Here is a 56,535-nt window from a genome sequence, read left to right as displayed (position 1 = left end):
TTTTCGACTTGCTTTCTCCGCGCTAGAGTTCATGTCAGTTCCATGATCAGGCGCCCGGCCGTTCGCACGGCCGCCGGTCATGCGCGAGGAAATAAAAGCGGGAGGGATTATGCTTGGTTTGATGCAAGACTGGCCTTTGCTGTGCCACCGGATTATCGAGCACGCTGCGAAGTATCACGGCACGCAAGAGGTCGTCACGCGGTCGGTCGAAGGCCCCATTCATCGCACCAATTACGCCGAAATTCACGCGCGCGCTCTGAAAGTTTCACAGCGGCTGGAGCGCGACGGCATCAAGCTCGGCGACCGCGTCGCCACCATCGCCTGGAACACCTGGCGTCACCTTGAAGTCTGGTACGGCATCATGGGCATCGGCGCCGTCTGCCACACCGTTAATCCGCGCCTGTTCCCGGAACAGATATCGTGGATCATCAACCACGCGCAGGATCGCGTGGTGATGGTCGACATCACCTTCGTGCCGGTGCTGGAAAAGATCGCCGGCAGCCTGCCCAGCGTCGAGCGCTACATCGTGCTGACCGACAAGGCACACATGCCGCAGACCACGCTGAAGAACGCGGTCGCCTATGAAGACTGGATCGCCGAAGCCGACGGCAAGTTCGAGTGGAAGGACTTCGACGAGAACACCGCGGCCGCAATGTGCTACACCTCCGGCACGACGGGCGATCCCAAGGGCGTGCTGTATTCGCACCGTTCCAACGTGCTGCACTCGCTGATCGCCAACTCGAGAGACGCGCTCGGCACATCCGCCAGTGACACAATGCTGCCGGTGGTGCCGCTGTTCCATGCCAACAGCTGGGGCATCGCCTTCTCCGCCCCGACCATGGGCACCAAGCTCGTGATGCCTGGCCCGAAACTCGACGGCGCCTCGGTCTACGAACTCATGGACATCGAAAAGGTGACCTATACCGCGGGCGTCCCGACCGTCTGGCTGATGCTGCTGAACCATATGGCGGCGAATAACCTCAAATTGCCCCACCTGCAGATGGTGGTGTGCGGCGGCTCGGCGATGCCGCGCTCGATGATCAAGTCGTTCCTCGACATGGGCATCCAGGTGCGCCACGCCTGGGGCATGACCGAGATGAGCCCGCTCGGGACGCTTGCCGCGCTGAAACCTCCGTTCGCCAAACTCACCGGCGAGGAACAGCTCGATATCCTGCAGACGCAGGGCTTCCCGCCCTACGGCGTCCAGATGAAGATCACCGACGATGCCGGCAAGGAACTGCAGTGGGACGGCAAGACCTTTGGGCGGCTCAAGGTCTCAGGGCCTGCGGTGGCAAAGGCTTATTTCCGCGTCGATGCCAACATCCTCGATGAGCAGGGCTATTTCGACACCGGCGACGTCGCCACCATCGACCCGCACGGTTATATGCGGATCACCGACCGCTCCAAGGACGTGATCAAGTCCGGCGGTGAATGGATTTCGTCGATCGACCTGGAAAACCTCGCGGTCGGCCATCCCGCGGTCGCGGAAGCGGCCGTGATCGGCATCTACCATCCCAAATGGGACGAGCGGCCGCTCTTGATCGTGCAACTCAAGCACGGCCAGAAGGCCACGCGCGAAGACATTCTGAAATTCATGGATGGCAAGATCGCCAAATGGTGGATGCCGGACGACGTCGTCTTCGTCGAGGGCATTCCGCACACCGCCACCGGCAAGATCCTGAAAACCGCGCTGCGCGACCAGTTCAAGAGCTACCGCTTTCCGAACGCGGCGGCGTAACAAGCCGTCATGCCCGGGCTCGTCCCGGGCATCCACGCCTTCTTGGCGCAAAGGTTTAAGACGTGGATGGCCGGGACAAGCCCGGCCATGACGATCTAGGTGTGGGCTTTCAGGAGGTTGTCCATCTGGTCCGAACCGAGGAAGCTGAGGTTGCGAAGCTTCAGTGTTCCACGGAGAGACCAGATGAACAGCCATAAGAATGCTCCCCTGACGCCGAAAGGTCGAGAGGCCATGGTGCGGAGTGTGGCAGCGGGACTGAGCAAAGCGGCCGCCGCGCGCCAGTTCAACACCACGCCAAAGACCGTCGCCAAATGGGTCGAACGGTTCCGCGCAGGCGGTGTCGATGGTTTGCGCGACCGCTCCTCCAGGCCTCTTTCATTGCCAAGCCAAACGGCGCCCGCCACATGCGCCGTGGTTGAGGCCTTGCGCCGCCAGCGCTACACCGGCAAGCAGATCGCGGTCGAGGTCGGCGTGTCTCCGGCGACCGTCAGCCGCATCCTGCAGCGGCTCGGCATCAACAAGCTCTCGGCACTGGAGCCGGCCGAACCGGTGCGCCGGTACGAGCGCGAACACCCCGGCGAGATCATCCACATCGATATCAAAAAGCTGGGCCGTTTCGAGCAAGTCGGCCACCGCATCACCGGCGATCGCCAAAGCAAGAGCCGCAGGGTCGGTTGGGAATATCTGCACCTGGCAATCGACGACCATTCCCGCGTCGCCTATTCGGAAATCTTGCCCGATGAAAAACGTCGATCCTGCCTGAGCTTTCTCTTTAACGCGTTGCGCTTCTTCAGGGCCCATGGCGTCAAAGTCTATCGTGTCATGACCGACAACGGCACTAGCTTCCGATCCCGTCGTTACCCTAAGGCATTGCGCCTGCTCAAAATCAAGCACCTGCGCACTAAGCCCTATACGCCGAAAACCAACGGCAAGGCCGAGCGCTTCGTCCAAACCTCGTTGCGCGAATGGGCCTATGCCCAAGCCTATCTCACATCCGATCATCGGGCTCAGCACCTGCCGATCTGGCTGCATCGATATAACTGGCATCGACCACACAGCAGTCTAAAGTCCAAACCACCCATCAGCCGCCTCGGCTTGACCGAGGACAACCTGTTGAGGCTCCACATCTAGGGCAAAAGCACCACCCCAAACACCCTTGAAATCGCCGTTAGTCCGTGGTCTCACACGGGCCAGCAGCCCGGCTTTTTTGGCCCCGGCCAGGTTCCAACCAGCAGTTATTTGACCGATGGCCCGCAGGTTTTCCGCTCCCTACCAGTCGGAGCCCGTGTCCAGCCTCGCCACATGGGCGCGCAACCTCGCGATCTTCTCGCTGGTGGCGGTCGTGGTCTCGATCATCATCGTCCGCTTCGGCTTCCTCGAGATGAAGCCGGCGCTGGCGACGTTCTTCGGCGCGCTAGCCTGCGCCGGGCTCTCCATCCTGGTCGGGCTGGCCGCCTTTGCCGCGATCTGGCAGAACGGCTCGCGCGGAATGAGCCGGATCCTGCTGGCGCTCCTGATCGACGCCGTCATCCTCGCCTACCCGGCCTATCTCGGCCTGCAATATCGCAGGCTGCCGCCGATCCACGACATCACCACCGATCCGATCGATCCGCCGCGGTTCGAGGCGCTGGCGCGGCTGCGCAGCGGCGAAGGCGCCAATTCCGCGGTTTATACCGGACTCTATTCGGCCGAGCAGCAGCGGCAAGCCTATCCCGATATCGAGACCGTGGAACTCGAAGTGCCGGTGCAGCGGGCCTATGAGGTCGCGCTGCAACTGGTCACCAAACGCAAATGGCTTGTGATCGACGAGCGGCCGCCGCAGCTGCCGCGCCGCATCGGCCGCATCGAGGCGGTGGCGCGGACGCCGATCATGGGATTCCGCGAGGACGTCTCGATTCGCGTCACCCCCGACGGCGAGGATTCGCGGGTCGATATCCGCTCGGCGTCACGCTATTTCGACAGCGATCTCGGCAGCAACGCCGCGCGGGTCACCAAACTGATCGATGACATCAACAACGCCGTCGACAACGCCAAGCCGGTGGTGCCGAAGAAGCCGCAGGCGCCGGCGAAGACGCTGCCGAAGACGGTGAAGAAGTGACGCGCGAAAGCGCGTCATTCCGGGGCGCGCATTAGCGCGAACCTCAGATGCGCAATTGCGCATCGGGGAATCTCGAGATTCCGGGTTCGTGCTTCGCACGCCCCGGAATGACTCCGATCAAGCCATCCGATAGTTCCCGCCGATCACGGGATCGCCATCGGTTGCCACGATGCCGCGCGCGACCAGGTCTTCCAGATGCGCCAGCACGGAATAGCCGGCGGCGCCCGACAGCCGCGGGTCGAGGCCGATGTAGATCGCGCGCACCATGGTCGGAATGTCGGTTTCGCCCTTGGCGAGGCGATGCAGGATCGAGGCTTCGCGCGCCCTGCGGTGCCGGGTCAGAAACCGGACGAAGCGCGGGCCCTGCTGAATTTCCGGCCCGTGGCCCGAGAAATACAAATCTTCCGGCCGGCTCTCCAGCGTTGCCAGCGACGCCATGTAGTCGATCATCGAACCGTCCGGCGGCGCCACGATCGAGGTCGACCAGCCCATCACGTGGTCGCCGACGAAACTGATTTTTCGCTCCGGCCAGGCGAACGCCAGGTGATTGGCGGTGTGGCCGGGAGTAGCCACCGCTTCGAGCGCAAAGCCCGATCCCTCGATCACGTCGCCGTTCTTCACCTCGACATCCGGTTTGAAGGCGCGGTCGGCGCCGGATTCCGGATTGTGCTTCTCGCTCTCGAAGCGCGGCCGCGAGGCGCGATGCGGACCTTCGGCATAGACGGTGGCGCCGGTCGCGGCTTTGATCCTGGTGGTGTTCGGCGAGTGATCGCGATGGGTATGGGTGACCAGAATATGCGTCACGGTCTCGCCGCGGACGGCATCGAGCAAAGCCTTGGCATGCGCCTCGTCGTCCGGACCGGGATCGATGATCGCGACATTGCCCTTGCCCACGATGTAGCTGACCGTGCCGGTGAAGGTGAACGGGCTCGGATTGTTGCAGAGAACGCGGCGCACGCCGGGACGGGCTTCCTCGGCCACACCGGGCTTGAGCGGGAAGTCGCGGTTGAACGGGATGTCGTCGTTATCGGCCATGGGGGATACCTGTATGTAACGCGCGCTTCCCACCGAACCCTCATGCTGAGGAGGCCCGCAGGGCCGTCTCGAAGCATCGGGCAAGATTTGTCGCGCGGCCATCCTTCGAGACGCCCGCGAAGACGCGGGCTCCTCAGGATGAGGTCGGAGTAGTAGAAGCTTACGAAAACGCCTGAATGCCGGTGATCGCGCGGCCCAGAATCAGCGCGTGGACGTCGTGGGTGCCTTCATAGGTATTCACGGTTTCCAAATTCGCGGTGTGGCGCATCACGTGATATTCGATCTGGATGCCGTTGCCGCCATGCATATCGCGGGCGACGCGCGCGATGTCGAGCGCCTTGCCGCAATTGTTGCGCTTGACGATCGAGATCATTTCCGGCGCCATCTTGCCTTCGTCCATCAGGCGGCCGACGCGCAATGAGGCCTGCAGGGCGAGCGCGATCTCGGTCTGCATGTCCGCGAGCTTCTTCTGCACCAGCTGTGTCGCCGCCAGCGGCCGGTTGAACTGCTTGCGGTCGAGCGTGTATTGCCGGGCGCGGTGCATGCAGTCCTCGGCGGCGCCCATCGCGCCCCAGGAAATGCCGTAGCGGGCGCGGTTGAGACAGCCGAACGGTCCCTTCAGGCCGGAGACGTTGGGCAATAGTGCTTCTTCCGGCACCACCACGCCATCCATTACGATCTCGCCGGTGATCGAGGCCCGCAGCGAGAGCTTGCCGCCGATCTTCGGCGCCGACAGGCCCTTCATGCCCTTCTCGAGGATGAAGCCGCGGATCTGGTTGTCATGCGCGGCTGATTTCGCCCAAACCACGAACACATCGGCGATCGGCGCGTTGGAAATCCACATCTTGCTGCCGGTCAGCCGGTAGCCGTCGGATACCTTCTCGGCGCGGGTCTTCATGCCGCCGGGGTCGGAACCGGCATCCGGCTCGGTCAGGCCGAAGCAGCCGACCCACTCGCCGGTGGCTAGTTTCGGCAAATATTTCTTGCGCTGGTTCTCATCGCCATAGGCGTAGATCGGATGCATCACCAGCGACGACTGCACCGAATTCATCGAGCGGTAGCCGGAATCGACGCGCTCGATCTCGCGGGCCACGAGGCCATAGGCGACGTAGCTGGCATTGGCGCAGCCATATTCTTCCGGCAGCGTGATGCCGATCAGGCCAAGCTCGCCCATCTCGTTGAAAATCTCGCGATCGGTCTTTTCTTCCAGATAGGCTTTGGTGATGCGCGGCAGCAATTTATCCTGCGCGTAGGCGCGCGCGGTGTCGCGGATCATGCGTTCGTCTTCGGTCAACTGCTCGTCGAGCAGGAACGGATCGTCCCACTGAAAGCTCGCGGTAGTCGGTTTGTCCTTGGTCTGAGGGCGCACGCTCATGAAAATCCCTTTCGCATCACTGTCCTCACGGAATTGCCGGCCAAATTAATGCGCTATCGGCGGAAGCGCAATTGAATTGGGTGCTCTGTCATTCCGGGGCGATGCGAAGCATCGAACCCGGAATCTCGAGATTCCGGGTTCGCATCTTCGATGCGCCCCGGAATGACAACGTTCATTCCTCGAGCCGCTCGTTGGACACGATCTCGATGCCGAAACCGGACAGTCCCTTGTAGTCGTGCACCGACGACGTCAGATGCCGGATCGAGGTGACGCCGAGGTCGCGCAGGATTTGCGCCCCGACACCGACTTCGCGCCACTGCCGGTTACGATCGGCCTCCGCGGATTTCTGTTCGCCGACCGGCTCAACCGGAACCCCGGCGGCGCCGTCGCGCAGATACACCAGCACGCCGCGGCCGGCATCCTTGAAATGCCGCAGCACGATCTGCATCCGCGCCTGGCCGGTGAAGAGGTCCTTTACGATATTGGGCTTGTGCAGCCGCGTCAGCACGTTCTTGCCGTCGCCGATGCCATTATAGACGAACGCGGCGTGCGCGATTTCATCGAACGGCGAACGATAGGCATAGCCCTGCAACGGGCCGATCGGGCTATCCGTCGTAAAGGTCGCGACCCGCTCGATCAGTTTTTCGCGCGCCTGGCGATAGGCGATCATGTCAGCGATCGTGACGTGCTTGAGCATGTGGGTGGCGGCGAAGCGCGCAACCTGCTCGCCCTTCATCACGGTGCCGTCGTCGTTCATCAACTCGGAGATGACGCCGACCGGCGGCAGGCCGGAGAGCTTGCAGAGATCGACGGCCGCTTCGGTGTGGCCGGAGCGCAGCAGCACGCCGCCGTCACGGGCGATCAGCGGGAAGATGTGGCCGGGCCGCGCGAAATCATTGGCGCCGGCATTGGGATTGGCGAGCGCGCGGCAGCAGGAGGCGCGTTCGTCGGCGGAAATGCCGGTGCCGGCATCGGGCTTGTAGTCGATTGAAACCGTAAACGCGGTGGTGTGATTGGATTCGTTATGCGCCACCATCGGATCGAGCCGCAGCCGGCGCGCATCGTCGGTGGTGATCGGCGCGCAGACGATGCCCGACGTGTGGCGGATAATGAACGCCATCTTCTCGGCCGTGCACAGCGAGGCCGCGACGATCAAATCGCCCTCGCCTTCCCGGTCGTCATCATCGGTGACGACCACGAGTTCGCCGCGGGCAAAGGCTTGCAGAACTTCCTGGATCGTATCGGCCATTTTGTTCGGATCTCTCCCTTTTCAGGAAGTGCATTAGCCGGACTCGGAACCCCGCGCCAGCGTCAATACGCAGGGCAGAACGTCGCTGACCGGGCGCCGCAGAACGGCATGCTACGGGCGGGCCCGGACAGGAAAAATCATTGACGAGGTCCGGTTACAATCGCCATGGTCGCATGCCATAAAAAGCAAGAAGCGGGCGCCGGAAACAGACCGTAGGCGTTTTTCACGGAATTTTCCACCTGTCATGCGGGATGTGAGGGGCAAACCAGCGATGTGTCACAGCCGCATAACGGGCTTTTTTCTCGCGATTCTGGTCAGTCTGCCGATCCTGTATTCGCCCCGCGCCGCAGCGCAGACCTCCGGCACCATCGAGCAGAATTTTGCCGGATCGCTTACCGCGGTGCCCGCCGATAACCTCGCCGTTTCCGGTTCATTTTACGTGCCGGTCTATTCCAGCGTGTCAATGAGCCAGGGCAAGCTGCGGGCGGATTTTTCGGTCACGCTCAGCGTCCACAACGCCTCGGAAACCAGGCCGCTGGTGCTGAAGCGGATCGCCTATTTCGACACATCCGGCAAAGTGGTGGAAAGCTACCTTAAGACACCGATCGCGCTCAAGCCGTTCGCGACCATCGAGGTGTCCATCGCCGCCACGGACGTCCGCGGCGGCACCGGCGCCAATTTCGTGATCGACTGGGCCGCCACGGCAGAGATCGCGGAGCCTGCCGTGGAAGCGCTGATGGTCGGCGGCGTCGGCGCCGGGCATTATGCCTTCATCAGCCAAGGGCGGCCGATCCGGATCGTCAGGAACAACTAGACTGCAAGAAAGCGGCGCAGACCGCTTTCTCAACGAAAACAAAACGGGAGTGAATGTCCATGTCTACCGCCGCACGTTTCGATTTCGCGCCCCTGCTCCCGGCGGGATTGCCCGCGCCCGCGGCGCGATGGACCGGACTGGCAAAGTACAGCTTTGTCGGCGGCAACAATGACCCCGATCAGGTTCCGGTCGACGGCCTGGTCGACGCGATCACGGCCGTGCTCCAGCGCGAAGGCAAGGCCCTCGCGACCTACAATCTCGCCCACGGTCCGCAGGGCTATCTTCCCCTGCGTGAATTCCTGACCAAAAAACTCAAGCGCGATGCCGGGATCGACTGCAGCGCCGACGACATCCTGATCGTCTCGGGCTCGCTGCAGGCGCTCGACCTCGTCAACCAGACCTTGCTGGCGCGCGGCGATACCGTGCTGATCGAGCAGGAGACCTATCAGGGTTTGCTGAACCGGCTGACGCGGCTTGGCGTCAACGCGGTCGGCATTCCGCTCGACGATCAGGGCATGCGGATGGATGCGCTGGCGGCAGCACTGGCCGACCACAAAAGCCGCGGCATCACACCGAAATACATCTACACCATCCCGACCGTGCAGAACCCGACGGGCAGCATCCTGCCGGAGACGCGGCGCGCCGAGATGCTAAGGCTGTCGCAACAATACGGCGTGCCGATCTTCGAAGACGATTGCTACGCCGATCTGATCTGGAACGGCCAGCGCCCGCCGGCGATCTACGCCATGGCCAGGAACAACAGCGTCATCCACATCGGGTCGTTTTCCAAATCGATTGCGCCGGCGCTGCGGGTCGGTTTCATCGTGGCGCCCTGGGAAATGATGTCGCGGATGCTGGCGCTGAAGACCGACGCCGGAAGTGGCGCGCTGGAGCAGATGGTGCTGGCGGAATATTGCGCGCCGCACTTTTCCACCCATGTGCCGAAACTGACACGCGGCCTGCGCGCCAAACTCGACACGCTGATGGAGGCGCTGAACGAGCAGTTCGGCACCTCGGCCGAGTTCGAGGCGCCTGCGGGCGGCATCTTCCTGTGGGTGAAGCTTCCCGACAATGTCGATACGCTAAAACTCTATCAGGCGGCGCTCGCCGCCGGCGTCTCCATCAACCCGGGGCCGGAATGGTCGACCAACAAGGCCTATGCCGGCAGCCGTCTGCGGCTCTGTTTTGCCAGCCCCTCGCATCAGCAAATCCGCGAAGGCGTCGCCGTGCTCGCCGAAGTGTGCCGCAAGGAGTTCGGCGTGCCGGCGCGAAGCGCCAATGTCGAGAAGCAGGCTCGGGCCTGAACGATCAGGCGGCTCGTCAGACCGGTGTCCTTGATGACGGAAACCGCTTCGCAACGCCGCACGGGCATCATCCTCGTCGTCGCCGCGGCCGTGGCATGGAGCACGGCGCCATTCTTCACAAAACTGCTTCCGCTCGATTCCTGGACGATCCTGTTCTGGCGGGGCCTGTTCGGCGGCGGCCTGATCGCGGCCGTCCTGGTGCTGACGCAGGGCCGGGCCGGCCTCAAGGACCTGCTGCGGATGGGAAAGGGCGGCTGGCTGGTCGCCTCGCTGTCGACGCTGGGCATGGTGTGCTTCATTCCCGCCCTGCAACTCACCAGCGTATCGAATGTCGCTATCATCATCGCAACGGGCCCCTTCGTCGCCGCGGCGTTCGCCTGGCTATGGTTGCGGGAGGCCGCGCGCTGGCAAACCATGGTGGCCAGCCTCGTGGCGCTCTGCGGCGTTGCCATCATCGTCGGCAATACAAGCGCCAGTTCCGATTTGCTTGGGATCGCCCTGGCCTGCCTCATGACGACAGCGATCGCAGCGATGACCGTCACCATCCGGACGCACAGGCACACGCCGATGGTGGCCGCGGCGGCACTGTCGAACTTCCTGGGCAGCGTTGTCAGCATTCCCTTCGCGCATGCGATCACCGGCGTAACGGGAAACAACCTGTTCGTGCTGGCGATGTTCGGATTCTTTCAGGTCGCGCTGGGGCTGACGCTGTTCATCCTGGGCTCGCGCCGGCTGCCGTCCGGACAGGCGACGTTGATCGGCACGCTGGAAACGCCGCTGATGCCGTTTTGGGTATGGCTGGCCTTTGCCGAAGTTCCCGCGCCCCGGGTTCTCATCGGCGGCGCGCTGGTGATGGGCGCCGTCATTGCCGACATCATCGGCGACAGCCGCGCTCAGCAGAAGCAACTGGGTTAATCCAGCACTTCGCCTCACTGCGAACGGATGCGGCGACGCACCTTCTTTCGAACCGTAGATTTTGACCAAATGAGTTTCCTGGCCGCCTCCGCGGCGGCGGAAGCGTAGCTGCGGTCACCGTGGATCAAAATCAGCGAGATTGCCCCCTCGGAAAGCAGCCAGATCTCGCGGGCAAGTTCTCGCGGCGACTTGACCTGAACCTTTGCCAGGAGATCCGCGAGATGGCTCTCGAGCATCGCCTTGTGACGGCGCGCGATCAGGCGCGCGGGATGCCCGCGAAGATCGGCAAGCTCGATGACGAGCCGCGTAAACCCGGAGCCGGCCCATCGCGGCTGGTCCGACCAGACGGCGAGATCCTTGAAGAGTTGATCGACGATGGCCTCCGGTGAGCCGCCGAGGCCTTCGCCAAAGGTCCGGAAGGCGGCCAGTGCGAGCGCGTGTTGCGCCTCGAGCACCTCGGCGAGAAGTTCATCCTTACTGGTGAAGTGATAATACAGCGTGCGTTTGGTGACGTCGGCTGACGTTGCGATCTCGTCCATGCTCACGCGCACGAATCCGTTGCGGCGGAACAGCCTGTAGGCCGCATCGAGAATGGTCTGCCGGGTGGGCGCCGGGGAACGCGGCATCTGTCGTCCTCCTCGCGGGGAATGTATACCGGTTAGTGAATTTACAACACCACGCTCCCGCCTTCGAATGCAGCGGCCGAGCGATGCCTGATCCGAGGGCGGATGATCGCAAGCGCAGCGCATGCCGTTTGTGGGAGGACCCGGTGGTTTTCGAGAAACTCACATTCCGATCCGTGACGGTCCGGCCGGTGCTGGTGCCGCTGCGCCGGCCGGTGGTGTCCAAGGTCGGTCTGTTCGATCAATGGCCGATTATTCTGATCGATCTTGCAACCGAGGAAGGGATTGTCGGTCGCAGCTATCTCGAACCTTATTTGAAGCATTCGGCGCGCTACATCGTGCCCGCGATCCACGATCTTGCCGACGCACGCAAAGGCCACGCCATCCGGCCATCCGAGGATTTTCAGAACGGACGCAGAGGTCTGAACCTGATCGGATACGAAGGCGTGTCGATGATCGCCGTATCCGGGCTCGACATGGCGGCATGGGATGCGCTGGCAAAAGCGGCGGGCATGCCGCTCGCGGTCTTGTTGGGCGGCTCGACCGGCCCGGTTCCCGCCTATAACAGCAACGGTCTTTGGCTCACCGATGTCCACGCTTTGGGCGACGACGCTCAGGCTCTTGTGGCCGAAGGCGGCTTCAAGGGCCTCAAGTTACGGCTGGGCCGCGACAGATTGGCCGACGATCTTGCGGCGATAGAGGGTGTGCGCGCCGCGGTCGGCGCGGATATCAAGCTGATGGTCGATTTTAATCAGGGTCTCAGCCTCGGCGACGCGCTGCACCGCTGTCACGCGCTCGACGAGCAAGGCCTTTACTGGTTCGAGGAACCGATCGCCTACAACAATCTTGCAGGCTATGTCCGGCTGACAAGGGAGCTAAAGACACCCGTGCAACTCGGCGAGAATTTCTACGGGCCGCGCGCCTTGCATCATGCCCTGTCGATTGGAGCCGGAGACTATGTGATGCCCGATCTCATGCGTATCGGCGGAGTGACGGGCTGGATGCGGGCGTCAGCGATCGCCGGTACCGCCGGCGTCGAGATGTCCACGCACCTCTATCCCGAATACTCGGCGCATCTGATGCGCGTGACCGAAACCGCGCATTGGCTGGAATGGCAGGATTGGGCCGATCCGATCCTGGCCGCGCCTTTTGAGATATCAGACGGCTTGCTCACGGTCCCAAACCGACCCGGCGCGGGCGTGGAATGGAACGAGGACGCCGTCAAGCGCTACCGCTACGACTAATAATGCAAGCCCGCTCCCCTGACGTGGGCAGATCTACCGCACCGCGAACGGTGATTGATAGGGTCGGCCGAACGGCACGCCGTTGATCACGGTCTGCACCGGTTTCAGCAGCGCCTTACCGTCGCGCTTGTTGTTGCGGGTGTCGACGAAAGTGACCGGCCCCTCCACCAGATCCATGATCGACACGTCGCCGGGGGCGCCAATTTGCAGCGTGCCGATCTTCGGCGCACGGTTGATGATTTTGGCGGGCGCCGAGGTTGTCATCGTCACCACCTGCTCCAGCGTAAAGCCCATCGCCATGAACTTGCTCATCACGTTCGGCAGGAACGGCATGCCGGGCGAATTGCCGGAGAAGACGTGCATGTCGGAAGAGATGGTATCAGGCGTGCAGCCGCCGGGAATGGCGACTTCCGCCACCGTGAAATCGAAGCTGCCGCCGCCATGGCCGACGTCGAAGATCACGCCGCGCTGCTTGGCGGCGAGCGCCGCCGGCAACAGCTTGCCGTCCTGCACGATGTTAGTGAAGGTGCCCGCGTTATTGGGCGCGCCGGAATAGGCGTGGGTGAGGACGTCGCCCGGCCGCAACAGGTTGAGGATATCCGACATCAGCGCCCCGGTCTCGACGCCGCCGATATGCACCATCATCCTGGCCGGCCAGCCGCACATCTCGCAGGCCTGGATACCGCGCTTCAACGGTTCGAGCCCGTGCTTGTAGATCACGTTCTCCGACATCCGGACCTTGACGCCGATCAGGAAATCCGGGTTTTCCGCAAGCGCCATGGCGCAGGCTTCGACCTGCGCGTTGTCGATATTGTAGAGCTCGGCCACGGGGAAGGCCGACAGGCCGTTATTGGCGATATGGACGAAGGCGTAAATCCGAGCGCGCGACTGCGCCACGATGTAGCGGCGCAGCGCGGCCAGATTGTTGACGCCGGCGTCGCCCGCCGACACCACCGTAGTCGTGCCCTGAAACTGCACCAGTTCGTCGGCGGGAATGCCGATCGCCGAGCCGTAAGGGTAGACGTGGCAATGCAGGTCGATCAGGCCCGGCGTCACGAGCTTGCCCGAGGCATCGATGGTCTTCGAGGCGCGGGCAGCCGGGATCTCGTTCTCGATCGTCTCGATCACGCCCCAGCGAATGCCGATGTCGCGCTTTCCGCGCAGCGACTGGCTGGGATCGAGCACGTCACCGCCCTTGATCACGAGATCGAACTTGTCGTTCGGCCCCATCGCGGCGTTAGCGCCTCCGGAGAGTGCGGCGGCCGCGGCCGATCCAGTCAGGCTCAGAAAATGACGGCGTGAAACCCCGGTCATGGCAGCGCTCCCCCTGATATGTTTTTTATGGGGCGATGATGCGCCGGGTGCCGGCTTTGCGCAAGCTGTCGAGCGAGGGCACTTGCCCACTGACATGCCCACTCGAAATGATGGCTGCGGGGTGAAGGGACCTCCACGCATTCGACTCGCAGAGAGTCCCCCTCACCCGAATGCCGACGCCGCAAAGCCACCATGCAAGAAAGTGCGCGAGATACGCGTCAAGAATCTCGTGTGAACATCTGTTCAGAATTCTCTTCGGATTCCCGAGGAACGTTCGCATCGATGCGAAGTTTAATCAGCTCAACCGAGGAGAACATCATGAAGAAGTTTGGATATGTTTTAGCCGCGCTTGGCGCGATCGCCATTGCGGCACCGTCGATTGCAAGTGCGGAGACCATAGTGGTGAAGCGCGGCGGCTATCATCACGGCTACGGCGCGCGTGCTGAATATCGCGAGCATCGAGATTACGGCTGGCATCGCGGATGGCATCATGATCATGACCGGGTCACGGTCATCAAGCGGCATCGCGACTATTGAGACCGACACGCCTGAACGGAAAATGGCCCCTCGCGGGGCCATTTTCTTTGCGAACAGCTAAAGCGTTTTCGAGCGAAGTGGATACCGGTTCGCGTGAAGAAAACGCGTCAAAACAAGAATCTGGAGCTTCGGTTCTGATGCAATCAGAACCGATCATGCTCCAGGCGTCTCAGCTATAGATTTCGAACAGCCCTGCGCCGCCCTGGCCACCACCGATGCACATGGTAACCACGCCCCACTTGGCCTTGCGCCGACGGCCCTCTTGCAGGATGTGGCCGGTGAGCCGAGCGCCGGTCATGCCGAAGGGATGGCCGATCGCGATCGAGCCGCCGTTGACGTTGTACTTCTCGGGATCGATGCCAAGCTGGTCGCGCGAATAGAGGCACTGGCTGGCGAACGCCTCATTGAGCTCCCAGAGATCGATATCGTCGACCTTGAGGCCGTGGCGCTTGAGCAGCTTCGGCACGGCGTAGATCGGGCCGATGCCCATCTCGTCCGGCTCGCAGCCCGCCGCCGCCCAGGCGACGAAGCGGCCGAGCGGATTGAGGCCGCGCTTCTCCGCGTCCTTGGCTTCCATCAGCACGACGGCGGCAGCACCATCCGACAACTGGCTGGCGTTGCCGGCGGTGACGAACTTGCCGGGGCCCTTCACCGGCTCGAGTTTTGCCAAGCCTTGCATCGTGGTGTCCGGCCGGTTGCACTCGTCCTTGTCGACGACGTAGTCGACAATGCTTTCCGCCTTCGTCGCCTTGTCGACCACCTTCATTTTGGTCTTCATCGGGACGATTTCGTCCTTGAACTTGTTGGCCTGCTGGGCGGCGGCCATGCGGCGTTGCGATTCCAGCGAATACTCGTCCTGGTATTCGCGGCTGAGCTTGTAACGCTCGGCGACGATATCGGCGGTGTCGATCATCGCCATGAAGATGTCAGGCGCCGCTTTCAGCAGGTCCGGATCGATCGATTCCTTCGGCGAACCGCCGCCCGGGATCGAGATGCTTTCGACGCCGCCGGCCACGATACATTCGGCGCCGTCCGAGCGAATCGAGTTGGCGGCCATCGCAATGGTCTGCAGGCCCGAGGAGCAGAAACGGTTCACCGAAACGCCGGCGGTGGATTTCGGCATGCCGGCGAGCAGCGCGGCCTGACGGCCGATATTGGGCGCGCCATGCGCGCAATTGCCGAGATAGCAGTCCTCGACATAGTCCTTGTCGACGCCGGCGCGCTCGACGGCGTGCTTGATGGCGTGGGCCGCCATCGACATCGGCGGGGTGATGTTGAACCCGCCGCGGCCGGACTTCGCCAGTCCGGTACGTGCATAGGAAACGATAACGGCTTCACGCATTTCTTGACCTCCCTTGGATGTGGCCCAGTATGGACGGAACCACAGCCGGTGTGTAGCTAAAACCTGAATTTCGGCGGACGGAAAAAGAAGGAATCGCCCTCAATCCCATGCCGGCGCGAAGCCCGGATTTACACAGCGTTTGCCCTTCGGCAACCCCGCAATCGCCTTGCGATCCGCGTCATCGAGTTTCACTTTCAGCGCGTCGAGGTTGGCCTGCTGGCTCTCAGGCCGCGACGCCTTGGGGATCGCGGCGGTGCCGTCCTGGTCGAGCAGCCATTTCAGCGCCACCTGCGCGGCGCTGGCATTGTGCTTAGCGCCGATCGCGGCCAGCGCCTCGTCCGAGGCCGCGCGGCCCTGCGCCAGCGGGCAATAGGCCACCAGTGGGATCGATTTGGCGGCGAGATATTTCCGCAGCGGGGTCTGGTCAAGCATCACGTGATACTCGACCTGGTTGCAGGCGATCGGCGCCTTGATGTCCTCGACGACCGTCTTCAAGAGCGCGATGTTGAAATTGGCGACGCCGATGGCGCGGGTGCGACCCTCCTGCTGCAGCTTCATCAGGGTCTCGAAAATCGCCGGCAGGTTCATGTTCTTCGCCGGCCAATGCACGAGATAGAGATCGACCTGATCGAGCCCAAGCTTTTTCAAGGAGGCGTCGAACGCCCGGCGGATCGCTTCCGGCGCCAGATTTTCGTTCCAGACCTTTGTCGTGACATGCAAATCCTTACGGGCGACGCCTGAGGCGGCGATCGCAGCCCCAACCGCCTCCTCGTTGCCGTACATCTCGGCGGTGTCGATATGACGATAGCCGAGCCCCAGCGCGCTCTCGACCGCGGCGCGGCAGGCATCGCCCTGCATGCGATAGGTGCCGAGCCCGAGCCTGGGCAGGCTGATGCCCTGGGTTTGCAGATGTTCCATGGGTTACTCCAAAAGACGTCAAAACACCCGCATGCGCCGCGAAAGCCGCGTGAACGGGGTATTTCATTGAGGGGGACAAGCCGCTAATGGATAGAATGCCGGCAAGGCGGCGTGCAAATCAAGATAAGGTCAGCATAGCGATGGTCAGGGCGATGCGAGAGTGGTTGGAATCGCATGAATTGCCGGCGATCATTCTCGGCGTGGCCGGCACGCTGCTGTTGCTGTCCACGCTGCTGGTCGTGGGCGGCTACTGGCTGGTGACGCCCTGAACCGAAACGTTTGCAGCCGAAAGTGCCGCTCAGATATGCTGCGCCACCATCTGACCGGGCCGCGCGTCCGGCCGCGGCTCGATATCGACCGACCATAGGTCGCGGTTGTCGACATCCTTCAGGGTTACGGTCATGACCTTGCTCTCGCCGTCGATATCGACGCGGCCGAAGAACTGCAGCCCGAAACAGGGCGCTAGATTCTCGCCCTGCTCGGCCGTGCAGCCCTTCTGGAACATCGCCTTCGGGCCAAACGTGTTGTCGAGCTCGCCGGGCGCCCAGGTTCCGGCATGCAGGGGGCCGGAGACGAATTCCCAGAACGGCTCGAAATTCTGGAACACCGCGCGGTTCGGATCGTAATGATGCGCGGCCGTATAATGCATGTCGGCGGTCAGCCACACCGCATTGCGGATGCCGGCGCGCTGCATGAATGACAGCAAATCGGCGATCTCGCATTCGCGCCGCTGCGGCGGACCGTCGCCGAGCGCGATGGCGTCTTCGCTGACCAGCCCGATCGGCAGGTCGGCAGCGATCACTTTCCAGGTGGCCTCAGAGGCGGCGAGTTCGCGTTTCAGCCAGGCCAGTTGCGCATGGCCGAGGATGAAAGTTTCGCTCTTATCGTCGCGCTTGTTCCAGGTGGAATCGCGGTAGCTGCGCATGTCGATCAGGAACACGTCGAGCAGCGGGCCGTAGGCGACCTTGCGATAGACCCGGCCATCCCGCTCGGGCATGGCGCGCATCGGCATGAATTCGTGGAACGCGCGGCGGGCGCGCGCCACCAGATTTGAGGTGCCGTCCTCGGCATAGCCGGTCTCGTCGGCAGAGCCGACCGGCGACCAGTCGTTGGTCACCTCATGGTCGTCCCATTGCGCCAGCATCGGCACCTCGGCATGGAAGGCGCGCAAATTGTCGTCGAGCCAGTTGTACTTGTAGTTGCCGCGAAACTGCGCCAGGCTGTGGGCGACCACGGATTTTTCTTCGGTGACGATGTTGCGCCAGATATCGCCGTTCGGCAGCTTCAATTCGGACGGTACCGGACAATCGGCATAGATGTGATCGCCGGAATGAATGAAGAAGTCCGGGCGATTGTCGCGCATGGTGCGATAGGTTCGCAAGCCGCCGCGCGCGGGATCGATGCCCCAGCCCTGGCCCAAGGTATCACCCGACCAGACGAACGAGACCGAACCTTGCTTCGTCGGCGCGGTGCGAAAATGCCCGGTCTGGGTCTCGCCCGATATCCCGCGCGTGTCGATGCTTTCAAACCGCACCCGATAAAAGATATCCTGCCCTGACGGCAGGCCGTCGAGCAGCAGTTTTGCGGTGAAGTCGCTGTCCGGCAAGGCATCGGCGGAGCCGGTGCGCAGGATGCTCGCAAAACTTTCGACGGTCGAACATTCCACCTGCATCCGCGCCGGCCGGTCGGCCCGCGCCCAGATCACCGCTGATTCCGCCGAGACGTCGCCCGATTGAATCCCGCAACCGATGCCCGGACGATCCGCCGCACGGCTGAGATAAGGCTTTGCAACTCCCCCCAATCCGGCCAGCGCGACCGTCGACGCCGAACGGACCAACAGCTGACGTCGCGTCAGTCCCCGCCTGGCGCGTATCGCAATCGTCATTGAGCCGCCCTCGTCGAATCATGACGAAAGATGCCCGCTCAACTTGACTCCCGACTTACGGTTTTACGACAGATGGATGACTCGCAGCGAAGACGAAAGCCTTACCGCTGCCAGTTGCAGATGCCGCCGGACCTGCACGGCCAGGTCTGGATCCGCGTATCGCGCGCCTGCGCATCGAGCGGATTGCTGTGCCGCTTCGCAAGCTTGACGCGGGCCGCGCCGCGCGAATGTTCGTTGACGCGCGCCGCGCCGCGCGGATGCTCGACGTGCGCAACCGTCACCTTGGTCGTGCGGACGATCTTGCGATCGGCGCTCAGTTCGCCGCGCGCTCCGTCGCGGCGCTCGGCCTTGGCTTCGACCGGAACCGGCGCGAATTCGGTATCCGGGCCGAGACGCTTCGGCGACAATATCGCCTTGGAGAGGTCGAGGCCGAGGAACTCATCAGGACGGTAGTCATCAGCCATCGCCAGGCCGCTCAAAGCCAAAAGCCCGGTACAAAGCGCGACGGCAAAAGTGCTTTTCAGGACCATCTGCGGCCTCCTGAAATGACTAAAAATCCAACAGACATCATGTAGGGAGCCGGCCCGGCAATGCCAGCCGATCCTGCCGGCAAGGTTACCGGTGCACCACGCCGTCAGCGGAAAGTTCCCGCGGCCGGTGAAACCGGCCCTATTCGGCGGCTTCCGCCGCGACGGGCTGCCCGAGGGCGCTTTCGAGCCGCGCGCATTCCTGGCGATAGCGCGCAACATTGGCTTCCTTGACGTGGCCATAGCCGCGCACCTGCTCCACCGCTTTCGCCAGCGCCACCAGCCGTAGCCAGTCGATCGGCTTCTTGCCATCGAGATGCCCGAGGATCATCGCCGAATACTCGCCCGGCAGCGCCCGCTCCATCCGGCGCTCGGCGGTGTAACCGAAGATGTCGAACGCCGTGCCGCGCAGCGACTTGAGGCGCGCCAGCATCTTGAACGCGCCGAATACCCACGGACCGAACTCGCGCTTGCGCAGATGTCCGGTGGTCTTGTCGCGTTGCGCCAGCAGCGGCGGCGCGAGGCTGACCTTGACGCCGGGATTGCCGTCGAACTGCTCCTTCAGCGCCTTTGCGAATTCGCCGTCGGTATAAAGCCGCGCCACCTCATATTCGTCCTTGTAGGCCATCAGCTTGAACAGGCCTTTGGCAAACGTCTCGGTCAGTTCATGCGATCCGGGCGCGGCCAACAGTTCGGCGGCGCGAACGCGCTCGACCTGCGCGAGATAGCGCGCCGAATAGGCCTCGTCCTGGTAGTCGGCGAGGAATTTTGCGCGGAAGGCGATCGCCTCATCAAGCGTCCGCTTGACCGGCGCCGCGCCTGAATTCTTGAAGCGCGCGGCGCTGACCACGCGTTGCAGATCGTGCGCGGCGAGCCGGCCCCACGAGAACGCCAGCCTGTTCATCTCGATCGCGGCGCCATTGAGCTCGATCGCCTTCATGATTGCTTCCAGCGACAGCGGAATGGTACCGCGCTGGAACGCAAAGCCGAGCATGAAGGAATTGGTGGCGATGCTGTCGCCCATCAGCGCGGTGGCAAGGCCGGTGGCGTCGAGGATGTCGAGATCGGACGCGCTGACGGCCTCGTTGAGCGAATTGCGCATCGCGCCGGCTTCGAAATCGATGTCGGGATTCATCACGAAGCTGGCGGTCGGCAGCAGATCGACATTGACGATCGCCCGCGTGACCCCGCGCTCGGCCCGGCTCAGCGCCGGAATACTGGTGGCGACCACGATGTCGCAGCCGAGGATGAGGTTGGCGCCGCCCGGCGCAATACGGACGGTTGAGAGATCGTCCGGCGATGGCGCGATGCGGACGTGGCTCATGACCGCGCCGTTCTTCTGCGACAGGCCGGTGAAGTCGAGCGTCGAGCAGGCCTTGCCGTCGACATGGGCGGCCATGCCGAGCAGCGCGCCGATGGTGATGACGCCGGTGCCGCCGATACCGGTGACCAGGATATTGAAGGCGCCATCCAGCGCCGGCACCGAAGGCAGCGGCAAATCAGCGAACAGCGCCGACGGATCGGCCGCGGTGCGGTCGGCTTTGCGCAGCTTGCCGCCATGCACGGTGACGAAGCTCGGGCAGAAGCCCTCGATGCAGGAAAAATCCTTGTTGCAGTTCGACTGGTCGATCCGCCGCTTGCGGCCGAGCTCGGTCTCCAGCGGCTGCACCGAGACGCAATTGGAAGTTTGCGAGCAGTCGCCGCAGCCTTCGCAGACGCGCTCGTTGATGAAGACGCGCTTCGGCGGATCCGGATAGAGCCCGCGCTTGCGGCGCCGGCGCTTTTCCGCCGCGCAGGTCTGGTCGTAGATCAGGACCGAGAGACCTTTGACATCGCGCAATTCCTTCTGCACGGCATCAAGGTCACGGCGGTGATGCACGGTGGCGCCGGCCGGAAAATAATTCGCCGGATATTTCTCGGGCTCGTCGGAGACAATAGCCAGGCGCTTCGCACCCTCGGCCGAAACCTGATGCGCGATTTGCGACACCGTCAAGCCGCCCTCGGCGGGCTGGCCGCCGGTCATTGCGACCGCGTCGTTGTAGAGGATCTTGTAGGTGATGTTGACGCCCGCGGCTGCAGCGGCGCGCAGCGCCAGCAGGCCCGAATGGGTGTAGGTGCCGTCGCCGAGATTCTGGAACACGTGCTGCTCGGTGGTGAACGGCGCCTGGCCGATCCAGGTGACGCCCTCCGCGCCCATATGCGAGATCGTCGCGGTCCGGCGGCTCGGCACCGAGAGCGCCATGCCGTGACAACCGATGCCGGCCATCGCGCGGCTGCCCTCGGGCACCTTTGTCGAGGTGTTGTGCGGGCAGCCCGAACAGAAATACGGGGTGCGCTGCAGCTTTGCCGCGCCGCCCGCATCGGCGGGCCGGTCGAACGCCTCAAGCTTGGCAAGGCGCTGTTCCAGCGCGGGGCTGCGATGCCCGAGCTTGCGCAACCGCGCGACAACCGCAGCAGCTACCATCGTCGGCGTCAATTCGCCTTCGCTCGGCAACAGGGGCGCGCCGGTCTCGTCGCGCTTACCGACGACGGACGGGCGTCTTGAAGCGTCAATGTTGTAAAGAATACGAAGGAGCTGATCTTCGATAAAACCGCGCTTCTCCTCGACCACGAGCACGTCCTGCAGGCCCTCGGCAAAGGCACGGGCGCCGGCCTGCTCCAGCGGCCAGGTCAGCGCCACCTTGTAGATGCGTAGCCCCAGCGCCTGCGCTTCCGCATCCGATATGCCGAGATCGGCCAGCGCCTGCCTGAGATCGAGATAGGCTTTTCCGGTCGCCATGATGCCGAGCCGGGCCGGCTTGCTATCCAGCACGATCCGGTCGAAGCGATTGGCACGGGTAAAGGCCGCGACCGCGTCCATCTTCGGGCCGTGCAGCCGGCGCTCCTGATCGAGCGGCGCATCGGGCCAGCGGATACTGAGCCCACCCGGCGGCATCTCGAAATCGTCGGGCATGATGATCTTGATGCGGTCAGGGTCGCTCACGATCGAGGCCGAGCTTTCCACCGTCTCGGAGATCGCCTTGAAGCCGACCCAGCAGCTGGAATAACGCGACAGCGCAAAGCCGAGGATGCCGAGATCGAGATAATCCTGCAGCGTGGCGGGATTGACCACCGGCATCAGCGCCGCCGCAAACACCTGTTCGCTCTGATGGGCGAGCGTCGAGGACTGGCAACCATGGTCGTCGCCGGCGAGCGCAATCACACCGCCATTAGGCGAGGTGCCGGCCGAGTTGGCATGCTTGAGTGCATCGATGGAACGGTCGACGCCGGGCCCCTTGCCGTACCAGATGCCGAACACGCCATCGACCCTGGCGCCGGGAAACATTCCGACCTGCTGGCTGCCCCACACCGCGGTCGCCGCCAGATCTTCGTTGAGGCCCGGCGCGAATTCGATGTCGTGCCCTTTGAGGAAGGACTTTGCGCGCCACAGCGCGTGATCGTACATGCCGAGCGGCGAGCCGCGATAACCGGAGATGAAGCCTGCGGTGTTGAGACCCTGCGCGCGATCGCGTTCGCGCTGCAGCATCGGCAACCGGACCAGCGCCTGCGTACCGGACAAAAATATGCGCTTCGCATCCAGCCGGTACTTGTCGTCCAGCCCAACTTCCATCAACGCCATTGCCTGTTCCCCGTCCGCATCAGCCGTTTCGTTTCTTGCCGGTTGTTCCAACCGGTCTCGTTCGGAAACAGAATGCACCGGTTTTGCTATGCATGCACAGCCCCAATCCATGGCTGCAGGGCATATCTGGCGCGCGCGGTGTCCGGCGATGGCCCCTTGCCGAAACCACGCATCTTTGAAACGCTGGCGGTAAAGGGAGAGACCCAAGGAAAGGCGAAGGATGACGTCAGCGGCGTTTAATACCGAGATAACGGAGCGCGACAATGCGCTGTTCGGGCCGTGGCGGCGGCCGGCGCAGATGCTCCACGCCCAGGTCTACGACTCCCACGCGTCGATCCACGACGATGCCACCGCGCAAAAACTGGGCTTTCAGGGCGGCACCATCGAGGGGCCGACCCATTTCAGCCAGTTCGCGCCGCTCTGCGAGAAAATCTGGGGCAAGGCGTGGTTCGAAACCGGCTGCCTGTCAGCGCATTATCGCAACCCCGCCTTCGAGGGCGAGGAGGTGCAGGCGAACATAGCAACGCCGAAGCCGGGCGAAAAATCCTGCGCGATCGGGATGACCAAACGTGACGGCACCGAGATCCTGCGCGGCACCGCGTCGGTCGGCCAGGACGGAACCGAGACGGCGCTGCATCAGCGGCTCGGGGAATTGAAGCCGCTCGCCGATCCCGTGATCCTCGGCGATCTCACGGTCGGCATGAAGACCGGCCGGCAGACCGTCAAAATGGATTTCGACCAGAACATGGGCGATCTCTATCCGTTTTCGCTGCGCGAAAAGCTGAAGGTCATCACCGAGCCATCAGCCTATTATTCCGGAAGCGACAATCCCTGGGGCCGGCCGATCGTCCCCATGGAGATGCTGAGCGTGCTGTTTCAATACCGCGCGCGCGAGGACCGCTTGCCGGTCCGCGGCCCCGCCGTCGGACTGTTCGCGGACCAGGAAATCCGGTTATTGCGCGGTCCGATTTTCGTCGGCGAGAGCTACACTACCGAGCGCGAAGTGGTCGCGCTCTCGGGCAGCCGCCGCACCGAGAGCATGTGGGTGCGCACCACGGCGTTCGCCGCCGACGGCAAGCCGGTCGCCACCATGCTGCTCAACCTCGCCAGCATCAAGGATTCCTACGCCAATTACCAGCGCGAGCACAAAGAGCTCTATGGCTGACTGAAAACAACTTCGTCGCATCGGGCATCGCGATGCGATCGCGCCAACAAGGACAACAACAATATGGCCCGCCTGCCCTACCTCGAAGCCGATCAGGTCGCCCCCGAATATCGCGACATGCTCAAGCGCAACACCAATCTGCACAAGCTACTGGTCAACTCGCCCGACATGGCCCGCGCCTTCTCCGGCATCGGCGGCTATATCCGCCACAAGAGCAAGCTCGACCCGCGCTTGCGGGAGCTTGCGATCCTGCAGGTCGGTTGGATGGAAAAATCCGAATATGAGTTCACGCATCACGTGAAGATCGGCAAGGATTTTGGCGTCACCGACGACGACATCCAGGGCATGATGGCCGACACTGAGGGCAAACCCTCGAAGCTGGAACCGCTGGCGAAAGCGATTCTGAGAGGCGCGCGCGAAATGGTGCGCGAGCTTGCGATGTCGGACAAGACTTTCGCCGAGATCAAGCAGGAACTCTCCAACGAGCACATGACCGATCTCGTGCTCACCATCGCCTTCTACTGCGCCGTGGTCCGCGTGCTCGCGACCATGAAGATGGACAACGAACCCTATTACAAAGAGGTACTGCAACAGTACCCGATCCCGGGAGTGGAATGAGATGCGCCTGAAAGATCGTGTCGCCATCGTGGTCGGCGCCGGCCAGAGCCCCGGCGAGGGCATCGGCAACGGCCGCGCCACGGCCCTTACCTTCGCGCGCGAAGGCGCAAAAGTGCTGTGCGTCGATCACCATCTCGAATCCGCCCAGGAAACCGTCGACATGATCGCGGCCAAAGGCGGCACGGCGGTCGCCTTCAAGGCCGACGTCACCAAAGATGCCGAGATCAAGGCGATGGTGGCCGACGCGCACAAACGCTGGGGCAGCATCGATATCCTGCACAACAATGTCGGCGTCAGCCTGTCGGGCGGCGACGCCGAACTGCTCGACATCACCGAAGAGGCCTTCGACCGCTGCGTCGCGATCAACCTCAAGAGCTGCATCCTCGCCGCCAAGCACGTGATCCCGATCATGCGGGCGCAAAACAGCGGCAGCATCATCAACATCTCCTCGATGGCCGTGATCACGACGTATCCTTACGTCGCCTACAAGGCGACCAAGTCGGCGATGGTCGCCTTCACCGAACAGCTCGCCTACCAGAACGCGCAGTACGGCATCCGCGCCAACGTCATCCTGCCCGGCCTGATGAACACACCGATGGCGGTCGACACCCGCGCCCGCGAATTCAACAAGAGCCGCGCCGAGGTCGAGGCCGAGCGCGACTCCAAGGTGCCGCTGCGCAAGAAGATGGGCACCGCCTGGGACGTCGCCAATGCCGCGCTGTTTCTGGCGTCCGACGAAGCGAGCTTTATTACCGGGGTGACCTTGCCGGTCGATGGCGGCGCGAGCGTGCGGCGGGGGTAATAGCCCCGATCACGCGGCGTGGGCTTTCCCGGCAATGGTGCTGCCTTCGCCGTGATGCGTCAGCGGTTTCATGCCGGTGGCGCTGCGTAGCAGCACGTAGAACACCGGCGTCAGGAACAGGCCGAAGACCGTCACGCCGATCATGCCGGAGAACACGGCGACGCCCATGGCGCGGCGCATTTCCGAGCCCGCGCCGGTCGACAGCACCAGCGGCAGCACGCCCATGATGAACGCCATCGACGTCATCAGGATCGGGCGAAGACGCAGGCGGCTGGCTTCGATCGCCGCGCGAATCGGCGAACGCCCAGCGAATTCGAGCTCGCGCGCGAATTCGACGATCAGGATGGCGTTCTTGGCCGACAGACCCACCAGCACGATCAAGCCGATCTGCGTGAAGACGTTGTTGTCTCCCTTCGACAGCCAGACCCCGAACATCGCGGCCAGCAAACCCATCGGCACGATCATGAGGATCGCCAGCGGCAGCGTGAGGCTTTCATAGAGCGCGGCCAGCACCAGGAAAACGAGCAGAATGGCCAGCGGAAAAACCCACATGCCGGAATTGCCCGCGATGAACTCCTGATAAGTCAGGTCGGTCCATTCGAAGGCAAAGCCGGGCGGCAGCGTTTCCGCCGCGATACGTGTCGCCGCCTCCTGCGCCTGCCCGGACGAATATCCGGGTGCCGCGGCGGCGTTGATGTCGGACGACAGGAAACCGTTGTAGCGGATGGCGCGTTCCGGACCGGCGCTTTGACGAATCTTGAGCAATGCCGAGAGCGGGACCATGTCGCCGGACGCGGAGCGCACTTTTAACTGGCGGATGTCATCCGCTCGCGCGCGGAACGGCGCGTCGGCCTGGACATAGACCGAATAGGTCCGGCCGAATTTGTTGAAGTCGTTGACGTAGAACGAGCCGAGATAGATTTGAAGCGTGTTGAAAACCTCGGTCACGGGCACGCCGAGCTGCAGCGCCTTGGTCCGGTCGATATCGGCGAACAGCTGCGGGACGTTGACCTGGAAGCTCGAGAACAGCCCGCCGATCTCCGGCGCCTTGGACATTGCCGCCATGTAGGCCTTGGTCGCTTCGTTGAGCGCCTCGTAGCCGAGCCCTGCCCGATCCTCGATCTGCAGCTTGAATCCGCCGATGGTGCCAAGACCGTTGACCGGCGGCGGCGGGAACATGGCGATGAACGCCTCCTGGATGCCGGCATATTTCTTGTTCAGGTCGGCTGCGATCGCATTGCCGCTGAGCGCGGGTTCCTTGCGCTCGTCGAACGGCTTCAGCGTCGAGAATACGATGCCGGCATTCGAGGAGTTGGTGAAGCCGGAGATCGACAGCCCGGGAAATGCCACCGAGCTCTGCACGCCGGGCTGCGTCAGCGCGACGTCGCTCATCTTGCGAATGACTTCCTCGGTGCGATCTAGCGTCGCGCCGTCCGGCAGCCGCGAGAAGCCGACCAGATATTGCTTGTCCTGGCCGGGCACAAAGCCGCTCGGCACCTGCTTGAACAGCACGGCCGTGGCACCCACCAGCACGACATATAATCCGATAACGATGGCTTTGCCGAAGATCACGCCGGTCACGCTGCGACTGTAGTTTTCCGACGAGCGGGTGAATGCGCGGTTGAAGCCGCGGAAGAACCAGCCCAAGGCCTTGTCGAGGATACGGGTCAGCCCGTCCTTGGGTTCGTCGTGCCCCTTCAAGAGAAGGGCCGCCAGCGCCGGCGACAGCGTCAGCGAGTTGACCGCCGAGATCACGGTCGAGATCGCAATGGTCAGCGCGAACTGCTTGTAGAACTGGCCGGTCAGGCCGCTGATGAAGGCGAGCGGTACGAACACCGCAATCAGCACCATTGCGATGGCGATGATTGGCCCCGACACTTCCTTCATCGCCTGGTAGGTCGCGTCGCGCGGCGACAGGCCGGATTCAATGTTGCGCTCCACGTTCTCGACCACGACGATGGCGTCGTCGACCACGATGCCGATCGCCAGCACCAGTCCAAACAGGCTGAGCGCGTTGATCGAAAAGCCGAAGACATGCATGACCGCGAACGTGCCGACGATCGATACCGGCACCGCCAGCAGCGGGATGATCGATGCCCGCCAGGTCTGCAGGAACAGGATCACCACCAGAACGACCAGCGCCACCGCTTCCAGCAGCGTGTGGATCACGGCTTCGATCGACGAGCGGACGAACTGGGTCGGATCGTAAACGATCTGGTATTCGACGCCTTCCGGCATGTTCTTCTTGATCTCGGCCATCGTCGCACGAACGCTGTCCGATATCTGCAGCGCATTCGAACCCGGGGCTTGAAAGATCGGAATGGCCACGGCCTGCTTGTTGTCGAGCAGTGAACGCAGGCCGTATTCCGATGCACCGAGTTCGATGCGCGCGACGTCACGCAGCCGCGTCACCTCGCCGCGCGCCCCGGCCTTGACGACGATGTCACCGAATTGCTCCTCGGTGGAAAGGCGGCCTTCCGCGTTGACGGAAAGCTGGAGGTCGAGACCCTTGACGCTGGGCGATGCACCGACCACGCCGGCTGCGGCTTCGACGTTCTGCGCCTGGATCGCCTTGACGATGTCGTTGGCGGTCAGCCCGTGTTCCGCGGCTTTCTGCGGATCGACCCACACCCGCATCGAATAGTCGCCGGCGCCATAGAGCTGGACATCGCCGACGCCGTCGATCCGCGCCAGGCGGTCCTTGACGTTGAGCACGGCGTAATTGCGCAAATACGTCATGTCGTAGCGGTTGTTCGGCGACAACAAATGCACGACCATCGTGAGGTCGGGTGAGCTCTTCTTGGTGATGATGCCGAGCTGGCGGACCACCGCCGGCAACCGCGGTTCGGCCTGTTGCACCCGGTTCTGCACCAGTTGCTGCGCCTTGTCGGGATCGGTGCCGAGCCGAAACGTCACGGTCAGCGTCATAGCGCCATCGGTGGTCGCCTGGCTGCTCATGTAGAGCATGCCCTCGACACCGTTGATCTGCTCCTCGATCGGGGTGGCGACCGTCTCGGCGATGACCTTGGGATTTGCGCCGGGATAGCTCGCGCGCACCACCACCGACGGCGGCACGACGTCCGGGTATTCCGAGATCGGCATCGAAACCAGCGAGATCAGGCCGGCGAGGAAAATCAATATCGACAGCACGCCCGCGAAGATCGGCCGGTCGATGAAGAATTTTGACAGATTCATGGTACGCCCCCGGACGGAAATCGCTAGCGCTGCGCGACGCGCTGGTTGTCGTCGGCCGAAGCGCGCTGCGCGCCGTGCCCGCCCATCTCGGCCACTTCCGATTTCAACAGCGCGCCCGGACGGACGCGCTGCAGCCCGTTGACGACGACACGGTCGCCGGACTGCAGCCCCGAGGTCACGATGCGCAGGCCTTCGACAGAACCGCCGAGCGTGATCGAACGATAGAGCGCGCGATTGTCCGACCCGACGACCATGACGAATTTCTTGTCCTGGTCGGTGCCGATCGCCCGCTCATCGACCATAACGAGCGTCTGCGCGCGCGGCTGCCCCATGCGCACGCGCGCGAACTGGCCCGGGATCAGGCGGCCGTCTTCGTTCTTGAACGTGGCGCGCACGCGGATCGTGCCGCTTTGACCGTTGACCAAATTATCGATCAGCTGGATGTGGCCCTTGACGATGGTCCCGCTGGAAGTGGACATCTCGACCGGGATCTGGTCGAGATTGCCGCGCTTGCCGGAGGTGTCCGCGATCGAGTTCAATGCGCGCAGCACAACGTCTTCGTCCGCATCGAAGCTCGCATAGATCGGGTTGACCGATACCAGCGAGGTCAGCACCGGCGATGATGTTCCGGCCGCGACCAGATTACCGACCGTTACTTCGAATTTGCCGACGCGGCCGTCGACGGGGGCGCGGACCTCGGTGTAGTCGAGGTTCAACCTTGCGGTTTGCAGCGTGGCTTCAGCGGCCTTCACATTGGCGATGGCTTCGCGATTGGCGTTGTCGCGCTGGTCGTAATCACGCCGGGTGACGACATTGTTGCCGACCAACTGCGCACCGCGCTCGAGTTCGCCGGCCGTGAACACGACGCGCGCTCTCGCCGCTTCAAGTTGAGCCTGGGCCTTGTCGACTTCGGCGGCGTAGGGCGCCGGATCGATCTTGAACAGCACGTCGCCGGCCTTCACCAGCGCGCCCTCGGTAAAGTTGGTCGAAAGAATTGCGCCGGCGACGCGCGGACGCAGTTCGACGCGATTGACCGCTTCGAGCCGTCCGGAAAAATCGTCCCACAGACTGGTCTGACGCGGCTCGACGACGGCGACCGTGACGGCAACGGCTTGTTCCGGAGTAGCGGAACCGGCCGTCGCCTGCGCGGCATGGAAATAGTGGCCGGTCGCGACCGAGCCGGCGGCAACGACAGCGCCAACAACGGCCAGGCCTCCGACAACGCGTCGGAACCGGCTGAAACGGGGGAAAACGGGGGATGGGGGCATTGTCGCGCTCCAGAAATGTAGTGTTCACTACAGATGTGGAGCTGGACGCCGGTCGTCAAGGCACTTATGTATCGGATACTAAGAAAATGCCGAGGAGGATGCAATGGCCATGGGACGTCCCCGCGCCTTCGATGCCGACGCGGCGTTGGACGAAGCGATGGAAGTGTTTTGGCGGCACGGTTACGAGGGCGCGACAATCGCGCAACTCACTGATGCGATGGGAATAAATCCGCCCAGCCTGTACGCGGCTTTCGGTAGCAAGGAAGGGCTGTTGAAGGCAGCGCTCGACCGCTACAGCGGCAGGCGCGCGGCCTTCATGGAAGATGTTCTGAACGCACCGACGGCCCGCGCCGTCGCCGAAAAAATGCTGATGGGGATTGCCGATACCCAGACCGATCCGGCCAATCCGCCGGGTTGTCTGCTGGTCCAGGGCGGCCTGGCCTGCGGCACGGGATCGGAAAACGTCCCGTTCGAACTGGCCGCGCACCGGGCCCAGACGGAAGATCAGCTCCGCCAGCGGTTCGCGAAAGCCAAGGCCGACGGCGACCTGACAGCCACGGCAGACCCCTCCGCGCTCGCGCGTTATCTTTCGGCTGTCACCGTCGGCATGGGCGTGATGGCATCTTCAGGCGCCGATCGTGAGGCCCTGCGCCAGGTCGCCGTCGTTTCGCTGAAAGCGTTCGACGAGCAATCAGCGGCGCGATGAAGCGTCCGCGATTTGATTTGTTTGCAATGACACGATGATGTGAGGACATATCCCCGCAAGCCGGAATCCTGACTCGTTCTGGTCGCAAGAAATTCATGTGCGCCCGGTATCACGCACCACGGGAACTCCGGGAGTCCGACACACCATGAACAACGAATTCGATTACGAACTCACACCCTATCAGTGGGAAGTGTTGAGAGCGTTGCGTGCACCTGCAGCAAACCCCTCGAGAATAAGAAAGTCTGCGATTGAAAGTCTGTCCGCGTTCGGCTTCGTCGCCGTGCGTGGCGATTCGTTTGTCATTACGCCACTCGGCCGCAAGGTCCTGATCCGGGGATCGTCACAATTATTGCACGACATCGCGGCATGATGTCGCTGCTCGTCCGTCACCACATCGTCTGTCGTGCCCGCTCCGGCCATTCACGGTCGTATTGCTCGCCGCCGACCTTGTTCTCGCTCATCTCGGCGAGGATCTGGCCCGGCGTCGGCAAGCTCTTGGGATCGACCCGCTTGTCGGGATTCCAGAGATCGGAGCGAACGATGGCGCGCGCGCACTGAAAATAAATCTCGTCTACCGTCATGACGATGACCGTGCGCGGCGCCTTGCCCTCCATCTTGAACGAAGCCAGCAAATCGGGATCTGCCGAGACGTGAGCCCGGCCGTTGATACGCAGCGTGGTACCGGAGCCGGGTATCAGGAACATCAACGCAACGCGGGGATCGCGCACGATGTTGCGCAACGAATCGACGCGGTTGTTGCCGCGGCGATCCGGCATCATCAGGGTCTTGTCGTCGTGAATGCGGACGAAGCCGGGCAGATCGCCGCGCGGCGAGCAATCCAGCCCCTCCGCCCCGCAGGTCGCCAGCGCCGCGAACGGCGATTTGTTGATCAGGACGCGATAGGCCGGCGTGACCCGGTCCGCGACCTTCACCGTCGATGCGTCGTTCGGATGGCCGTAGATCGCCTCGAGCTGCTCGATGGTCGCGATGACAGACATGGTCGCCTCCCGATTTCCCGGGTCTGATATCGCGTAGCGCAGCCAACGGCAATTGCCGGACCAGCCCCACTCAGCCGGCTTGCGCCCGCGCATGAAATCTCGATGATGGCGGGCGCCATGTTTCCCAGGCGATCGGCGGTTGAACCTGCCCGCCGAAAACCCCAAATAGAACCGGCCGACCGAACAGGGAGAACTGAAATGACCGAGAAGACCGAGCGGGCCGTCCTTGCCGGAGGTTGCTTTTGGGGCATGCAGGACCTGATCCGCAAAATGACTGGCGTCCTTTCCACCCGCGTCGGCTACTCCGGCGGCGATGTCGCCAACGCCACCTACGAAAACCACGGCACCCATGCCGAAGCCATCGAGATCATCTTCGATCCGCGGCTACTGAGCTATCGGCAGCTTCTCGAGTTCTTTTTCCAAATCCACGATCCCTCGACGCGCAACCGCCAGGGCAATGACATCGGGATGAGCTACCGCTCGGCGATCTTCTACACCAGTCCCGAGCAGGAGCGCGTCGCCCGCGACACCATCGCGGATGTCGACGCCTCCGGTATCTGGCCCGGCAAGGCTTCAACCGAAGTCGCGCCGGCGCGCGAATTCTGGGAAGCCGAGCCTGAACATCAGGATTATCTCGAACGCTATCCGGACGGCTACACCTGCCATTTCGTCCGCCCGGGCTGGCGCTTGCCGCAGCGCAAGGCCGGATAGAGGCTTGGCCTGGGTGCGGTTGCCTTGGCAGCCGTACCCCGTCACCTCCCCCGCCGCCGAGGGTCTGCCATCCCCTGACGGTCATTGTGCATCGCAGCAAAAGCGATACATTCCCGGCCTGGAATGAGGTCGCCAAGTGTCTGAAATCAATGCCGATGCCTGGGTGTCATCCTCAGGCCACCGCCCGATGGGCTTTCCCGAATTCGTTGTCATCATCGCATCCATCATGGCGCTGAACCCGCTGGCGATGGACATGATGCTGCCGGCGCTGCCGGACATCGCTTCCGCGTTCCACATTACGATCGCCAACCGCCCGCAGATGGTGCTGTCCACCTTCCTGATCGGCTTCGGCGTCGGGCAGTTCGTGATCGGGCCGTTGTCCGACCGTTTTGGCCGCCGGCCGGTGTTGCTGGGCGGCATGACGCTCTACTGCATCGCCAGCGTGCTGGCGATCGCTGCCCCCTCCTTCGAGACATTGCTGCTCGCGCGCGCACTGCAGGGCCTTGGCACGTCCGCCACCCGCGTGATCGCCACCTCGATCGTGCGCGACTGCTACGCCGGCCGGCGCATGGCCAGCGTAATGTCGCTGGCGATGATGGTCTTCATCGCCGTGCCCGTGGTCGCGCCTTCGTTCGGCCAGGCGGTGCTGCTGCTGACGCAGTGGCGCGGCATCTTCATCGTGCTGATGGTCTATGGCGCGGCCGCGCTGATCTGGAGCGCGCTGCGCATGCCGGAGACGCTGCCTAAGTCGCAGCGCCGATCGCTTGCGGTTCGCGAGGTGCTCGGCGCCTTCCGCCAGACCGTGACCAACCGCCAGACGCTCGGCTATGCGCTCGCGGCCGGCGGCGTCATGGGCTCGCTGTTCGCCTACGTGTTCACCGCCCAGCAGGTGTTCACCGAAATCTATCACCTCGGGCATTATTTCCCGATCGCCTTCGCGGCGATCGCGATCGGCACCGCCATCGCCGGCTTTCTCAACTCGAGATTCGTCGGCCGGCTCGGCATGCGCGTGATCTCGCATGGCGCGCTGGTGGCATTCGCCGCCGTGGCCGGAACCATGCTGGTAGCTGAAAAAATGCACATGCTGCCGTTGCCGCTGTTCATGGCGCTGTCGGCCCTGATGATGTTTTCGTTCGGGCTGATGATCGCGAATTTCACCGCGCTGGCGATGGAGCCGCAGGGCCATATCGCCGGCACCGCCTCGTCGCTGTACGGATCGATCACCACCCTGCTCGGCATCGGCATCGGCGTCACCATCGGCCAGGATTACGACGGCACGCTGCTGCCGTTCGCGACCGGCTTCTTCCTCTGCACGCTGGCCGCACTCGGCGTGGTGCTGGTGGTGGAAAAGGGTCGGCTGTTCCGGCCGCATCAGTGGAAGGTGTAGTCGATTCACCTCGCCCCGCTTGCGGGGAGAGGTCGGATTGCGAAGCAATCCGGGTGAGGGGGACTCTCCACGACTGAACTCGTGGAGAGTCCCCCTCACCCCGACCCTCTCCCCGCAAGCGGGGCGAGGGAGAAGTGGTCCCGCCGCTTCAACCTGTGACCGCCGCTATTGACCGAGAAACCTCTTGATCAGCTCCCGCACTTCATCCGGCTTGTCGTGCTGCAGCCAGTGGCCGGCGCCCTTTATCTTGGCCAATTCGGCCTGCTTGAAATGCTTCAACACGCCGGCTTTCTCGGGATCGGGCAGAAAACTCTCGCTGGCGCTGACCAGCAGCGTCGGACACGCAATGCGCGACCACAGCTCGACATGGTCTTCGAGCGACAGCCGGTAGGGCGCGCGGGCGCGCAAATAGGGATCGAACTTCCAGCTATAGGTGCCGTCTTCATTCCGTTTCAGGCCGTGGGTCGCAAGATGCATCGCCTGTGCGCGCGTCAGCCGCGGGTTACGATGCAGGATTCGCTCGGCGCCGTCGGCGACCGACGCATAGCGGTGGATTTTCCGTTGCGCGAACTTGTCGAGATCGCCGGCCCAGTCGGCGATCCTGACGTCGGCGGGCTTGACCCGTCTGGCCGGAAAATTGGTCACGCCGTCGAGCACGACCAGCCGGGATACCGCTTTCGGAAATGCGCCGGCATAGGTCAGACTGACCATGCCTCCCATCGAATGGCCGACCAGCGCGACCTGCTCGAAGCCCGCGGCCTTCACCAGGCCGGTCAGGTCGTAGACGTGATCGGCCAGGCTGTAGCTGCTGCCGGTCGCCCAAGCGGACTGGCCGTGGCCGCGAAGATCGGGCGCCACGACATGAAAATTCGCCCGCAACGCCTGCGCCAGATGATCCCAGCTGCGGGCATGATCGAGACCGCCGTGAACCAGGATCAGCGGCGGCGCTGAAGGGTTACCCCAATCGGTGAAGTGAAGCCGAAGCCCCTGCGACTGATAATAGCGCGATTCCGGCGCGTCCGATGTGGCGTCCATGGCGCCTACTTAACGGCTGGGCTGGTGCCGGTCCAGCGCCGCGATCGTGTGGCGACGGCATTCGGAAATGCCTGCGCCCCGGGTCTGCGAGCTAACCGAGCCTCGCAGCGTCAACGCTCGCACGCGTGTTGCGCTCGCAAGACCTCTTTGACCTCGTCATCTTCGAGGGCGTCCTGACGGCGACATTCGTCGGATATGAATGCCTGTTGGTCGGGAGCTCCGGAGGGCTTGCACCGGCTGGCGGGCTTCGCGCCGCCGATCGCTTGGTTGCTGGCAGCGCCAGCTTTCGGGTCTGTCATGCGTCATCCCAACAAGTTCCGGGCAAAGCCCGGGCATCGAATGACCGCGCCGTCACGGCATGGCCTGCGAGCGGGCGACATGCCCGGCCGGAGGGAGCGCGCCTTGAGCGAAATCAACGATCCTCCCCATCTGGTCCCGGAAGCCCGTAGCCCGCAAGCCCAAAAACAGCCTGCTATCCACGATGAGGCGGGACCGGAAAGGGAGAAGTTCGCCGATCACTCGCCGGCAACCGCCGCACACAAATTTTTGTCGTGACTGGCCGCGATTTGTGACAGAACTACTACAATCAAGTGTCAGTTCGGTTACACGCGGAGCGGTCCATGAGTTTGGAATGGCGGGCGCAGTCGAGTTCCGCATCACGTTCGCTGGCCTGGTCGAATCCCCTGGCCTGGTGGTGGGGCCTGTTGACCCTGGTCAGCGGCGTCAATATCGCGGCCTGGTTCCTGCTGTACCGCCAGCTCCAGCCGGCCGGCAATCCCGGCAGCACATCCAGCATCGGGCTCATGCTGCTGCTCTCTGCGGCCTATGTTTTCGGCTGCGCCTTCAGGTCGTTCCTGCCGCGAGCGGATGTGCAGCGGATCTGCCTGTTCGACCATTGGCTGTCGAGCGTCGTCGTCGGCCGGTCGGTCGCCACCGTCGCCGAGGTCGCCTTCGCGGCGCAGTGGGCGATTATCCTGCACCAGCTCGGCACCATGACGGGAGCGGACACCACCTTGAACGCCGCATGGGTGATCGTGCCGCTGATCCTGATCGCGGAATGCTTCTCATGGCATGCGGTGCTGACCACCCACTATTTGCACAACGCCATCGAAAATTCCCTATGGGCCGTCGCCTTCTTCATCGTCGGGATCGGTCTTTGCCGGCTGCTGCCGGAGTTCGATGGTCCGGTTCGCGTGATCCTCGCGATCACGCTAGTCGGGATTGCCTGTTATCTGGCGTTTCTCATCACGATCGACGTCCCGATGTATCTGAGCCGGTGGCGGGCCGGCATTGCCGATGGCAGCAAGCGTCTCGGACCGCTCGAAGGTCTCCGTGACGTGAGCGCGCGCTGGGTCGTGACGCACGACCTTGCCGAATGGAAGGACGAGATCGCCTGGATGTCGCTTTATTTCAGCGCCGCGGTCTGGGCCAGCCTCGCCCTGTGCGTTTGCTGCTCGCTCGGCGATCAACTGCCGCGCTATCGTACCGACGCGACGGTCGCAAGCCGGCCGTCGGACGCGCCGGCCGTCGTTGGCAAGCCGCAGCCGGTATTGGCGGGACACGGCTTTTAGGCGCACAGGCGCGGATTGCGCCGGAGCCTGCGATCGGGCCGCGCCTTGCGCGGATCCGTCGGGCGGGTCCGCCGTACGCGCTGCGAACCGGCGCCTTGCGCCGGCAAAAAGTTCTTCAAAATTCGACGCGCCGAAAGCTCCGTCATCACCGTGAAATGTAGGGCTGCGACACTCACCGTCCTTCAATGAAGATTCCGGAGACAATAATATCATGACTTTCAAGGAAACGACCCTCGGCCTGCTGGCCGGGCTGGCTTTTGGCGCGACCGCACAGGCGGCCGATATCGACCACGTCCTGCTGATCAGCGTGGACGGACTGCACGCCCTCGACGTCGCGCGCTATATCGAAAGCCATCCGAACTCCGCGCTGGCCGAACTGTCCAGCCATGGCATCACCTACAGCAACGCCCGCACGCCCGCGAATTCCGACTCGTTCCCCGGGCTGCTGGCGCTGGTGACCGGCGGGTCGCCCGTCTCCCACGGCCTGTTCTATGACGTCAGCTATGACCGCACGCTGTTTGACCCCAGCAATACGACCTGCCAGGGCGGCGCGGGCAATATGATGGTGTTCGACGAAAGCATCGACAAATACAACAGCAACAACGTCTCGCAGAACGTCATCGATCCGAGCAGGCTGCCGCGCGGACGGAACCAGTTCGGCCAGTGCGTTGCGGTCTATCCGCATGACGCGATCAGGACCAATACGATCTTCGAAGTCGTCAAGAGCAAGGGCGGCCGCACCGCATGGGCGGACAAGCATCCGGCCTACGACCTGGTCAACGGTCCGTCGGGCAAGGGCGTGGATGATCTCTACACGCCTGAGATCACCAACGTGAACGGCTTCGATGCCACCGTCAGCGTCGATTGCACGGTTGCGAACGACCAGCTGAAGGTCGCCGCCATCATCAAGCAAATCAACGGCTTCAACCATGACGGCACGCCCGCCGGCGGCGCACCTGTCGTGTTCGGAATGAACTTCCAGGCGGTGAGCGTCGGACAGAAGCTGGCCAAAGATGCCGGCGGTTGCCCGCAGGCCGGTCACGTCGGCCTGCCCGGCGGCTATGTCGATGGCGCCGGGACGCCGACGGCGGTGCTCGCCTACGGCCTGCAGAAGACCGACGAAGCCCTTGGCAGCATGATCCAGGCGCTCAAGACTCGTGGCCTGTATCAGTCCACGCTGTTCATCGTCGGTGCCAAGCATGGTCAGTCGCCGATCAACCCGGCCAAAATCAACAAGCCCGGCCATTTCGCCGACCTCGTTGCTGCGTTACCGGACGCCGCAACCAATCCGGGCGCACAGGCCATCGCCAGCGCCAACGCCTGCTCCACGGGTCCGTGCGGTTTCGTCCAGGATGACGACATCGCGCTGATCTGGCTGCAGGATCAAAGCAAGACCCAGGCGGCGATCGACTATTTGAACGTCAATGCCAAGGCCTTGTTCATTGATGAGGTGATGGGCGCCGATGAGCTGAAGCTGAAGTTCAACGATCCGGCGCACGACAGCCGCACGCCCGATATCCTCGTGCAGCCGGTCTACGGCACTGTCTACACGACGTCGACCAAGAAGAATTCCGAGCACGGCGGATTCAGCTTCGGCGACACCAACGTGGGGCTGATCGTTTCCAATCCGCGGCTGCCCGGCGTCACCTTGAAAACCCCGGTCGCAACCTCGCAGGTCGCGCCGACGATCCTGCAAGCGCTCCACATCGAACCCGAGACGCTCAATTCCGTGCGCGTCGAGCACACCGCGGTGCTGCCCGGCATCTGGGACAATCGCGGCGGCGACGAACAGCTGGGTCATTAGGATCGCTGAGCGTCAACACTGAAAAACAGCTGACACTGAGGGGCTCCATCACAACGGGGCCCCTCGGGTTCTTGGCGCGCACGTCATCCTGAGAGGCTGTGAAGCTATCTCGGACCTCATCCTGAGGAGCGGCGTCTTCGCCGCGTCTCGAAGGATGGCTGCGAGTCCACGTGTTGCGTCCATCCTCCGAGACGCTTGCGGAGTTTATCATCGGGCCGCGCTTCGCGCGGACCCGTTGGCAAGCTCATCAGTGACTGGATCTTTCCCGCCGTGATGGTGTCGTGGCCGACAGCAATATGCCGGCGTTCGAAGGCGGCGCAGGAACGTCGCCGGGCTGCGGCAAGGCGAGGATGACGGCCTCTTGATCCTTTTCCAGGGTCGCTTCGCGGCCTTGAACCGATCGCAGCTTCCAGCCCTGGTAGTCGTCGCCCATCTTCAGCCGCAGCGCTGCCTTGGTCGATTGGTCCAGAAAAATCCCGACCTTTTCGTAGCGGCCTATGATGGTGCCAACCAAAGTGAGTTTTGGACGTTCGGGGTCTTTCGGTTTCGGCGCGACGGCCGCCGGTTTCACCGCCGGAGCCACAGCGACCGCAGGGGGCCGCGGCCGCCGCGACGATGAGAAGATTGGCCGTTCGCGCGTGGCTGATAGTGCGGTGAGCGGGATGGTCCATAATGGATTGCCACTGGGCACTCGTCCCTGTGTTGGCGCGCGCGGGGGTTCGACGGCTTGGCCGCGTACGGCAGGCTCCTCGACGATGGTCGATTCCGCCGGAGATTCGACCGGGCGTGCATCGTAGGACAGTTCATCGGTGGCGTTGACGTTCAGCGCCGGGACACGGTGCGACGAACATGCCAGAGCCGCGATGCCGATCGCCAAGCTCAGCATCGCTCGGCCTCGAGCCCTTGCCGGGACGACGCCAGCAGAGTCCGCGGTTTGCGCGTTTCGCGAATTGGAGAATGTGGATGAGGCCCGGCTCGCGGGCAGATCGGCGAACAAAAACGGTATCCCAGTCTGGAGATCGTGGAGCACGCCGGGCGCGCCCGGCACGCAGCAGATACCCACGGCTGGTTATTGGCCCGAACTATGACATCCGTGCGAAACCGGCCGAGATACACAGCCAAATCATGGAACAAACCCGTTGTCCAAGGCATTCGGTTTGTCGGAAGGCGTGGATGAGCATCCCTCGCCGGTGGGAGCAAAATGCCGCGCCCGACACGTTAACGTTACATCTTAACTAATTATTAGTTATGCATTTGTGGCCACGAAACGCCGGGCCTAGCGTCGGTCGAGTACTGCTCAGTAACCAACGAATTGGTGCATGCCATGACGAGGATCTATGGGGCGCTTATCGCGTCCGTCAGCGTGGTAGCGCTTTTGCTTGCCACCAACGAAACCTTTGCCAGATCGGGAGGGGGACACGGTGGATTAACTTCCACGCGTTCGATTTCCCGCTCGGCAGCGTTCCTGCATCACCGCGCGTTCCTGCATCATCACCGCAGAAACAATGTGGAAGGCTTCTTCTGGCCTGCAGAGGGATCCTTCTACGAGCCATCGAATGGCGAACCCATCGGTGATGTTGCGCCACCGGCATCAGGCGACGTGCGTTACACCTCTACATATGATGTTCCCTGGGATTGGGCCCATCGATTTCCACCGGCCGTTGCACCTTCTGACCACCCCTATGTGTCGAGCTGCCCCACGGAGACTGTCACGGTTGCCGGGCGTGGCGGTGCCGACCAAACCATCAATGTCATCCGGTGCTATTGATCAGGTCTCTTCAGACGGGACAGGGCGTGCGCTGAAATCAGGGAAGCCGTCCGAGTGACGGCCCCTCCTGCTCGCCCGAGCATCATCTCCCACGCCATCGTGCCTGCGAAATGTTCGGCTGGGCGGCTCAGTTCAACCGCAATTCCGTGATGTGCCGCGGATCCGGGCTCAGCTCGTTACGTTCCACGCGCTTGACGATGTCGGTCAGCGCGGCATTGGCAGTGCAGGACAGGCCGAGTTTCTCGCCCTCGCGCACCACAAAACCGTTGAGGAACTCGATCTCCGTGCGCCGCCCTTTCTGCATGTCCTGGCCCATCGAGGGACGCTGCGCGGAGGCGGTGTGCTTGCCGTCCTTGAAACGCTGTTCGTCGCAGGCGCGCATCGCCGCCTCGTCGCCCTCGCCGGCACGCGCGATCGTCTCGGGCGGCAGGTGCAAGATCTCCTCCAGCTGATAGCCGAGCGCCTGGCCGACGCGGATCGCTTCGCTCCCGAGCCGGGTGGAGAAGCGGCGGATCGGCTCGTTTTGCAACATCTCTCCGCCGGTCAGACCCGTGCAGGCGGAGAGTCCGTTGCCGATGACGTTGGCGACCAGTTTCGACCAGCGCTCGCCCCACAGATTGGCGGTCACCTTGGCGCTGTCGGTGTAGCCGACCAGGCGGCAGATTTCCTCCGCCCGTGGCGTGATGCGGCCGTGCACTTCGCCGGCGCGAAATACGGTGTGCGCTGCCCCGTGCTTGCCGGCGCCGCGATGGATGTGGCCGGGCTCGGGCAGATTGACCGTGATGCTGCTGGCGATGCACCCCAGCGTCTTGCCCCAGCCGACGATGCCGGCGATGGTCTCTTCATTCATGCAGTTCTGCAGCGACACGACATAGCCGTCCGGCGCCAGATACTGCTGGATCAGCGTGGTCGCCCAGGCCGTGTCGTAGGACTTCATGCAGACGAAGGCGATGTCGACCGGCGTCTCCTTGGCGAGTTGCTGGGCGTCGGTGACGTGCAGCGCGCGCACCTGGACCGAGAATTCCGCGACGTCCTTGGCGTGGGTGACGCGCAGGCCATGCTTCCTCATGTGCTCGACGTGCTCGGGCCAGGGATCGATGAACGTCACGTCCTCGCCCGCCTGCACCATATGGGCGCCGGCATACCCGCCGACCGCCCCCGCCCCGACGATAGCTATCTTCCGACCCATGGTTTTCCCCCTGGCATTTTCTTCGGCCCGGACGCACCCGGTCCGCCAATCGTTGCAGGCCACTCTAGCGGATCTGCGCCATTCGCCAAACGCCCGCTCTGCAAAGCCGGTCGATCCCGGCTTCCACCATCCGCCCAACGCCGGTCGACCTCCGCCGTACGCCTCGGCCGGGTGAGCCTGAAACCTTTACGGGGCTGCGGGTTTCCTGAACAATGACCGGAGGGAGAGAAACCGGGAATGCTGAATGGATTTCATTGAATTGAACGGCGTCGGGCTACGCTACGAGCTAGGCGGCAAGGCTGACCGCACCGTGGTGCTGGTTCACGAGATGGGCGGCTCGCTCGAAAGCTGGGACGATGTCGCACCGCGATTGGCCGAATCTCGCCGCGTCTTGCGCTATGACACCCGCGGCGCCGGATTGTCGCAGAAGGCGCGCGGCGAACTCAGCCTCGATACCATGGCCGACGATATCGCAGCATCGCTCGATCATATCGGGATCGCCGGCAAGGTTGCGCTGGCGGGCATTGCCGTCGGCGGCGCTATCGCGCTGCATTTCGCCAGCCGATACCCTGCGCGCACCAGCGCCGTCGTGGTCGGCAGCCCGGCGACCGGCATCGCGCCCGATCGCCGCACTGCTGCCCTCGAACGCGTCGCAACGATCGAAGCCACCGGCATGGGATTCGCCGTCGAGGACGCGATGCAAAATGGCTATGCCCCGGAGCTTCGCGGCGACATCAGGCGGTTTGAGCGATACCGGGCGCGCTGGCTCGGCAACGATCCCGCGAGCTATGCGACGGTGTGGCGAATGCTGGCGAACGCGGACATGCAAGGCGAACTCGCCGGGTTGCGTTGTCCCGTGCTCGTGATCGGCGGCACTCTCGATCGCGTGCGCCCGCCGGCGCTTGCCGAAGCCGTGGCCAAAGCCATCCCCGGCGCGCGCTATACCGAAGTCCGCACCGGCCACTATACGGTGCAGACGCCTGACCTGATCGCCGATTGCATCGACGGTTTCCTGACGACGGCCGGTGCCTGACCGAACCTCGCGATCCCCCCCCCCTCAAATCCCACGAAGGTCTTTCCTAATGACCCATCAACCCGCACAGCAGATCTCCGGCGTCTATCATCGCAGGATCGGAGATATCGTCGTCACCGCCATCAGCGACGGTTACCTGGATGGCACTCTCGAGGTGATGCGCAATGTCGACCTCGAAAAGGCCGGACAGATCCTGCGGGAGGCATTCCGGCCGGCGCGGCGAACCAGCGTCAATACTTTCCTGATTCATTCCAGGGGCCGCATGGCGATCGTCGACACCGGATCGGGCAATTATCTCCAGCCGACCGCCGGCTTCGTTCAACGCAACCTCGTGGCGGCCGGTATCGATCCGAAGTCGATCGATACCGTGTTGCTGACCCACATGCACCCGGATCACTCCGCCGGCCTGACCGACATGTCGAACGGCCAATTGCTGTTCCCGAACGCGGAACTGGTCATGCACGAGAATGAGTTGGCGCACTGGTTCGACGACGGCGCGATGACGAAGGTCGACGAGCGATCGAGAAAACTCTATTTCCTCGCCGGCCGCGAGCAGGTCGTCCCCTACAAGAATCGCACGCGGTTGTTCCGGCAGGGCGAGGTTTTTCCCGGCGTCACCGCGGTGCCGAGTCTCGGGCACACGCCGGGCCATACCGCCTATCTCATCGCATCGGGCAACGATCAGCTGATGATCTGGGGCGACACGGTGCACGTGCCCGAAGTGCAAACCGCGTTTCCCGAAGCCGGCATGGCCTTCGATACCGATCTTGCCGCAGCCGCGGCTTCGCGCAAGCGCATGTTCGACCGTGTCGCTTCCGACGGCATCCTGATTGCCGGGATGCATCTGCATTTCCCGGCATTTTCGCGGCTGGCGCGGCGCGGCGACGCCTATGCGCTTTTTCCCGAGGCCTGGGTCCACGCGCTGGATACGATCTAGCGCATGGGGCGTCGTCAATCGAAACGCCCGCCTGAAAGCCGCGGGTGGAGTGAGGACCGTGGCTTTCGCGAGCCATGGTGATCGTTGGCTCAACCATTCTTGCCGATTTTCGATAGCGATTGGCGGGCCACAGCAGGTGTTTGCGGCCGATCGCTCCAAGAAAGCAAAATCCACATTAACAAATTGGTCGGACAATCCATTGTTCACCGGACCTTGTCGGAATTATTTGGATTACCGGGTGACGGACCCGACGATTCATTTGAGATAGTCGGAATACCTGACTCGAGGTCGGTTATCGCGAGTTCCTTCTTTTAGACGTTGAGCTTTCGCGGATCGTGCGATGTCCCATCTCAAGGAACTGAATGACGCAATTTCCCGGGGATCATCCGAAAGCCGTCTGAAGGCGCTGTGGCATGCCACCGATATGCTGATAGCCGGCCGCTATACCGAAGATCAGATCTGGATCTTTGGGGAAGTGATCGGGCGGCTCTCAGAGGAAATTGAATTGGCTGCCCGCTCAGAGCTTGCGAAGCGGCTGGCACGCTGCGACCATGCGCCGATCTACATGATCAACAAGCTTGCCTTTGACGATTCGATAGACGTCGCCAGTCCCGTCCTTCGTTACTCCGAGCGGCTTGAAGTTCCGGCTTTGGTTGCGAACGCTCGCTCGAAAAGCCAGGGGCATCTGCTTGCAATCTCGCTGCGAAAATCGATCGCTGAACCGGTCACCGATGTACTTGTTGCGAGGGGTGATCAGCAGGTAGTGAATTCGGTAACTGCTAACGTCGGCGCGCGTTTCTCGGAGTCCGGTTTCCTTCGTTTGATAAGGCGGGCTGAGAACGATTGCATTATCGCCGAGCATCTTGGGCAGCGTCGGGACATTCCCAGGCATCTTTTTCAGCAAATCATCGCGAAGGCGTCCGCCGATGTGAAAAGGAAACTTGAAGGCGAGCGGGCAGAAGCCGAAAGTCAAGTTCAAGGTGCAGTAACCGATGTAACCGGGGCATTGCATTCGATATTTGGACCGGCGTCAAAGAGCTACTTCAACGCCAAGCGAACCGTGGGAGCGAAACACCAACTCGGTGAGTTGAATGAAGCCCACGTTCTCGAATACGCCGAGACCCGCAAGCTTGATGAAGCTATCGTCGCGCTATCGCTGTTGTGTGCCTTGCCGGTCGACGTGGTGGAACGTGCGCTGCTTGCCGCGAACAAGGAAGAACTGCTGATTCTGGCGAAAGCCCTCGATCTATCGTGGAATACGACCATGGCGCTGGTGTTCCTTGGCGCCGCGGAACATCGAGTCCTTGCGAAAGACCTCTCCGAAATGGAGAAAGCGTTCGTCCAGCTGGACGTTGCAACGTCCAAAAAGGTCTTGAAGATCTATCACTCGCGGAAGGAATCAGTGGACTCCGGTCTCCGCGGCCTTCCCCAGCTTCATGCCGTCTGAACGTCCGGAAAGCGCTGCGACGCGCATCTTCGGTTCGGCTCCTGCGCCGGCAGCGCGGTCCAACGCCGGCTTCATGAGGTGACATTCAAGCAATCGCCCACGGCCGCGCTCAGCAAAAAACAGCCCGACGGGCAAATCAGTGATTTGCGTGTCAAGCCCGACATACGAAAATATTCCCCTTGTCCCGTCGGGCAAATCAGCGCTACCAGCTCGCCCCGTCCTTTCCCGGCAAGAGGGGCGTATCGCGATCGTCACGAACGCGGGATGGGATGTGGTGGACGCGACAGCGTCGGCGCGCAATGAGTTTACAGGGCGGCTTTCCGTGAGTGAACGATCGCGCGCAGGACGAACGGCGCTGTTTTCGCCTGTGCTGGAAGTTTCGACGGCTTGTCCGCCGAAGCCTTTGGCGAAGGCGGATCGCGTACGGCAAAACCGTGTGGTCCTGACGCCCGTTGCTGGCGCCAAGTCCGCGGAGGCCTGTCGGGCTCAACCGGGCCCAGGCGAGCCAATCAATCCGCAGACGACGGTGGCAAGACGAATTCGTCGCCGGGGAGAGCACGGCATAAGCCGTAAAGCCATTGCGCGGGGAATGCCGGATTGCCTCCGCTGAACCTGTATGCTCGTGTGCGCTTCTTTGCACAATTTTGCGCACGAGACCGCGGGTGCAGCGTGCACCCGGCATTCCCTGCACCCTCATTTTCTCGAGGGTGACAAGCACAAAGCTCGGGCGCGTCGCGCCGCGGGAACGTGGTCGTTTGACCCAGATGGAATTCGGAGACATCGACCCGAAAGCGAGAGTGCGCAGGGCTGGATTCCGTTCCCGACGGCGTCAAAGCGCTTGCGCGGCAGACGCAGCATGCCGGCTTAAATTCCCCTGTCGGCGGCATACCTTCCGCGATTTGGAACACGGCGATCGTTCGCGTGGTAGTCACGTGGATAAAGGGGGAGCGGCAGAATGGGGCTTGGTGAATGGCGTGGTCGTGGCGAGTGCAAGCGTGGCGACATTCATCAGGATGATCGCTGCCGCACCGAGATCGACGGCGAGACCAAGCCCCCTCGCTGTCGCAATAGCGCCTAGAACGAGGGCGAGCGCGCCCATCGACAGGTAACTCAGCAGATAGAGTGCGGCGAGTATGCCGCCACGGTTGCGCTCGGGAGCCGCCGCGCTGATCACTTGCAGACCGCCGACAAACAACAGGCTGTACGCCCCTCCCGCGGCGGCGATCGCCAGCAGATAGATGACCAGATCGCGCTCATTGATTGCCAGGATCAATAGCACCATGCCTGAACAAGAGATCAGCGCGCCGGCGATCAGCGCCACCCGTGGCGAGAGGGTCCGGGCGATGATCCCGATCACTCCCATCACGATGGGAAATAATGAAAGAACGGTGCTGTTGAGAAAGGCATTGGGTGAGCCGATCAGATCATGCTCAACTTGCCCGCCGAGCGACAGGACCAGCACGCCGAACGTATAGGCTGCCATCATCGCGGTCGATGACACCGCGAAGACCCGACGCACATCCGTCGGAACCGACGGCATCCGAGAGCGCCAGTCGCCGACCGCGCCGCCGGCCGGATGCCGCGGCAAGAACCAGGTCGCAGTCAGCAGGATGAGGAGCAGAACAGCCAGTATCGAGAAGCAAAGGCGCGTCGGCCATGGCCCGTATTCCGTCAAGGCGCCGCCGAGCAGCAGAGCGGCGGCGAAGCCGATTGCCTGTGCCCCCATCGTGACCGAGGCCGCACTCTTCGCACGTTCCCGGCTTATGAACTCCAAAATCGCGGCGGTCGACGGGCTCGCCGCCAAACCGACGCCGATGCCCATCAGGGCACGTCCCGCGAATACCCACCATACGTCAGGTGCGACCGCAAACAACAGGGCGCCGGCCAACGAAGCAGAGAGGCCGGCCAACATCGTCGCGCGGCGACCAATCTGATCGGAAATTCCGCCGAAGGCGACCAGCATGACAACGACGCCAATCGGATAGATGGCAAAGATTCCCGCCGTCACCGTATGGGTGAGATGCCATTCATCGGCATAAAGCCCGTATGTCAGTGCAGGCGCCGCACTTGTCCAAAGCGTATGACTGACCACGCCCGCCGAAACCAACAGACTCGCGCGGCGCCCGAGGACGAACCGCCCTCCCACTGGAGGCTCAGTCCGGTCCGCCACGGTAGGACGAACGGAGTCAGGCGCTGGCTTGATCATACCTGTCGTCCTTGTGAGTTCAGCAAAGTCTCAGCCGGTCTCCGGACGCAGCCGCGCGATGCGCCGGCAAAGCGCGCGGTGATTTCCAGGCTAGGTGATGGGCTTCTACGGAATTACGAAGCGGTCTTGCCGCCGTTCACGCTGATGATCTGGCCGGTGATGAACGACGCCTTGCGGGAAGCGACGAACACGATGGCATCGGCGATCTCCGCGGGGGTTCCCGCACGCTTGAGAGGTATTCCCGCGACCAGTCCGGCTTTTCTCTCGGCGGTGCCGGTGAACCGATCAAGCATTTCGGTTTCGACAGGACCGGGCGCTATGGCGTTGACGCGAATGCCTGATGCCGCAGCTTCGAGCGCTGCGGATTTCGTCAATCCCTCGACCGCGTGCTTGCTGGCGGTGTAGAGCGACGCACCCGGCGCGCCTCGCTGTCCCATGGTCGACGACAGGTTCACAATGCTGCCGCTGCCCTGCGCCTGCATCACGCGCATCTCATGCTTCATGCTCAGCAGCACACCGAGCACGTTGGTATCGAAAGTGGCCGCGTAGCTTTCGGCGGTCTGTTCCGTCACGGGACCGGCCCTGCCCTCGGTACCGGCGTTGTTGACGGCCACATCGAGCCGGCCGAACCGTGCCATGGTCTTGTCGACCAGGTTGCGGACATCGTCTTCGTGGCGGACATCAGCACGGACGAATTCGGCTTCCACACCGAGACTGCGGAGCTCCTGGGTCAGGGCATGGCCCGCCTCGTCGCGGCGGCCGGACACAACGATCCGGGCGCCTTCTTGAGCGAAGGCCAAGGCCGTGGCGCGGCCGATACCGGTCAATGCGCCTGTAATCAGGACGACGGATGCACTCATGGACGTTTTCCTTTGAAAGCGGGCTGTATTGCGGGAAGGACTGCGGAAGCACCACGTCTAAGGTCAAGGCGACTCGCCATTGCCTTGATCGCTTCCGTCGCGGGTGATGGGGTGGCTCTGGCGCACGCGACGACAACGCTCGCTGTGTTACGGAATGATTCGGTCACGCTGAAAATCCGAGAACATCCGAAGGAACATCTCCTCGGTGTCCACCAGGTCGTGGAATCCGAAACGGCGGGCCTTGCTGGTATCGGAGACGATATCGTAATCGGAAGCGAACACGCCGTCCGGGTAGCCCCAGGCGGCAATCTCTTCGAAGCGGAATTTCTGCAATCCGTTCCTTTCGACGATCTTTTCCCAGATCGGCCCCTTGTCCGCCATGGACCGTGCAAGGTTGATATGTCGTGGCGGAGCCAGTTCCATCACGAAGAAATTGGCGAACCTGGGCCACAGGTTCTGCCACCTGATCAGGTCACTGTTGGTGATGTTGAATGCCTGGTTGGCGCATTTCGGATCGGTCGCCATCCATGCGACGGCCTTTGCCAGAAGAGCGGCGTCCGTGCACTGGTAGAGTGCGGTATAGGCCCCGGGCTTGCCTGGAAAGCTGAGAGGCAGCCCCAATGCCTTGCAGATGTTCGCATAGACTGCGATCGCCAGGGTCAGGTTCATCGGTCCTCCCGTGGAGAATCCGCAGACTGCGTGCGGACGCCCAACCGACCAGGTCCAGCGCTTTCCTTTCTGGAATTGTTCGAGAAAGTCCTGCTGGTCGTAATAGAAATTCGGCGGCATGTGCCGCGGATCGTCTTCCTTGGTCGGAGTCTTGTACGGACCGAGGTGATTTCCGTACCATCTGGTGCCCTGAGAGAGATGAACATGCTCGAGCACGGGTGACGCGGCCGCGATGGTCTTGACGAGGTTGAAGAACATGTCGGCGTTCGCTGACACCGTCTCGCCGGGATCCGGGCGCTCCGTGATTGCCAAATAGAACAGGTGCGAAATATTCGTGAGCGGCCCGAGCTTTGTCCGGCAATCATCGAGGTCGAGAAGATCCACGGCGATGTGTCTGTAGTCACCGGGAATCCGCGGCTTGCGGCGCGACACCGCAACGACATCCCAGCCACCCTGCTCGAGCAGGTGAGCCAGCATGTAGCCGCCGGCCAGACCTGAGGCACCCGTGACAAGTGCGGTACGCTTTGCCTTGGACATCTGTCCTTCTCTCCTCCACGTCGCCCCGACGTGGAGCTGAAATTTCACTTCCGCCGCTTCCGTTTTTCGGTCCCGGCCGGTCAAACCTGACCTCGGCCGCCATCGACGAATAGTTCGATGCCCGTGACGAAGCTGGAATCGTCTGAGGCCAGGAACACTGCTGCCTTGGCGACTTCGTCCGGCTCTCCTATGCGTCCCATCGGAATGGTAGCGACGAGCCTTGCAATGACGTCCGGGGGTTGGAGATCCATCAGGGGCGTCTTGATCGGACCGGGGCTCAGGACATTCGAGCGAATGCGACGGTCCTTCAACTCCACGGTCCAGGTTCGCACCAGATTGCGAACCGCCGCCTTGGTAGCGCCGTAGGTACCGAAGGAAGCTGTGCCTTTGACGCTTGCGACGGAGCCGATGAGAATGATCGACCCTCCGTCGTTCATCAGTGGCAAGGCCTTTTGCACCGTAAACAGCGTGCCCTTCACGTTGAGATCGAAAAGCTTGTCGAAATGCGCCTCCGCGAGGCTCGCCAAAGGAGCGAATTCGCCGATGCCGGCATTGGCGACCAGGATATCGATCTGTCCCTTCGCCTTCACGGTCTGGAAGAGTCGATCTAGGTCCTGCAGTTTGGAGACATCTCCCTGCACTCCGGCAATGTTGCGGCCGATCACCTTGATGGCCTCTTCGAGTTCCTTTTGCCGGCGGCCTGTTATGAAGACGTAGGCGCCTTCATCGACAAATCGCTTGGCCGTCGCGAAACCTATTCCTGCGGTGCCGCCGGTAACCACGGCCACCTTGCCTTGTAGCTTGCTCATCATCGTCCGTCCTATTTGCCGGCGAGTCTCCTCGCCGCGGCGCTTACGGCCTGCGCGGTCAGCGTATCGCTTAGCCGATCTCGTCGACGCGGTCCGGGTAGAAGGCGACGTAGTCCTTGATCTGCGTCATCGCTTCAAACGGGGTCTCATACGTCCACACCGCATTGAGCGAACGATCCCCGCCAGCCGGGATGCTGTAGTAGGAAGCGTCGCCCTTGTAGGGACAATACGTGGTGTGTTCGCTGCGCGTGAGCGCAGCCATATCGACATCGCGACGGGGGATATACTGAACGGGCGGATAGGACGCCTCACGAAGCGTCAACGCATCGCTTGTGTCGGCGATAATTCTTCCGCCGACTTTCACCATGACGCGGGACGGGTTCGCTTCGATCGAAATAGGGTGATCGGGCCCCGGAATCTTGATCGGCTTGTCAGCCATGATGTATCTCCTTCTGAATTGGAAACGGCACCTGCCATCCAGAAACCGTCGTATTTCCGCGATCAATCGGCGAAGCGATCGCCGAACATTGGCCGACCGCTCTTCGACTCCGCGCGAGCCGCCTCATCCTGGAGGACGTCCCAGTGTTCGGCCAGCACCCCGTCGGCGATGCGCACGACGTCGGCGGCGATCCAGTTTTTCGGGCGTCCCATGCCAGAGAATCGCCCGTGGATGATGACAAAGTCACCTTCGGCCACGATCACGCCCGGCTCATATTTGAGGGACGCCGGAGTACCCTTGATGAGGTTGAAGAGACCCTCGCGGCCCGGCTCGATGTGAGCACTGTGCTGGATGTAGTTCGGCGACCAGAAGCGTTCGGCGGCCGCGTAGTCCCGCTTGTTGAACAAGGTGTCGAATGCCTCAAGGACGAGTGCCTTGTTCTTTGACTCCGTTGACTGGCTCATTTCATTCTCCTGACGACAAGTGTGTTGGGACCGCAGCGGACTACGCAGCCATGCTGGATCGGCTTGAAATAGCGTCGTACCAGCGCTTCAGTGAACGGTGCTGGTCCGCAACAGAGAAGTTGATCGCCTTGGCGGCGAACTCCACCGTCACCAGCGCGGTGATGTCGGCGACAGAGAAGCGCTGGCCGGCCACGAAAGGAGCCTCGCCCAATCGATCGTCGAAATCGGCGAAGAAATTCTTCACCCGGAGCTTGCTACGCTCCGCCAGTTCGGGAATCTGCTCGTAATCATGAGGTCCGGCGATCGCGCGGCTTTTGAGACCGGGCGCGGAATTGCGGATGGCCTCCATGACCGCGGCAAAACCTTCCAGTTCGGCACGCCGTTCCCACATCGCCACCACGGCTTTTTCCTTCGCCGTCTCGCCAAGCAAGGGCGGCGTCGGATGGGCCTCTTCAATGTACCGGCAGATCGCCGGCACTTCACCTATCGCGGCGCCATCTTCCAGCACCAGGGTAGGCACGACGCGGCGCGGGTTGATCGCGCGGTAGGCGTCGGAATGTTGCTCGCCTGTGCCAAGATCGACTGTGACGAGGGGAATCGAGAGTCCCTTTTCGGCGAGGAATATGCGCACGCGCCGCGAATTGGGTGAGGATGCAGAGTGGTGGAGTTTCATCGCGCTTTCTCTTCGGACAAGAACAGGGAAACGTGCCGGACGAACCGCTTGGGATATTGATATTGCGAACCGTGATTGGCATCCGGATAGAGGACAAGCTGGGCGTCAGGCAGGTGCTGCTGCAAGATGAACGAGTTCACGGAGTAGATGATGACGTCCCTGCTGCCATTGACGACCAGCGTCGGCTGGCGGATCGACTTCAGATATTCGAACGGCTTCTCCCGCGGCGCGCCCCATTCGCCGATCGCCTCGATCTGGGCGGGCGCGACCTTCTCGTTGACCTCGGGATCGCGGTTCTCGGCGCGTAACCGGAAGCGCTTGAGGAACTCGCGGCCCGCAGCCTGACTCTTCTCGGACTTCGTGAAATGCACGCGAAGCCAGAGATGATCGGGCTCGTCATAGGCGGCGCCGAAGATTTCCTGCGCCTCTGACGTGAGCGTGGCCATGCCCTCGCCACCGCGCGGGCCGGTGCCGACCAGGACCAGGCGCCTCACGAGGTCGGGCGCCTGAAGGGCGATTTCCTGCGCGACAAAGCCGCCGATCGAAAACCCGAGCACATCGACTTTCGTCAGTCCTAGCGCCTTGATGAACGCCACCGCGTTGGCGCCCATTTTCTCGATCCTGGCGGGCACCTCTCCAGAGGAACTGGATACACCGGCGTTGTTGAACAGGATGACTTCGCGGTCCATCGCGAAACCGTCGGTCACGGCCGGATCCCAATGGTCCATGGTGCCGGTGAAGTGCTGGTTAAAGACGAGCGGCACGCCGGCTGGATTGCCGAAGCGGCGATAGGCAAAGCGGATGCCGTTAGCTTCGACGAACTGCGTCGGCGCGGTCTGATGATTGGACTGGGTCATTGAGATTCCCTCTTGCGGTGGCTCAGGCCGACGTGCGAAGCGGTCGAAAGCGGCAGCGTCCGGACGCGCAGCGAAAGCCGCGAGAATGGCGCCGCGCCCGTAGCGGGCCCGGAGCAACCTCCGCGCCCGCACCGGATCAGTTGGCGCTGTGTCCGCCATCGACGTTGAGGACGTGACCCGTGATGAACCTGGCTTCGTCCGACGCGATGAACACGATGCCGTCGGCGACCTCCTCGGAGAGGCCGAGACGACCCAGCGGAACCTGCGTCGCCAGGGCCGCCTTGTTCTCCGACGTGCCGGTAAAGCGGTTCAGCATGCCGGTGTCCGTGGGGCCGGGCGCGACGGCATTCACGCGAATGCCCGACTTTGCGACTTCAAGCGCCACTGACTTGGTGATGCCTTCGACGGCGTGCTTGGCGCCGACATAGATCGAGGCAAAGGCCGCGCCCTCGTGCCCATAGGTCGAGGAGATGTTGATAATGCTGCCACTGCCCTGGACCTGCATGGCGCGCACTTCGTGCTTCATACTCAGGACCACGCCGACAACGTTGGTCTCGAACGTTGCCGCAACGCTTTCGGCGGTCTGGTCCGTGATCGGGCCAACCTGGCCTTCGGTAGCGGCATTGTTCACCGCGACATCAAGACGGCCAAACCGTGCGACGGTCTTGTCGACCATGGTTCGGACGTCATCTTCCTTGCGGACGTCGGCCTTAATGAACTCAGCCTCGGCACCCAGAGAACGAAGCTCCTTGACCAGTTCCTTGCCGACCTCATCCCGCCGGCCGGCAACGGCCACCTTCGCGCCCTTTTTGGCGAAAGCGATGGCGGCGGCGCGCCCGATGCCGGTCAAGGCGCCGGTGATCAATACGACTGGGTTACTCATTTTCCGGTTCCTTATGATTTCGGCTTCCCTGCCGACGGAGCATGGATTGTCCCGCCGGGAAGTCGATAAGCCCAACAGGTGTCTCCCGAGGGCACTTCCGTGATTGGGCAAGTAGGAACCACTGGCGTCTTCGCCAAAGACTTTATAAGTTGGTGGGCATGCCTGAGCGATATGGAAGGCAAGATGGAACTACGACACCTTCGTTATTTCGTCGCGGTCGCCGAAGAGGGCAGCCTGACGCTCGCGGCTGAAAAAAGGCTGCACACCGCGCAGCCTTCACTCAGCCGGCAAATCCGCGATCTCGAATATGAGGTCGGCGTTCCCCTGATGATACGCAGCGTGCACGGCATCGAATTGACCGCCGCCGGCCGGGCCTTTCTCGATCATGCACGGCTGGCGCTTACTCAGGCGGAGGCAGCTACGGAGGCGGCGCGGCGAGCGGCGCAACCGCCGCGGACATTGTTTGCGATCGGCTTCCTCACCGGCTATGAGATGGATTGGTTGCCGGCCGTGATGGAAATCCTGCGCGCCGAATTACCGAGCACTGAAGTCATCATCCACAGCCAGGACTCGCCGGATCTCGCAGCAGGTCTCACTCACGGAAAGATCGACCTCGCCTTCATGCGTCCGGAAAAACAGGCGTCCGGTCTGAAATTCAGGCTGTTGCGAAAGGACCCGCTGATCGTCCTGATGCCGCGCGACCACGCCTTGGCTGCGCGGAGCTCCATTCGCCCGCAGGACATCGCGGGCCAGACATTTATCGGAGTGTCCCCGGTCCGGGCACCGACCACGTGGGCTGCCATCAACGATTACCTCAAGCCTATCGGCGTGAAACCCGACCATCAGGCCGAGAACCTGGCAATGGGGATTTCGCTGGTGGCGTCCACCGGAGGCATCGGCCTGCTTCCGCTCTATTCTCAAAATCTGTTGCCGAAAACCGTCGTCAGCCGACCGATACGCGGGGCGCCGCCAACGGTCGACCTGGTCATCGGCTATAACGAGGCGAACACATCGCCGCTCGTAAAATTTATTCTAGCGAAAGTGGATGATTTGAAGTCTCTGGTTACAAAGAGCGGCAGCCGATAATCCTAGTTGCCGCGCAATGACATGTGGCGCGCCATCCTCTGGCGCGCCACAGCTCTCGTCCGGAATTAGACTGCCGCCGGCGCCATGTCGGCGTGCGCCGGATAATCGATGTAGCCTCGCCCGTCGCCGCCGTAGAACGTCGAGCGATCGTAGCGGTTCAAAGGCAAATTGCGCCGGATCCGCTCGGGCAGGTCAGGATTGGCGATAAAGTGTCGACCGAACGCGACGAGGTCCGCGTCGCCTGCCGCGACGATCGCCGCGGCACTGCCACCAGTAAAACCGCCGGCTGCGATCAGGGTGCGGCGGAATTTTCGCCGCAGATGCTGGGCTGCGATCGGAGCCTGACCTTTGGCGATCTCCTCGATGCCCTTGATGCGCGGCTCGACCACGTGGAGGTAGGCGATGCCGAGCCGATCGAGCTCGGTCACGACGTAGCCAAAGGTAGCTGCCGGGTCGCTGTCCGACATCGATCCGTAGGTGCCGCTGGGCGCGATACGGACGCCGACGCGATCGGCATCCCAGACCGAAATCGCTGCCTGCGTCATCTCAAGCAAGAATCGCGCGCGGTTTTCGATTGAGCCGCCATATTCGTCCGTGCGCTTGTTGGTGCCGTCTTGCAGGAACTGATCGGGCAGATAGCCGTTCGCGCCATGGATCTCCACGCCGTCGAAGCCAGCCCGCAATGCGCGCTCGGCACCGGTGCGGAACTCCTCGATGATGCCAGGAATCTCTTCAAGCGCGAGCGCACGCGGCATCGAGAACGGGACTTCGCCCTGCCTGGTATAGGCATAGCCTTCTGCCGCGATCGCGGACGGCGCGACCGGCGGCTCGCCATTCGGCTGCAGATCGGTGTGCGACTGACGGCCGACATGCCACAACTGCAGGAATATGCGGCCGCCCTTGGCATGAACCGCATCGGTGACGCGGCGCCATCCTTCAATCTGACGGTCCGAATAGATGCCGGGCGCGCCGGCATAGCCGTAACCGCGGATCGAAACCGGCGTCGCCTCGGAAATGATCAGGCCACCCTTCGATGCGCGCTGAGAATAATATTCGACCATCAGGTCGCTCGGAATGTCGCCCGGATCGGACCGCATCCGCGTCAGCGGCGCCATCACGACACGGTGGGAGAGTTGATAGGAGCCAATCTTGATTGGCGAGAACAGAGTGCTCATGGTGTTATCTCCTTCAGGTTTGGTGACGGCGGCCGATGGTCGCTGGGCGTAGCGCCCCATCAGCCGCCTCTTGGGAAGCGCGATGGGATCTCAATCGCGCTTCCCGTTTTTTGCCGCGATCAGACCTTCACCGCGGCAGCTCGCTGCAACACCGGGATCATGTCTTCCGGCTCGGGCCGGTGCGTGTAGTCCGGGTTCACCTCCGAGTAGAGGATCGTGCCGTCCTGGCCGATCACGTAGCGGGCCGGCATCGGCAGGGTCCAGTTCGGATCGTCGTTGAACGTCGGCAGATCGTTCTTGAGGTTCTTGTAGAGCTCGATCAGATAGTCGGGCAGCTCGAAGCGGAGGCCGAACGCGGCGCCGACCTTGCCCTTCGCATCCGACAGGATCGGGAAGGTGAGCTTGTTCTGACGCACCGACTTGCGGCTGTTCGGCGCGGTCTGCGGCGAGATCGCAAGCAGCGAGGCGCCATACTTGTCGAACGCGGGCTTGGCGGCCTCCAGCGCCTGCAACTCCATGTTACAGTAGGGGCACCACACGCCGCGATAGAAGCTGACGACGAGCGGGCCTTTCTTCAAGAGTTCGCCCGAGCTGACGATGTTGCCTTCGGGATCCTTCAGCGAGAACGATGGGGCCACGTCGCCAGCTTTCCTGGCGCGCTGCGCAACGCCGGAGGCAATCAGCTCGGCGGTGGCGCGATGCATGGTCTCGATCACGGAACGAGGGACGCTGTAGGGCGGCTTGCCGGCTTCGAAATCCGCCTTGAACGCATCGAGTTTGGCTTGCAGTGACATGGTCGGCTCTCCTTTGGGTTTCGCGTGGGCTTGTGGATCGAGGTCACGCGAAGAACCTAAAGGAGCCGGCCGCTGCGGGTAGCGGGGCCGTTGGACTAGGCTCTATTCCACTCGGGAATAGCGGCGCGTCATGTTCAGCAACCACGACAGATGACCAGCTTACGGTCGAGTTCCGCATCGAAAACCTGCTGCTCTCGCTCCCACGCCGACAGAACCTGGTTCTGGGGGACGTCGGCTCTTGCAGGCTGCCTATGACCGATCGGCGCGAGCCAGGGTGAGTGCGAGGTCAGAACGGCCGGGCTGTTCTGATCGGACGCTGAAGCAGGCGAATGCAGGCCGAACAGGGCAACGCCGGCAACGACTGCTGCGGCAACGCTCGTCAAACGATTCCCAGTTGAGCTGAACATGATGTGACACTCCTTTTCGCGGGCTCGGGATGAGCAACACCGCTTCTGGGGTCACCTTACTCAGCGCTCCAAAACGCTGAATGCCGGGTAGTATCGAAGAGATGCTCGTTCGTCTCATCGATTGGCGAGATGGGCACTCGTCCCGATTTGATCCGCCGTGTCGGTCAGGGGTTAAAGCTGCGTTCGAAGAAATCGACGAAAGCCCGCGCCTTCGCTGTCGCGGCGCGCCCGGTCGGAAACACCGCCCACAAATCGAGTGGCGGAAGGCTCCACTCCGATAGCACCGCGCACACGGCACCCGAGCGTAGTTCGGGGGTGAACATCCATTCCGACGCGATGGTCAGCCCGACATGGGCGAGCACCGCGGCTCTGACGCCTTCGGCCGCGGTCACCTTCAACCTGCTTTGGACCTTGACCGCAGCTTCAGAGCTGTCGCGCCGGAACGACCAGACGCTGCCTTCGCCCTGCAGATAAACAACAGCCTGATGCTTGCTGAGATCGGCCG

At 62.7% G+C, this 56,535-nt stretch carries 52 protein-coding genes (2 of these 52 only partly in view); 23 read left to right on the top strand and 29 right to left on the bottom strand.

From position 1 onward, the window contains the following. Positions 1 to 33: the 5' portion of an extensin family protein gene (locus tag NL528_RS13685; protein WP_309183181.1), read on the bottom strand. It extends 1,077 nt beyond the left edge of the window; only the first 33 of its 1,110 coding nucleotides appear in the window; its start codon is at positions 31 to 33; its stop codon lies off the left edge, out of view. A gap of 76 nt (positions 34 to 109) precedes the next feature. Here NL528_RS13685 and NL528_RS13680 point away from each other — a divergent pair, with 76 nt between their 5' ends. From NL528_RS13680 to NL528_RS13670, 3 genes are all read left to right on the top strand, one after another. Further along, a complete protein-coding gene (locus NL528_RS13680) occupies positions 110 to 1,738 on the top strand; it encodes a fatty-acid--CoA ligase (RefSeq protein WP_309183180.1) in 1,629 nt (542 codons plus the stop codon). A 183-nt stretch (positions 1,739 to 1,921) separates the two neighbouring features. After that, positions 1,922 to 2,869, top strand: a complete 948-nt coding sequence (locus NL528_RS13675; protein ID WP_309183179.1) for an IS481 family transposase — start codon at positions 1,922 to 1,924, stop codon at positions 2,867 to 2,869. Between the two features lie 115 nt (positions 2,870 to 2,984). Next, entirely contained in the window at positions 2,985 to 3,836 is an 852-nt protein-coding gene (locus NL528_RS13670) for a DUF1499 domain-containing protein (protein ID WP_309183178.1), read from the top strand. A 117-nt stretch (positions 3,837 to 3,953) separates the two neighbouring features. Here NL528_RS13670 and NL528_RS13665 read toward each other — a convergent pair whose 3' ends face one another. The 3 genes from NL528_RS13665 to ribB all read right to left on the bottom strand — a co-directional run bounded on the left by NL528_RS13665 (position 3,954) and on the right by ribB (position 7,495). Then, positions 3,954 to 4,871, bottom strand: coding sequence for an MBL fold metallo-hydrolase (locus NL528_RS13665; RefSeq protein WP_309183177.1), 918 nt, complete (start codon positions 4,869 to 4,871; stop codon positions 3,954 to 3,956). Positions 4,872 to 5,031: 160 nt separating this feature from the next. Next, entirely contained in the window at positions 5,032 to 6,246 is a 1,215-nt protein-coding gene (locus NL528_RS13660) for an acyl-CoA dehydrogenase (RefSeq protein WP_074279823.1), read from the bottom strand. Between the two features lie 172 nt (positions 6,247 to 6,418). Beyond that, positions 6,419 to 7,495, bottom strand: coding sequence for a 3,4-dihydroxy-2-butanone-4-phosphate synthase (ribB, locus tag NL528_RS13655; RefSeq protein WP_309183176.1), 1,077 nt, complete (start codon positions 7,493 to 7,495; stop codon positions 6,419 to 6,421). Between the two features lie 271 nt (positions 7,496 to 7,766). On the opposite strand from ribB, the gene NL528_RS13650 reads away from it, so the two are divergent. Genes NL528_RS13650 through NL528_RS13640 form a run of 3 tightly spaced genes read left to right on the top strand, consistent with a single transcriptional unit; the run spans position 7,767 to position 10,528 of the window. Beyond that, positions 7,767 to 8,309, top strand: a complete 543-nt coding sequence (locus NL528_RS13650) for a DUF3124 domain-containing protein (RefSeq protein WP_309183175.1) — start codon at positions 7,767 to 7,769, stop codon at positions 8,307 to 8,309. Between the two features lie 59 nt (positions 8,310 to 8,368). After that, a complete protein-coding gene (locus tag NL528_RS13645; protein WP_309183174.1) occupies positions 8,369 to 9,613 on the top strand; it encodes a PLP-dependent aminotransferase family protein in 1,245 nt (414 codons plus the stop codon). Between the two features lie 33 nt (positions 9,614 to 9,646). Then, the gene (locus tag NL528_RS13640; RefSeq protein WP_309183173.1) at positions 9,647 to 10,528 is read left to right on the top strand and encodes a DMT family transporter; all 882 of its coding nucleotides are present in this window, start codon (positions 9,647 to 9,649) and stop codon (positions 10,526 to 10,528) included. Positions 10,529 to 10,542: 14 nt separating this feature from the next. On the opposite strand, the gene NL528_RS13635 is transcribed toward NL528_RS13640, so the two are convergent. Further along, the gene (locus tag NL528_RS13635) at positions 10,543 to 11,154 is read right to left on the bottom strand and encodes a helix-turn-helix domain-containing protein (RefSeq protein ID WP_309183172.1); all 612 of its coding nucleotides are present in this window, start codon (positions 11,152 to 11,154) and stop codon (positions 10,543 to 10,545) included. 143 nt (positions 11,155 to 11,297) lie between these two features. On the opposite strand from NL528_RS13635, the gene NL528_RS13630 reads away from it, so the two are divergent. Further along, complete coding sequence (locus NL528_RS13630) at positions 11,298 to 12,395, top strand: enolase C-terminal domain-like protein (protein ID WP_309183171.1); 1,098 nt, start codon at positions 11,298 to 11,300, stop codon at positions 12,393 to 12,395. Positions 12,396 to 12,428: 33 nt separating this feature from the next. Here NL528_RS13630 and NL528_RS13625 read toward each other — a convergent pair whose 3' ends face one another. After that, a complete protein-coding gene (locus tag NL528_RS13625; RefSeq protein WP_309183170.1) occupies positions 12,429 to 13,709 on the bottom strand; it encodes an amidohydrolase/deacetylase family metallohydrolase in 1,281 nt (426 codons plus the stop codon). Positions 13,710 to 14,027: 318 nt separating this feature from the next. Here NL528_RS13625 and NL528_RS13620 point away from each other — a divergent pair, with 318 nt between their 5' ends. Continuing rightward, on the top strand, positions 14,028 to 14,246 hold the full coding sequence (locus NL528_RS13620; protein ID WP_309183169.1) for a hypothetical protein: 219 nt from the start codon (positions 14,028 to 14,030) through the stop codon (positions 14,244 to 14,246). A 169-nt stretch (positions 14,247 to 14,415) separates the two neighbouring features. Here NL528_RS13620 and NL528_RS13615 read toward each other — a convergent pair whose 3' ends face one another. The 5 genes from NL528_RS13615 to NL528_RS13595 form a co-directional block, all read right to left on the bottom strand. Continuing rightward, positions 14,416 to 15,588, bottom strand: a complete 1,173-nt coding sequence (locus tag NL528_RS13615; RefSeq protein WP_309183168.1) for an acetyl-CoA C-acyltransferase — start codon at positions 15,586 to 15,588, stop codon at positions 14,416 to 14,418. A gap of 99 nt (positions 15,589 to 15,687) precedes the next feature. After that, positions 15,688 to 16,506 (bottom strand): aldo/keto reductase, encoded by an 819-nt coding sequence (locus tag NL528_RS13610; protein WP_309183167.1) that lies wholly within the window; start codon positions 16,504 to 16,506, stop codon positions 15,688 to 15,690. 298 nt (positions 16,507 to 16,804) lie between these two features. After that, positions 16,805 to 18,391 carry an alkaline phosphatase D family protein gene (locus NL528_RS13605; RefSeq protein ID WP_309183166.1) on the bottom strand — a complete coding sequence of 529 codons (1,587 nt, stop codon included), beginning with the start codon at positions 18,389 to 18,391 and terminating at the stop codon, positions 16,805 to 16,807. Positions 18,392 to 18,492: 101 nt separating this feature from the next. Further along, positions 18,493 to 18,921 carry a hypothetical protein gene (locus NL528_RS13600; protein ID WP_309183165.1) on the bottom strand — a complete coding sequence of 143 codons (429 nt, stop codon included), beginning with the start codon at positions 18,919 to 18,921 and terminating at the stop codon, positions 18,493 to 18,495. Between the two features lie 139 nt (positions 18,922 to 19,060). Continuing rightward, positions 19,061 to 22,537: an indolepyruvate ferredoxin oxidoreductase family protein gene (locus tag NL528_RS13595; protein WP_309183164.1), complete on the bottom strand. Its 3,477-nt coding sequence runs from the start codon at positions 22,535 to 22,537 to the stop codon at positions 19,061 to 19,063. A 220-nt stretch (positions 22,538 to 22,757) separates the two neighbouring features. Between NL528_RS13595 and NL528_RS13590 the strand changes: the two genes are divergently transcribed. The 3 genes from NL528_RS13590 to NL528_RS13580 all read left to right on the top strand — a co-directional run bounded on the left by NL528_RS13590 (position 22,758) and on the right by NL528_RS13580 (position 25,122). Next, positions 22,758 to 23,702, top strand: coding sequence for a hypothetical protein (locus NL528_RS13590; protein WP_309183163.1), 945 nt, complete (start codon positions 22,758 to 22,760; stop codon positions 23,700 to 23,702). Positions 23,703 to 23,765: 63 nt separating this feature from the next. Further along, positions 23,766 to 24,320: a carboxymuconolactone decarboxylase family protein gene (locus NL528_RS13585; RefSeq protein WP_309183162.1), complete on the top strand. Its 555-nt coding sequence runs from the start codon at positions 23,766 to 23,768 to the stop codon at positions 24,318 to 24,320. 1 nt (position 24,321) lies between these two features. Beyond that, positions 24,322 to 25,122 (top strand): SDR family NAD(P)-dependent oxidoreductase, encoded by an 801-nt coding sequence (locus NL528_RS13580; protein ID WP_309183161.1) that lies wholly within the window; start codon positions 24,322 to 24,324, stop codon positions 25,120 to 25,122. A gap of 9 nt (positions 25,123 to 25,131) precedes the next feature. Here NL528_RS13580 and NL528_RS13575 read toward each other — a convergent pair whose 3' ends face one another. Both NL528_RS13575 and NL528_RS13570 read right to left on the bottom strand, forming a co-directional pair. Beyond that, on the bottom strand, positions 25,132 to 28,317 hold the full coding sequence (locus NL528_RS13575; protein ID WP_309183160.1) for a multidrug efflux RND transporter permease subunit: 3,186 nt from the start codon (positions 28,315 to 28,317) through the stop codon (positions 25,132 to 25,134). 23 nt (positions 28,318 to 28,340) lie between these two features. Next, positions 28,341 to 29,585 (bottom strand): efflux RND transporter periplasmic adaptor subunit, encoded by a 1,245-nt coding sequence (locus NL528_RS13570; RefSeq protein WP_309183159.1) that lies wholly within the window; start codon positions 29,583 to 29,585, stop codon positions 28,341 to 28,343. Positions 29,586 to 29,688: 103 nt separating this feature from the next. Between NL528_RS13570 and NL528_RS13565 the strand changes: the two genes are divergently transcribed. Next, positions 29,689 to 30,291, top strand: a complete 603-nt coding sequence (locus tag NL528_RS13565; RefSeq protein ID WP_309183158.1) for a TetR/AcrR family transcriptional regulator — start codon at positions 29,689 to 29,691, stop codon at positions 30,289 to 30,291. Positions 30,292 to 30,436: 145 nt separating this feature from the next. Further along, the gene (locus NL528_RS13560; protein ID WP_309183157.1) at positions 30,437 to 30,661 is read left to right on the top strand and encodes a hypothetical protein; all 225 of its coding nucleotides are present in this window, start codon (positions 30,437 to 30,439) and stop codon (positions 30,659 to 30,661) included. Between the two features lie 16 nt (positions 30,662 to 30,677). Here NL528_RS13560 and NL528_RS13555 read toward each other — a convergent pair whose 3' ends face one another. Further along, positions 30,678 to 31,289: a pyridoxamine 5'-phosphate oxidase family protein gene (locus tag NL528_RS13555; protein ID WP_309183156.1), complete on the bottom strand. Its 612-nt coding sequence runs from the start codon at positions 31,287 to 31,289 to the stop codon at positions 30,678 to 30,680. A gap of 198 nt (positions 31,290 to 31,487) precedes the next feature. On the opposite strand from NL528_RS13555, the gene msrA reads away from it, so the two are divergent. Further along, a complete protein-coding gene (gene msrA, locus NL528_RS13550; RefSeq protein ID WP_309183155.1) occupies positions 31,488 to 32,000 on the top strand; it encodes a peptide-methionine (S)-S-oxide reductase MsrA in 513 nt (170 codons plus the stop codon). A 136-nt stretch (positions 32,001 to 32,136) separates the two neighbouring features. After that, entirely contained in the window at positions 32,137 to 33,387 is a 1,251-nt protein-coding gene (locus NL528_RS13545; protein WP_309183154.1) for a multidrug effflux MFS transporter, read from the top strand. Between the two features lie 165 nt (positions 33,388 to 33,552). Here NL528_RS13545 and NL528_RS13540 read toward each other — a convergent pair whose 3' ends face one another. Beyond that, positions 33,553 to 34,422, bottom strand: a complete 870-nt coding sequence (locus NL528_RS13540) for an alpha/beta hydrolase (RefSeq protein ID WP_309183153.1) — start codon at positions 34,420 to 34,422, stop codon at positions 33,553 to 33,555. Positions 34,423 to 34,824: 402 nt separating this feature from the next. Between NL528_RS13540 and NL528_RS13535 the strand changes: the two genes are divergently transcribed. The 3 genes from NL528_RS13535 to NL528_RS13525 all read left to right on the top strand — a co-directional run bounded on the left by NL528_RS13535 (position 34,825) and on the right by NL528_RS13525 (position 37,797). Next, positions 34,825 to 34,977 carry a hypothetical protein gene (locus NL528_RS13535; RefSeq protein ID WP_309183152.1) on the top strand — a complete coding sequence of 51 codons (153 nt, stop codon included), beginning with the start codon at positions 34,825 to 34,827 and terminating at the stop codon, positions 34,975 to 34,977. 65 nt (positions 34,978 to 35,042) lie between these two features. Then, positions 35,043 to 35,993, top strand: a complete 951-nt coding sequence (locus tag NL528_RS13530) for a hypothetical protein (protein WP_309183151.1) — start codon at positions 35,043 to 35,045, stop codon at positions 35,991 to 35,993. A 211-nt stretch (positions 35,994 to 36,204) separates the two neighbouring features. Then, positions 36,205 to 37,797, top strand: coding sequence for an alkaline phosphatase family protein (locus tag NL528_RS13525; protein WP_309183150.1), 1,593 nt, complete (start codon positions 36,205 to 36,207; stop codon positions 37,795 to 37,797). A gap of 247 nt (positions 37,798 to 38,044) precedes the next feature. On the opposite strand, the gene NL528_RS13520 is transcribed toward NL528_RS13525, so the two are convergent. Continuing rightward, positions 38,045 to 38,683 (bottom strand): hypothetical protein, encoded by a 639-nt coding sequence (locus NL528_RS13520; RefSeq protein WP_309183149.1) that lies wholly within the window; start codon positions 38,681 to 38,683, stop codon positions 38,045 to 38,047. Positions 38,684 to 39,121: 438 nt separating this feature from the next. Between NL528_RS13520 and NL528_RS13515 the strand changes: the two genes are divergently transcribed. Beyond that, positions 39,122 to 39,565: a hypothetical protein gene (locus NL528_RS13515; RefSeq protein WP_309183148.1), complete on the top strand. Its 444-nt coding sequence runs from the start codon at positions 39,122 to 39,124 to the stop codon at positions 39,563 to 39,565. Between the two features lie 127 nt (positions 39,566 to 39,692). On the opposite strand, the gene NL528_RS13510 is transcribed toward NL528_RS13515, so the two are convergent. Beyond that, positions 39,693 to 40,754 carry a 2-dehydropantoate 2-reductase gene (locus NL528_RS13510; protein ID WP_309183147.1) on the bottom strand — a complete coding sequence of 354 codons (1,062 nt, stop codon included), beginning with the start codon at positions 40,752 to 40,754 and terminating at the stop codon, positions 39,693 to 39,695. 244 nt (positions 40,755 to 40,998) lie between these two features. Between NL528_RS13510 and NL528_RS13505 the strand changes: the two genes are divergently transcribed. The 3 genes from NL528_RS13505 (at position 40,999) to NL528_RS13495 (ending at position 44,171) form a co-directional block, all read left to right on the top strand. Beyond that, the gene (locus tag NL528_RS13505) at positions 40,999 to 41,787 is read left to right on the top strand and encodes an alpha/beta fold hydrolase (RefSeq protein ID WP_309183146.1); all 789 of its coding nucleotides are present in this window, start codon (positions 40,999 to 41,001) and stop codon (positions 41,785 to 41,787) included. Positions 41,788 to 41,836: 49 nt separating this feature from the next. Next, a complete protein-coding gene (locus tag NL528_RS13500; protein ID WP_309183145.1) occupies positions 41,837 to 42,724 on the top strand; it encodes an MBL fold metallo-hydrolase in 888 nt (295 codons plus the stop codon). A gap of 340 nt (positions 42,725 to 43,064) precedes the next feature. Then, positions 43,065 to 44,171: a DUF2336 domain-containing protein gene (locus NL528_RS13495; RefSeq protein ID WP_309183144.1), complete on the top strand. Its 1,107-nt coding sequence runs from the start codon at positions 43,065 to 43,067 to the stop codon at positions 44,169 to 44,171. Positions 44,172 to 45,099: 928 nt separating this feature from the next. Here the strand turns inward: NL528_RS13495 and NL528_RS13490 are convergent. The 9 genes from NL528_RS13490 to NL528_RS13450 form a co-directional block, all read right to left on the bottom strand. Further along, complete coding sequence (locus NL528_RS13490) at positions 45,100 to 46,377, bottom strand: MFS transporter (protein ID WP_309183143.1); 1,278 nt, start codon at positions 46,375 to 46,377, stop codon at positions 45,100 to 45,102. Between the two features lie 113 nt (positions 46,378 to 46,490). Further along, on the bottom strand, positions 46,491 to 47,237 hold the full coding sequence (locus tag NL528_RS13485; protein WP_309183142.1) for a glucose 1-dehydrogenase: 747 nt from the start codon (positions 47,235 to 47,237) through the stop codon (positions 46,491 to 46,493). A 147-nt stretch (positions 47,238 to 47,384) separates the two neighbouring features. Continuing rightward, positions 47,385 to 48,443: an SDR family oxidoreductase gene (locus NL528_RS13480; protein WP_309183141.1), complete on the bottom strand. Its 1,059-nt coding sequence runs from the start codon at positions 48,441 to 48,443 to the stop codon at positions 47,385 to 47,387. Between the two features lie 80 nt (positions 48,444 to 48,523). Beyond that, positions 48,524 to 49,252 (bottom strand): glucose 1-dehydrogenase, encoded by a 729-nt coding sequence (locus tag NL528_RS13475; protein WP_309183140.1) that lies wholly within the window; start codon positions 49,250 to 49,252, stop codon positions 48,524 to 48,526. Positions 49,253 to 49,322: 70 nt separating this feature from the next. Beyond that, a complete protein-coding gene (locus NL528_RS13470; protein ID WP_309183139.1) occupies positions 49,323 to 49,691 on the bottom strand; it encodes a DUF427 domain-containing protein in 369 nt (122 codons plus the stop codon). A gap of 62 nt (positions 49,692 to 49,753) precedes the next feature. Further along, positions 49,754 to 50,155, bottom strand: a complete 402-nt coding sequence (locus tag NL528_RS13465; RefSeq protein WP_309183138.1) for a nuclear transport factor 2 family protein — start codon at positions 50,153 to 50,155, stop codon at positions 49,754 to 49,756. A gap of 40 nt (positions 50,156 to 50,195) precedes the next feature. Then, positions 50,196 to 50,828 (bottom strand): glutathione S-transferase, encoded by a 633-nt coding sequence (locus NL528_RS13460; RefSeq protein WP_309183137.1) that lies wholly within the window; start codon positions 50,826 to 50,828, stop codon positions 50,196 to 50,198. Further along, on the bottom strand, positions 50,825 to 51,685 hold the full coding sequence (locus tag NL528_RS13455) for an alpha/beta hydrolase (protein ID WP_309183136.1): 861 nt from the start codon (positions 51,683 to 51,685) through the stop codon (positions 50,825 to 50,827). The genes NL528_RS13460 and NL528_RS13455 overlap by 4 nt, the downstream gene beginning before the upstream one ends. Positions 51,686 to 51,821: 136 nt before the next feature. Further along, positions 51,822 to 52,568, bottom strand: coding sequence for a glucose 1-dehydrogenase (locus NL528_RS13450; RefSeq protein ID WP_309183135.1), 747 nt, complete (start codon positions 52,566 to 52,568; stop codon positions 51,822 to 51,824). 171 nt (positions 52,569 to 52,739) lie between these two features. On the opposite strand from NL528_RS13450, the gene NL528_RS13445 reads away from it, so the two are divergent. Continuing rightward, on the top strand, positions 52,740 to 53,654 hold the full coding sequence (locus tag NL528_RS13445; RefSeq protein ID WP_309184889.1) for a LysR family transcriptional regulator: 915 nt from the start codon (positions 52,740 to 52,742) through the stop codon (positions 53,652 to 53,654). Positions 53,655 to 53,719: 65 nt separating this feature from the next. Here the strand turns inward: NL528_RS13445 and NL528_RS13440 are convergent, their stop codons facing one another. The 3 genes from NL528_RS13440 to NL528_RS13430 form a co-directional block, all read right to left on the bottom strand. Continuing rightward, positions 53,720 to 54,829, bottom strand: coding sequence for an alkene reductase (locus NL528_RS13440; RefSeq protein WP_309183134.1), 1,110 nt, complete (start codon positions 54,827 to 54,829; stop codon positions 53,720 to 53,722). Between the two features lie 119 nt (positions 54,830 to 54,948). Then, a complete protein-coding gene (locus NL528_RS13435) occupies positions 54,949 to 55,623 on the bottom strand; it encodes a peroxiredoxin-like family protein (protein ID WP_309183133.1) in 675 nt (224 codons plus the stop codon). A 571-nt stretch (positions 55,624 to 56,194) separates the two neighbouring features. Further along, on the bottom strand, positions 56,195 to 56,535 hold the final stretch of the coding sequence (locus NL528_RS13430; protein WP_309183132.1) for a LysR family transcriptional regulator. It continues 541 nt past the right edge of the window; 341 of the gene's 882 nt are visible here — the last part of the coding sequence; the start codon falls outside the window, past its right edge; the stop codon is at positions 56,195 to 56,197.

This window comes from Bradyrhizobium sp. Ash2021 (genome assembly GCF_031202265.1).
GTDB lineage: Bacteria > Pseudomonadota > Alphaproteobacteria > Rhizobiales > Xanthobacteraceae > Bradyrhizobium.
This window is presented reverse-complemented; position numbering and strand designations above follow the sequence as displayed.

What these genes read in the sequence shown, in the direction of transcription:
- NL528_RS13680 (WP_309183180.1), top strand. Translation starts at nt 110, where the DNA reads ATGCTTGGTTTGATGCAAGACTGGCCTTTGCTGTGCCACCGGATTATC.
- NL528_RS13675 (WP_309183179.1), top strand. Translation starts at nt 1,922, where the DNA reads ATGAACAGCCATAAGAATGCTCCCCTGACGCCGAAAGGTCGAGAGGCC.
- NL528_RS13670 (WP_309183178.1), top strand. Translation starts at nt 2,985, where the DNA reads ATGGCCCGCAGGTTTTCCGCTCCCTACCAGTCGGAGCCCGTGTCCAGC.
- NL528_RS13665 (WP_309183177.1), bottom strand. Translation starts at nt 4,871, where the DNA reads ATGGCCGATAACGACGACATCCCGTTCAACCGCGACTTCCCGCTCAAG.
- NL528_RS13660 (WP_074279823.1), bottom strand. Translation starts at nt 6,246, where the DNA reads ATGAGCGTGCGCCCTCAGACCAAGGACAAACCGACTACCGCGAGCTTT.
- ribB (WP_309183176.1), bottom strand. Translation starts at nt 7,495, where the DNA reads ATGGCCGATACGATCCAGGAAGTTCTGCAAGCCTTTGCCCGCGGCGAA.
- NL528_RS13650 (WP_309183175.1), top strand. Translation starts at nt 7,767, where the DNA reads ATGTGTCACAGCCGCATAACGGGCTTTTTTCTCGCGATTCTGGTCAGT.
- NL528_RS13645 (WP_309183174.1), top strand. Translation starts at nt 8,369, where the DNA reads ATGTCTACCGCCGCACGTTTCGATTTCGCGCCCCTGCTCCCGGCGGGA.
- NL528_RS13640 (WP_309183173.1), top strand. Translation starts at nt 9,647, where the DNA reads ATGACGGAAACCGCTTCGCAACGCCGCACGGGCATCATCCTCGTCGTC.
- NL528_RS13635 (WP_309183172.1), bottom strand. Translation starts at nt 11,154, where the DNA reads ATGCCGCGTTCCCCGGCGCCCACCCGGCAGACCATTCTCGATGCGGCC.
- NL528_RS13625 (WP_309183170.1), bottom strand. Translation starts at nt 13,709, where the DNA reads ATGACCGGGGTTTCACGCCGTCATTTTCTGAGCCTGACTGGATCGGCC.
- NL528_RS13620 (WP_309183169.1), top strand. Translation starts at nt 14,028, where the DNA reads ATGAAGAAGTTTGGATATGTTTTAGCCGCGCTTGGCGCGATCGCCATT.
- NL528_RS13615 (WP_309183168.1), bottom strand. Translation starts at nt 15,588, where the DNA reads ATGCGTGAAGCCGTTATCGTTTCCTATGCACGTACCGGACTGGCGAAG.
- NL528_RS13610 (WP_309183167.1), bottom strand. Translation starts at nt 16,506, where the DNA reads ATGGAACATCTGCAAACCCAGGGCATCAGCCTGCCCAGGCTCGGGCTC.
- NL528_RS13605 (WP_309183166.1), bottom strand. Translation starts at nt 18,391, where the DNA reads ATGACGATTGCGATACGCGCCAGGCGGGGACTGACGCGACGTCAGCTG.
- NL528_RS13600 (WP_309183165.1), bottom strand. Translation starts at nt 18,921, where the DNA reads ATGGTCCTGAAAAGCACTTTTGCCGTCGCGCTTTGTACCGGGCTTTTG.
- NL528_RS13595 (WP_309183164.1), bottom strand. Translation starts at nt 22,537, where the DNA reads ATGGCGTTGATGGAAGTTGGGCTGGACGACAAGTACCGGCTGGATGCG.
- NL528_RS13590 (WP_309183163.1), top strand. Translation starts at nt 22,758, where the DNA reads ATGACGTCAGCGGCGTTTAATACCGAGATAACGGAGCGCGACAATGCG.
- NL528_RS13585 (WP_309183162.1), top strand. Translation starts at nt 23,766, where the DNA reads ATGGCCCGCCTGCCCTACCTCGAAGCCGATCAGGTCGCCCCCGAATAT.
- NL528_RS13580 (WP_309183161.1), top strand. Translation starts at nt 24,322, where the DNA reads ATGCGCCTGAAAGATCGTGTCGCCATCGTGGTCGGCGCCGGCCAGAGC.
- NL528_RS13575 (WP_309183160.1), bottom strand. Translation starts at nt 28,317, where the DNA reads ATGAATCTGTCAAAATTCTTCATCGACCGGCCGATCTTCGCGGGCGTG.
- NL528_RS13570 (WP_309183159.1), bottom strand. Translation starts at nt 29,585, where the DNA reads ATGCCCCCATCCCCCGTTTTCCCCCGTTTCAGCCGGTTCCGACGCGTT.
- NL528_RS13565 (WP_309183158.1), top strand. Translation starts at nt 29,689, where the DNA reads ATGGCCATGGGACGTCCCCGCGCCTTCGATGCCGACGCGGCGTTGGAC.
- NL528_RS13560 (WP_309183157.1), top strand. Translation starts at nt 30,437, where the DNA reads ATGAACAACGAATTCGATTACGAACTCACACCCTATCAGTGGGAAGTG.
- NL528_RS13555 (WP_309183156.1), bottom strand. Translation starts at nt 31,289, where the DNA reads ATGTCTGTCATCGCGACCATCGAGCAGCTCGAGGCGATCTACGGCCAT.
- msrA (WP_309183155.1), top strand. Translation starts at nt 31,488, where the DNA reads ATGACCGAGAAGACCGAGCGGGCCGTCCTTGCCGGAGGTTGCTTTTGG.
- NL528_RS13540 (WP_309183153.1), bottom strand. Translation starts at nt 34,422, where the DNA reads ATGGACGCCACATCGGACGCGCCGGAATCGCGCTATTATCAGTCGCAG.
- NL528_RS13530 (WP_309183151.1), top strand. Translation starts at nt 35,043, where the DNA reads ATGAGTTTGGAATGGCGGGCGCAGTCGAGTTCCGCATCACGTTCGCTG.
- NL528_RS13525 (WP_309183150.1), top strand. Translation starts at nt 36,205, where the DNA reads ATGACTTTCAAGGAAACGACCCTCGGCCTGCTGGCCGGGCTGGCTTTT.
- NL528_RS13520 (WP_309183149.1), bottom strand. Translation starts at nt 38,683, where the DNA reads ATGCTGAGCTTGGCGATCGGCATCGCGGCTCTGGCATGTTCGTCGCAC.
- NL528_RS13515 (WP_309183148.1), top strand. Translation starts at nt 39,122, where the DNA reads ATGACGAGGATCTATGGGGCGCTTATCGCGTCCGTCAGCGTGGTAGCG.
- NL528_RS13510 (WP_309183147.1), bottom strand. Translation starts at nt 40,754, where the DNA reads ATGGGTCGGAAGATAGCTATCGTCGGGGCGGGGGCGGTCGGCGGGTAT.
- NL528_RS13505 (WP_309183146.1), top strand. Translation starts at nt 40,999, where the DNA reads ATGGATTTCATTGAATTGAACGGCGTCGGGCTACGCTACGAGCTAGGC.
- NL528_RS13500 (WP_309183145.1), top strand. Translation starts at nt 41,837, where the DNA reads ATGACCCATCAACCCGCACAGCAGATCTCCGGCGTCTATCATCGCAGG.
- NL528_RS13495 (WP_309183144.1), top strand. Translation starts at nt 43,065, where the DNA reads ATGTCCCATCTCAAGGAACTGAATGACGCAATTTCCCGGGGATCATCC.
- NL528_RS13490 (WP_309183143.1), bottom strand. Translation starts at nt 46,377, where the DNA reads ATGATCAAGCCAGCGCCTGACTCCGTTCGTCCTACCGTGGCGGACCGG.
- NL528_RS13485 (WP_309183142.1), bottom strand. Translation starts at nt 47,237, where the DNA reads ATGAGTGCATCCGTCGTCCTGATTACAGGCGCATTGACCGGTATCGGC.
- NL528_RS13480 (WP_309183141.1), bottom strand. Translation starts at nt 48,443, where the DNA reads ATGTCCAAGGCAAAGCGTACCGCACTTGTCACGGGTGCCTCAGGTCTG.
- NL528_RS13475 (WP_309183140.1), bottom strand. Translation starts at nt 49,252, where the DNA reads ATGAGCAAGCTACAAGGCAAGGTGGCCGTGGTTACCGGCGGCACCGCA.
- NL528_RS13470 (WP_309183139.1), bottom strand. Translation starts at nt 49,691, where the DNA reads ATGGCTGACAAGCCGATCAAGATTCCGGGGCCCGATCACCCTATTTCG.
- NL528_RS13465 (WP_309183138.1), bottom strand. Translation starts at nt 50,155, where the DNA reads ATGAGCCAGTCAACGGAGTCAAAGAACAAGGCACTCGTCCTTGAGGCA.
- NL528_RS13460 (WP_309183137.1), bottom strand. Translation starts at nt 50,828, where the DNA reads ATGAAACTCCACCACTCTGCATCCTCACCCAATTCGCGGCGCGTGCGC.
- NL528_RS13455 (WP_309183136.1), bottom strand. Translation starts at nt 51,685, where the DNA reads ATGACCCAGTCCAATCATCAGACCGCGCCGACGCAGTTCGTCGAAGCT.
- NL528_RS13450 (WP_309183135.1), bottom strand. Translation starts at nt 52,568, where the DNA reads ATGAGTAACCCAGTCGTATTGATCACCGGCGCCTTGACCGGCATCGGG.
- NL528_RS13445 (WP_309184889.1), top strand. Translation starts at nt 52,740, where the DNA reads ATGGAAGGCAAGATGGAACTACGACACCTTCGTTATTTCGTCGCGGTC.
- NL528_RS13440 (WP_309183134.1), bottom strand. Translation starts at nt 54,829, where the DNA reads ATGAGCACTCTGTTCTCGCCAATCAAGATTGGCTCCTATCAACTCTCC.
- NL528_RS13435 (WP_309183133.1), bottom strand. Translation starts at nt 55,623, where the DNA reads ATGTCACTGCAAGCCAAACTCGATGCGTTCAAGGCGGATTTCGAAGCC.